Here is a 54,913-nt window from a genome sequence, read left to right as displayed (position 1 = left end):
CACCGATCCGGTGATCCAGGCGCTGGCCGAGGCCACCGGCGGCTGCGTGTCCGATTCCCTCGAGATGGCCCGCTTCGGCAACGAGCATCCGGCGCAGACCGTGGTGGTGGCCGGCGTCCGCTTCATGGGCGAGACCGCGAAGATCCTCAATCCCGAGAAGCGCATCCTGATGCCGACCCTGGAGGCGACCTGCTCGCTCGACCTGGGCTGCCCGGTCGAGGAGTTCGCCGCCTTCTGCGACCAGCACCCCGAGCGTACCGTGGTGGTGTATGCCAACACCTCGGCGGCGGTGAAGGCGCGCGCTGACTGGGTGGTGACCTCCAGCTGCGCGCTGGAGATCGTCGAAAGCCTGATGGATAACGGCGAGAAGCTGATCTGGGCGCCGGACAAGCACCTGGGTAGCTACGTCCAGCGCGAGACCGGCGCCGACATGCTGCTCTGGGACGGTGCCTGCATCGTGCACGAGGAGTTCAAGGCCAAGCAGCTCGCCGACATGAAGGCGCTCTATCCGGATGCCGCTATCCTCGTGCACCCGGAGTCGCCAGAGGCGGTGATCGAGCTCGCCGATGCCGTCGGCTCGACCAGCCAGCTGATCAAGGCGGCGCAGACGCTGCCGAACCAGACGCTGATCGTGGCGACCGACAAGGGCATCTTCTACAAGATGCAGCAGCTGTGTCCGGACAAGGTCTTCGTCGAGGCTCCGACCGCGGGGCAGGGTGCGACCTGCCGCAGTTGTGCGCATTGCCCGTGGATGGCGATGAACACCCTGGAGCGCACCCTCGACTGCCTGCGCCGGGGCAGCAACGAAATCCACGTCGACCCGGCGCTCATCCCGCGGGCCGTCAGGCCGCTCAAGCGCATGCTGGACTTCACCCAGGCTGCCCGCCTGCGCCAGGCCGGCAACGCCTGACGCGCACCCGGCGGCGCTGGCCGGCTAGCGCAGCATCTCGTCGATCATGCGCTTCTCTTCGGTCAGCTGTTGCTGGCGCGCGTCGATGCGCGCGGCGAGCTGGAAGTTCTCTGCGCGGCGCTTGGCGAAACCCAGTTGCTCGATCGCCTGGTCGTAATCGCCGACCAGGGCAAAGTACTCCGCGCGGGCACGATGCAGGCCGACGATGTTGCCGGTCAGCCCGCGGATCTCCGCCAGTTGATACCAGATGTCCGGGTCGCGGCCGCGCTCCGCGACCAACTGGTCCAGCAGCTGTTCCACCTGGGTCGGGCGGTTGAGCTTGAGCAGCACGTCGACGCGCGCCTGGCGCAGCGGGTAGTTGCCCGGATACAGCGCCAGCAGCCGGTCCACGCGTGTCGCCGCGGCATCCAGTCGGTTGGCGGTCATGTCCAGCTCGACCTGGGCCAGATTGTAGAACAGGTCGTCCGGTGCGCCTTCGAGCAGTCGGGCCAGGTTGGTGCGTGCGTCGTCGAGCTGGCCTGCCTTGATCTGTGCCAGCGCCAGGCCGTAGCGTGCCGCGTCCAGGCGCGGGTCGTCGGTGAGCATGGCGCGAAAGCGCTTGGCGCTGACGCCCGGGGTGCTCTCGAACTTGAGTTCGGTGCGGGCGCGGATCAGCTGGTAGCGCAGGCTGTCCTGGCGACCGTTGCGAACCTGCTGTTCGGCGCGGTTGCGGGTGTCGGCGATACGCGATTCGGTCACCGGGTGGGTGAGCAGGAACTCCGGCGGCTTCTGGTCGTAGCGATACTGGCGCATCAGCCGACCGAACATCTCGGGCATCGCCCGCGGGTCGTAGCCGGCCTGCTCAAGGTTGAGGATGCCGATGCGATCGGCTTCCTGCTCGTTCTGCCTCGAGAAGCGCCGCTGTTCCTGGATCGCCGCAGCCTGGGTCGACATGATCGCGGCGATGCCGGCATCCCCGGCGCCGGCGGCGGCGGCGACTACGCCGGCGAGCATCGCGGCCATCATCGGCAGCTGCATGCGTTGCTGGGCCTCCACGCCGCGGGCGAAGTGGCGCTGGGACAGGTGCGCCAGTTCGTGGGCCATCACCGAGGCGTATTCGGCCTCGGTCTGGGCGTGCAGGAACAGCCCGCCGTTGACGCCGATGATGCCCCCTGGGGCGGCGAAGGCGTTGAGCTGCGGGCTGTCGAGCAGGACGAACTCCAGGCGCCGGTCCTGCAGCTGGCTGGTTTCGCTCAGGCGGTACACGCTGGACTCGACATAGTCCTTGAGCAGCGGGTCGGACAGCTGGCGGACCTGGCCGCGCAGCAGGCTGAGCCAGGCGCGGCCGAGCACATGTTCCTGCTCCGGCGAGACGATGCCCGAGCTGGCGTCGCCGAGCGAGGGCAGCTCGCTGGCGGGAAGCGGTTGGGCGAGCAGGCAGGCGAGGGTCAGCAGAGTCGGGCGCAGCAGGTTCATTCAGGGCGGCTCTGGAAGGTGAGCCGCTACTGTAGCGGCGGCCTGTGGCGCTGGCCAGAGCGTCGGCAGCCTGGGTATGCTGCGCGCCGTTTGCGAACGGAGAAGCCGATGACCGACATTCCCATTGCCGTCGATGCCGAGCTCGATGCCTCGGGGCTGAGCTGCCCCATGCCGCTGCTCAAGGCCAAGCTGGAGCTCAACCGCCTGGCCAGCGGCGCCGTGCTCAAGGTGACGGCGACCGATCCGGGTTCGCAGCGGGACTTTCGCAGCTTCGCCCGCCTGGCCGGGCACCAGCTGCTGCATGAAGAGGTCGAGGGCGGCCTGTACCGCTACTGGCTGCGCAAGGCCTGACGCGCAGGCCTCAGGCCTGGCTCAGGGCGCACGCGGCGTCCAGCACCGCCTGGGCATGGCCCGGCACCTTCACGCTGCGCCAGGCCTGGCGCAGGGTGCCGTTGCGATCGATGAGGAAGGTGCTGCGATCGACCCCCAGGTATTCCTTGCCGTAGAGCTTCTTCAGCTTGATCACGTCGAACAGCTGGCACAGCTGCTCGTCCTTGTCGCTGATCAGCTCGAAGGGGAAGCCCTGCTTGGCGCGGAAGTTCTCGTGGGTCCTGAGGCTGTCGCGCGAGACGCCGAAGACCAGCGTGTCGCAGGCCAGGAACTGCGGGTGCAGGTCGCGGAAGTCCTGGCCTTCGGTGGTGCAGCCGGGAGTGTTGTCCTTGGGATAGAAGTAGAGCACCACCTGCTTGCCGCGCAGCGCGTCGAGGCTGACTTCCAGGCCGCTGGTGGCCTGCGCGGTGAAGGCTGGAACCTGTTGCTCGAGTGCTACGGGCATCATCGTTTCCTCAGGGGTTCTGCGGGCGCCAGGGTTCGATCAGGGCGTCGAGGTTCAGTGCGTCGGCGAAGTCCAGGAACTGGTCGCGCAGCCAGCTGATCTGCGTGCCGGCCGGCAGGGTGACGGTCAGCGTCGCGTTGAGCATGGTGCCGCCGGTCTGGGGTGCCTGGTAGGTGTCGCAGGTCAGGCCCTCGAGCTCCACGCGGTGATCGATGAAGAACTGGCACAGCTCGTTGAGGATGTCCGGGCGATAGACCGCGCTGACGTAGGCCACGTAGGGCAGCGCGTTGGGCCGGTTTTCCAGCGGCTCGCTGCGTACCACGTTGGCGATGAAGCCATGCCGCTTGGCCAGTGCCGGCAGGGCGGTTTCCATGCGCGCCAGCGCATCCCAGCTGCCGGTGACCTCCAGTACCAGGGCACTGCATTCGCCGTGGCGGGTCAGGCGGGTGCTGACCACGGCGCAGCGGTTCTCGTTGCTTGCGCGGCAGAGAACATTGGCAAGCTCCATCGGGCTCTTGCCCAGGGCGCTGATGACGAGGAACTGTTCGCGGGGTACGGACGGGGTGGACATGCAGTTTCCTGACGGTAGATCGGCGGGTATTCGGCCGAAAACGGCAAAGGGTAGCGAAAAGCGCGCCTGCTGTGAATGAGCATGGCGGGTTCGGCGGCCGGCGCGGGGCCTTGGCGGCTGCGCCGGGGCCACTCGCAAAGCGCCATCGAGCCTTGTACCATTACGCCTCTCTTTATTCCGGCAGGAGTGGTTGCATGATTGCGGGCAGTATGGTGGCGCTGGTCACGCCCATGGATGCGCAGGGCGGTCTGGACTGGGACAGCCTGAGCAAACTGGTGGACTTCCATCTGCAGGAAGGCACCAACGCAATCGTTGCGGTCGGCACGACTGGCGAGTCGGCGACCCTCTCCGTGGCCGAGCACATCGAGGTCATCCGCCGCGTGGTCGACCAAGTCAACGGGCGCATCCCGGTGATCGCCGGTACCGGCGCCAACTCCACCTCCGAAGCGGTGGAACTGACCGAGAATGCCCGGCAAGCCGGTGCCGATGCCTGCCTCCTGGTGACGCCGTACTACAACAAGCCGACCCAGGAAGGCCTCTACCTGCACTTCAAGCACATCGCCGAAGCCGTGGCCATCCCGCAGATCCTCTACAACGTACCCGGTCGCACGGTCTGCGACATGCTGCCGGACACCGTCGAGCGGTTGTCGAAGGTGCCGAACATCATCGGCATCAAGGAGGCCACCGGCGACCTCGCGCGTGGCCGCGAGGTCCTGGATCGCGTAGGCAAGGACTTCCTAGTCTATTCCGGTGACGACGCCACGGCCGTCGAACTGATGCTGATGGGCGGCAAGGGCAACATCTCGGTGACCGCCAACGTCGCTCCGCGCGCCATGGCCGAGCTGTGTGCCGCGGCGATGGCCGGCGACGCCCAGACCGCGCGGGCCATCAACGAGCGGCTGATGCCGCTGCACCAGAAGCTGTTCATCGAGTCCAACCCGATTCCGGTGAAGTTCGCACTGCACGAGATGGGCCTGATGGGCGAAGGCATCCGCCTGCCGCTGACCTGGCTCAGTCCGGCCTGCCAGGAACCGCTGCGCCAGGCGATGCGCCAGTGCGGCATCCTCGCCTAACGATTAAGGGAAGAGCATGAAGCGACTGGCCGGACTTTCCACCCTTGCGCTGATGATTTCCGCCACCAGCGGCTGCGGCTGGCTGTGGGGCGAGGACGGGTACTTCCGTGATCGCGGCAGCGATTACCTGGATGCCCGTCAGGTGCCGCCGATGCAGGTGTCGGCGGATCAGCAGCTGCGCCCGATCGAACCGCTGCTGCCGATTCCGCACCAGGTTGCCGACGGCCGGTCCAGCGGCAAGTTCGAGGTGCCGCGCCCGCAACCCCTGCAGGGTGTGATGCAGGCCAGCGATTTCAGCGTGCAGAGCGCCGAGAGCGGCCGCTGGCTGGTGGCGCTGCGCAGCCCGGCGCAGGTCTGGACCACGACCCGCCAGTTCTTCACCGACCGCGGCTTCGCCATCGAGCAGGAGCGCCCGCAGAGCGGGGAGTTCGTCACTGCCTGGCAGGCTGGCGCCGAGGTCGACGGGGCGCTGGCGCGCAGCCTGGGCATCCAGGACGGCGAGACCCGCGTGCGGGTGCGCATCGAGCCGGGCGTGCAGCGCAACACCAGCGAAGTCTTCGTCCTGACCCAGCAGCGCCCGAGCGGCAGCACCGCCGAGCCGGCCTGGCCGGAAGCCTCCAGCAACGCCGACCTCGATCGCGCACTGCTCGATGAATTGCAGGCCGCCCTCAGCCGCAGCGCCCAGCAGGGTGGCTCCGTCTCGCTGCTAGCCGAGCGCGACTTCGACGCTCCGAGCCGGGTTACCCTGTCCAGCGACGGCAGCGGCAGCCCGGTGCTCAACCTGGATACCGACTTCGATCGCGCCTGGTCCAGCGTCGGGCGCGCCTTGCAGGCCGCCGACATCCGCGTCGAGGACCTCAACCGGACCCTTGGCGTGTACTACGTCAACCTGGCCGAAGCGGCCGAGAAGCCTGGCGAGAAACCGGGCTTCTTCAGTCGCCTGTTCGGTGGCAAGCCGGACCAGGACGAAATCGACGCACGCGCCGAGCGCTACCAGGTCCGCCTGACCCGCGCCGGCGAGCAGGTGATCGTCACGCTCGACCAGGACATCGACACCGTGGCACCGGCCGACGTGGCCCGCCGCGTGCTCGAGCAGATCAAGGAAAACCTGGGCTGACCGTCCCTTCCGATCGGCCCCTCACGAATGAAGAGGCGAAACCCGGTGGTTTCGCCTCTTTCGTCCCGAACCAAGGCGCCGGCGCGCGCGCCCTCCCGCGCTGCCAGACATGGCGCGTCCACGCGGAAACCCGACCATGACCACTGCAACCACGCTCAGCCTGAAGAAGCTCTACTCGGGCAAGGTGCGCGACCTCTACGAAATCGACGACAAGCGCATGCTGATGGTCGCCAGCGATCGCCTGTCGGCCTTCGACGTGATCCTCGCCGAACCGATTCCGGAGAAGGGCAAGATCCTCACCGCGATCTCCAACTTCTGGTTCGACAAGTTCACCGGCCTGGTACCCAACCACTTCACCGGTGACCGGGTCGAGGACGTGGTGCCGGCCGCCGAACTGCCGCTGGTCGAGGGTCGCGCGGTCGTCGCCAAGCGCCTGCAGCCGGTGGCCGTCGAGGCCATCGTGCGCGGCTACCTCGCCGGCTCCGGCTGGAAGGAATACCAGAACAGCGGCACCGTCTGCGGCATCGCCCTGCCGGCCGGGCTGAAGGAAGCCAGCAAGCTGCCCGAGCCGATCTTCACGCCCTCGACCAAGGCGGCGGTCGGCGACCACGACGAGAACATCTCCTTCGAGCAGTGCGAGGCCATCATCGGCAAGGAGCTGGCGGCCCAGGTGCGCGACACCGCCATCGCCCTGTACAAGGCGGCGGTGGAGTACGCGGCGACCCGCGGCATCATCATCGCCGACACCAAGTTCGAATTCGGCCTCGACGAGAACGGCACGCTGACGCTGATGGACGAGGCGCTGACCCCGGACTCGAGCCGCTTCTGGCCGGCCGACAGCTACCAGGAAGGCCAGAACCCGCCGAGCTTCGACAAGCAGTTCGTGCGCGACTGGCTGGAGTCCACCGGCTGGAACAAGCAGCCCCCGGCACCGGCCGTGCCGCAGGACGTCGCGCAGAAGACCGCCGACAAGTACCGCGAGGCGCTGACCCGCCTGACCGCTTGAACCACGGCGCAAGCCGCTGAAAAAAAGCGGAAATATTGCGTTCGGGGGTTCGACAAAGCGGCGCGGGCTGGTATGATGCGCGCCGCTGGAGAGATGCCGGAGTGGTCGAACGGGACGGATTCGAAATCCGTTGTATCCGCAAGGGTACCTAGGGTTCAAATCCCTATCTCTCCGCCATATTGCAACACACCGAAAGCCCCGCAGAACCCAGGTTCTAGCGGGGCTTTCGCGTTTCTGGCATTTCCTCCAGGGCAGGACCAGACCGCGGCAGGCGATCCCCGGCAGTGCTCCAGCTGCCCTCGGGCGCTGCCGTGCCGCTACGGTTCGGCGTGCTGGTACGGCAGCCGCGGCCGCTCAGCCCGAGGTGCCGGGCGTGGTGCCGAAGCGGCGCCGGTAGGCGCCGGGGCTCAGGCCGACGATGCGGGTGAAGACCTTGCGGAAGGCGCCGGGGTCGGCGTAGCCGACTTCCCAGGCGACCCGCTCGAGCGGCAGGCGGCTGGCCTGCAGCAACTCGCGGGCGCGGCCGACGCGGATTCGCTGGCAGTAGTCGGTGGTGGTCATGCCGGTGGCCTTGCGGAAGCGGCGCAGAAAGGTGCGCTCCTCGAGGCCTGCGCGCTGTGCCAGTGCTGCCAGCGCGACTTCCTGCGCGGCATTTTCCTGCAGCCAATGCTGCACCGCGAGGATGGCGCCGTCGCCGTGGTTCAGCCGGGGCGCGAAGGCGCTGTAGTAGCGCTGCTGGCGGCCGGGGGGATCGATCACCAGCATCTGCGCGGTGTCGATCATCGCCCTGGCGCCCAGGTAGCGGTCGACCAGCCGCAGGCCCAGGTCGGTCCAGGCCATCAGGCCGCCGGCGGTGATGATGTCGTCGGCATCGATGATCAGCTGGTCGGCGTCCAGGCGCACGTCCGGGAAGCGCGCCCTGAAGCCTTCGGCGTGCAGCCAGTGGGTGGTGACGGTGCGCCCGGCCAGCAGGCCGGTCTCGCCGAGCAGGAAGGCGCCGGCGCAGACCGAGGCCAGCCTGACACCCGTGTCGTGCTGCTGGCGCAGCCAGTCGCGATAGGGGCGCGCGGCCTCGGCGGAGATCGGTGCCCGCAGGCTGGGCGGCAATATCAGCACGCTGGGCGAGCAGTCGGCACCGGGGTCCGAGTCATGGATGCGCTCGGGCCGCCGCCCGGTGTCGTCCAGCTGCCAGTGGCTGACGCGCAGGCGCGGGCGGCGCGGTTCGTCCGGCGCGCCTGCGCCTTGCTGGGCGATGCCGAACAGATCGGTCAGGCCCAGCACCGTGGCCATCTGCACGCCCGGATAAAGCACGATGCCCAGTTCGATCACGCTGTCTGTCGGCATGTGTCGGTAGCACCCTCGAAGATGTCGATCGCACCACTTCCGGGCCTTCCCGGGCTGGCTGATCATGGTTCCGCTTTCCTCAACAGCATCTTCGCAGGAGCCAGGCATGAGCAAGCGTGCAGTGGTCGTAATCGACCTTCAGAACGAATACCTCCCAACGGGCAAGCTGCCCCTGAGCGGCATCGAGGCGGCGGTCGCGAATGCGGCCAGGGTGATTGCCGATGCCCGCGCCAAGGGCATACCGGTCATCCATGTCCGTCACGAATTCGCCCATGGCGAGATGCCGGTGTTCGTCCCCGGCAGCGATGGCGTACAGATCCAGGCCGCCGTTGCCGCACAGCCGGGTGAGCCGGTGGTGGTGAAGAACTACCCCAATTCCTTCCGCGAAACCGAACTCAAGCAGTTACTGGACGAGCGAGAGGTGCGTGAGCTGGTGGTGGTGGGCGCCATGAGCCACATGTGCGTCGATGCCGGCGTGCGCGCAGCGGCCGACATGGGCTACGCGGTCACGGTCATCCACGATGCCTGCGCCACCCTCGAGCTGGAGTTCGGTGGCGTCCGGGTGCCGGCGGCGCAGGTGCACGCGACGATGATGGCGGCGCTCGGCTTCGCCTACGCCCGCCTGGCATCGACCGCCGAGTACCTCGCCGGCTGAGGCGGGCTTGCGGCCAGGGGCTGGCTCAGAACAGCCCCATGGCAACCAGGCCGGAGGCGACCGCGGCCAGCAGGCCAAGCACCACCAGCAGGCCATCGCGCGTGGTCAGCCCGACACCGATCAGGCCGATGGCGGCGAACGGCCCGCTACTGGCGAAAGGCACCAGCTCCAGCGGCGGCACCGAGCTGGCCAGCAGCAGGCAGAGCAGCGCCAGCAGGCGCGTGGCATTGCGCGTGGTAGCCCAGTGCAGGCGCGGCCGGACCACCTTGTCCAGCCGCCGCAGCAGCGGGCGCAGCTTGCTCAGGCCGCGGTCCAGCCGGTCGCCGGCCAGCTGGCGGCGGCTGAGCACCTCCGGCAACCACAGGTGCTCGCGCCCCAGCAGCATCTGGATCGCGAACAGCGCGACGATCAGCGCCAGCAACGTCGGCAGTCCGGGGATGCCGCCCGCCGGGCTGATCTCGATGAGCGCCGGGACGAACAGGAACGGGCCGAAGCTGCGCTGGCCGATCTCGTCCTGGATGTCGGCCACCGAGACCTTTTCCTGTTCCTGGCCGAGGCGGATCAGGCCGTCGACCAGGCCCTGCAGTTCTTCGCCCTCTCGTGCCATCGCTGGTCTCCGTCGCTGTGGATCAGGCGCTGCCGGGGTATTGCGCGGTCCGCAGCAGGCCGGCGAGGTGCACGGCGTTGCGCGTCATGCTGGCGGTCGCCTGGCGGACCTTGTCCGGCGTCTGCGGCAAGTCCTTGAAGTCCCGGCCCTGCATGGCTTCGCCGACCCAGTAGGTCACTGCGTTGGGCGCCAGGCTGAAGCCCAGGTCGTTGAGCCCCTGGAAGATCTGGGCCGAGACGTGGTGTGCGCCGTCCTCGTTACCGACGACCGTGGCGCAGGCGACCTTGCCGTAGGAGGGCATGCGCCCGGCTGCGTCCGTCTCGCCCAGGAAGGCGTCGAGCCGCTCCATCACCCGCTGGCAGATGCTCGACGGGTGGCCGAGCCAGATCGGCGTGCCGAGGATGAACACATCGGCGGCGAGGATCCGCCGGCGCAGCTCCGGCCAGTCGTCGCCGGCGCCTTCGTCGGAGCTGACTCCCGGCTTGATATCGAAGTCGGCCGCACGCAGCAGCTCGCCGTAGGCGCCCAGCTCGGCGAAGGCGCCGAGAACCTGGCGCAGCAGCCGCTCGCAGGAGGAATCGGCGGGCGAGGGCTTGAGCGTGCAGTTGAGGGCGAACACGGAAAGCGACATGGGCGGCTCCTGGGCGGTTGCGAGAGGCTGCACCTGTTCCGACCGCCTCCCGGCGTGGCCGGCTCCGGTGGCTGGACGAACGGTGCGCCTGCCGTCCGGCAAAAAAGCTGAACCCAGGGCGCCGCGGTCCGGTCAGTAGAAAAGCGCCGGCGTCCCGCTGTCGGTGCGAGCCGCGCCTGTGCGCTGCACCACAGGCACCTGCCACCGCATCGCCGGCCGGGACACCGCCGGCGCCATCGCTGGGGAACAAGCCATGGCACTCGCCATCCGTTTTCACGACCAGCTCGCCGATCGCCACGTCTCGTCGCTGCGCGAGGAGGTGCTCGCCGGCTTCGCCGCGACACCCAAGGCGATCGCCCCCAAGTTCTTCTACGATCGCCGCGGCTCCGAGCTGTTCGAGGCGATCTGCCTGCAACCGGAGTACTACCCGACGCGCACCGAGGAGGCGATCCTGCGCCGCGCGGCCGGCGAGATCGCCGAGCTGGCCGGGCCGGGCGCCGAGCTGATCGAATTCGGCAGCGGCGCCAGTCGCAAGGTGCGCCTGCTGCTGGAGGCGATGCGTCCGCGACGCTACCTGGGCATCGATATCTCCGAGGACTTCCTGCGCGCGAGCACCCATCGCCTGGCCGCCGACTACCCCTGGCTGGACGTGCATGCGCTGTGCGCCGATTTCTGCCAGGACCTGGCACTGCCCAGGGCCTTCCGTTGCGAGCGGCCGCTGGCGTTCTTCCCCGGCTCGAGCATCGGCAACTTCACCCCGGCCCAGGCGCAGCAGTTCCTCGCCCGGGTCTACGCGCTGCTGCCGGCCGGCGGCGGCTTGCTGGTGGGCGTCGACCTGGTGAAGGAGCGCGCCACGCTCGAGCGCGCCTACAACGATGCCGCCGGCGTCACCGCCGCGTTCAACCTGAACCTGCTCGAGCGTATCCGCCGCGAGCTGGACAGCGACATCGACCCGCGCGCCTTCGAGCACCGCGCCTGGTTCAACGCCGCGCAGTCGCGCATCGAGATGCACCTGGTCAGTCGCCAGGCGCAGGAGGTGCGCATCGAGGGGCGGTGCTTCCGCTTTGCCCGCGGCGAAAGCCTGCACAGCGAGAACTCCTACAAGTACAGCCTGGCCAGCTTCGCTGCCCTGGCCCGCAGCGTCGGCTTCGACAACCAGGCGCACTGGGTCGACCCGGCGCGACTGTTCAGCGTGCACTACCTGCGCCGCCCCGGCTGAGGCGCGCAGGCCAGCGGCACGGACGCCGTTCGCCGCAGGCAGGAGGCCGGTCCCGCCACGAGAAGAACGGAGGCCCGATGTCCGATTGCACGATCCGCTTCGACGGCAAACCGCTGACCGGCAAGGCCGGCACGCCGCTGATCGAATTCCTCGCCGGGCACGGCATCGATCTGCCCCACGTCTGCTACCACCCGGCCCTGGGCACGCCGCAGACCTGTGACGTCTGCTGGGTCGAGCTCGAAGGCGAGCTGGTGCGCGGCTGTACCCTGCAGGCGCGCGATGGGCTGGAGCTCTCCAGCCAGGCCCGGCGTGCCGGCGCCGCGCGGGAGGAGGGCATGGACCGCCTGCTGGCCAAGCACGAGCTGTACTGCACCGTCTGCGAGAACAACACCGGCGACTGCACGCTGCACAACACCGTCGCGGCCATGGACATGCCGATCCAGCGCTACGCCTTCCAGCGCAAGCCCTACGAGAAGGACCACTCCAACCCCTTCTACACCTACGATCCGGACCAGTGCATCCTCTGCGGCCGCTGCGTCGAGGCCTGCCAGAACGTCGAGGTCAACGAAACCCTGTCGATCGACTTCCAGATGGAGCCGCCACGGGTGCTCTGGGACGGCGGCCAGACCATCGCCGGCTCGAGCTGCGTCAGTTGCGGCCACTGCGTCACCGTCTGCCCCTGCAACGCGCTGATGGAAAAGACCATGCAGCCCGATGCCGGGCCCTTCACCGGCATGCCGCAGTCGCTCAAGCGGCCCCTGATCGACCTGGCCAAGGCGCTCGAACACACCATCGGCGCGCCGCCGATCACCGCCATCTCGAAGATGGACATGCACTGGCGGCAGCCGGAGATCAAGCGCACCAAGACCGTGTGTACCTATTGCGGCGTCGGTTGCTCGTTCGAGATGTGGACGCGCGACCGCCACATCCTCAAGGTGCAGCCGGTGGTCGAGGCGCCGGTCAACGGCATCTCCACCTGCGTCAAGGGCAAGTTCGCCTGGGACTTCGTCAACAGCGAGCGGCGCCTGACCAGGCCGCTGATCCGCGACGGCAGTAGCTTCCGCGAGGCCAGCTGGGACGAGGCGCTGGACCTGGTGGCGCGGCGCCTGCTGGCAATCCGCGACGCGCACGGGCCCGACAGCATCGGCTTCATCGGCTCGAGCAAGGCGAGCAACGAGGAGGCCTACCTCACCCAGAAGATCGCCCGGCTGGTCATTGGCACCAACAACGTCGACAACTCCTCGCGCTACTGCCAGAACCCGGCGACCAAGGGCCTGTTCCGCACGGTCGGCTATGGCGGCGATGCCGGCAGCATCAAGGACATCGAAAAGGCCGAGCTGGTGGTGATCGTCGGCAGCAACCTGTCGGAAAACCACCCGGTGATCGCCTCGAAGGTCAAGGCCGCGCAGAAGCTGCGCGGGCAGAAGCTGATCGTCGTCGATCCGCGTCGCCACGAAATGGCCGAGCGCGCCAACCTCTACCTGCGGCCGAATGCGAGCACCGACCTGGTCTGGGCCTCGGCGCTGTCGCGCTACCTGTTCGACCACGGCCTGGCCGACGAGACCTTCCTCGCCAGCCAGGTCAACGGGGTCGAGGAATATCGCCAGTCGCTGGCGCCGTTCACCCTGGAGTTCGCCGAGCAGGTGACCGGCATCCCGCGCGCGCAGCTGGTCGAGGCCGCCGAGCTGATCGGCCGCGCCGGCAGCGTCTGCCTGCTCTGGGCCATGGGCATCACCCAGCACAGCCACGGCGCCGACACCAGCACGGCGCTGTCGAACCTGCTGCTGGTCAGCGGCAACTATGGCCGGCCGGGTACCGGCGGCTACCCGATGCGCGGGCACAACAACGTGCAGGGGGCGAGTGACTTCGGTTGCCTGAAGAACATGTACCCCGGCTACGAGAAGGTCACCGACGAGGCCGTACGGGCCAAGTGGGCACGTGCCTGGGGCGTGCCGCCGCAGCAGCTGTCAGGCGAGGTCGGTTCGGACAACTTCCTCATGGTCCAGCAGGCCGACGCGCGCAAGGTGCGCGCGATGTACATCATCGGCGAGGAGACCGCCTTCTCCGACTCCGACAGCCACAACGTGCACCAGGCCTTCGAAAAGCTCGACTTCATGGTGGTGCAGGACGTCTTCCTCAGCCGCACCGCCGAGTTCGCCGACGTGGTGCTGCCGGCCTGCCCGAGCGTCGAGAAGGAAGGCACCTTCACCAATACCGAGCGACGCATCCAGCGCTTCTACCCGGTGCTCGAGCCGCTGGGCGACAGCCGCCCGGACTGGCGCATCCTCACCGACCTCGCGGCGCGCATGGGCCATCCCTGGGGCTACACGCATCCGCGGCAGATCATGGGCGAGGTGGCCGGCATCGCCGAGCTGTTCGCCGGGGTCAGCTACGCGCGGCTCGAGGGCTGGAAGTCGCTGTGCTGGCCGGTGGCCGCCGACGGCCAGGACACGCCGTTGCTGTATACCGATGGTTTCCACACCGACGACGGCAAGGCGGTGCTCTACCCGCTGGAGTGGAAGGCGCCGGCCGAAGGGCCGGACGACACCTTCGACCTGATGGTCGACAACGGCCGCATGCTCGAGCACTTCCAGGGCGACAACCAGACCGGGCAGGGCCTGGGCATGAGTGCGCTGTCGCCGCACTGGTTCGTCGAGGTCAGCCCCGAGCTGGCCGCCGAGCGCGGCATCGGCCAGGGCTGCTGGGTGCGCCTGACCTCGCGCCGCGGCGCCGTCGAGCTGCCGGCGCTGATCACCGGGCGGGTTGCCGGCAAGACCCTGTTCGTGCCCATCCACCAGGGCAAGCCGGGGCTCAATCTGCTCACCGGCGAACACCACGACCCGGACGTCAACACACCCGCCTACAAGGAAACCGCGGTGCGCCTGGAGGTCCTGCAGCGCGCACCGCTGGAGGCACCGCTGCCGCCCGGCAACTTCCGCCACGGCCAGCGCACGCCGAATGCCGGCGTGCCGGTCGAGGTCAAGTGGATGCGCGACGACTATGTCGAGCCGCCTGCCCATGAACAGCATCCGGAGAGTCTCTGATGGCCGAACGTATCGAGAACTATCGGGTTCGCCCGCCGAAGATCGGCGCGACTGCCGAGGACGAGCTGAACCAGCTGCTGCAGACCCTGCACGAGCGCGGGATCCTGCGTTTTGCCAATGACCTGGCCGGCTCCCAGGCCGAGGTGATGAAGGTGCTGGTCGGCGGGCTGAGCAAGCCGGGCACGCTCAATGCCATCCAGAACCTGTCGATCCTCGGCATGGCGCTGTCGCGCATCCCGCCGGAGCAGTTCTACAAGGTGGCCTTCGCGCTCCGCGATGGCTTTGCCAGCGTCGCCGGCTACCAGCCCGAGGCGCACGGCAAGGAGGCCCCCGGCGTCAGCGGCGCCTACCGGCTGCTGCACGACGACGATCTCTGGCGCGCCATCGCGCCGCTGCTGGCCGGGCTCAAGACCTTTGCCGAGGGGCTCGAGCGCGAGGTGGACAAGCCGATCAGCGCCTTCAGCGGCAAGTCCAGCGACTTCTGACCGTTCGTCGGTGTAACGCGGCCGGCGTTTCGCATCATCGCCTCCCTAGAGCGGTTCGCGTGGTGCGACACGGCTGACATGCAGCGGCATGGCGCGCCCAGGGGAACTCACCGGGCGCTGGTGTGTCAGTCACCACGGACCTGCGGCTGGCCGACCGGCGGCCGCCCCGCGCCAAGGCATGGCCTGGCTGTGTCCGATCTTCGCCGACCCGGCCCGCGGCCGGCTCGTTTTCGTGCCCTGCGCGCCGCCGATCACGGCGCCGGCTCCAATCATTCCAAGAAAGTTACCCATTCGAATGCGCTCTGAACTGCTTTCCCATTCTTTTCGCAGCCGCTGCGCCCGCTTGCGCGGCGGGCTGCTGGCGGCGCTCGTTGGCGCCAGCCTGCTCGGTGGCCACGCCCAGGCCCAGCAAGGCGACAACGCGCGCTGGGTCAGCGACCGGCTGACCACCTACGTGCGCAGCGGCCCCACCGATGGCTACCGCATCGTCGGCACCCTCACCTCGGGGCAGAAGGTCGAACTGCTGCAGACCCAGGGCGACTACAGCCAGGTGCGCGGCGAATCCGGCGACCAGGTGTGGATCCGCAACGCCGACCTGCAGGAAGTGCCCGGCCAGGCCGAGCGCCTGCCGCAGCTGGAGGCCGAGGTGACCGACCTGCGCGACCAGCTCAGGACCATCGATGACAACTGGAAGAACCGCGTGCAGGGCATGCAGGAGACCCTCGACTCGCGCAAGGCGCTGGTCGACGAGCTCGAGGCGCGCAACCAGGGCCTGAGCGAGGAACTGGTCGAAGCCCAGTCCGCGCTACGCGAGGCCCAGGCACAACTGGGCGACGAGAACAAGCAGGTGCTGATGACCTACATGGTCTACGGCGGCAGCATCGCCGGCGCAGGCCTGCTGGCCGGGCTGATCCTGCCGCTGATGTTCGGCCGCCGCAAACGCAACGACCGCTGGTTCTGAGGCGAAGGGCTCAGCCGGCCGACGGCTGGGCCTGCGCCGACGGTACGGGCTGGAAATACAGCCGCTCGCCGCGCCCGAGCCCGACGAGGCCGGGATGGTCGTGGCCGACTTCCGCCTCGATCGGCTCGTGGTGCCCGGCCAGCCTGAGCGTGACCCGGGTGAGCGCGCCCAGCGGGCGGATGCCGTGGACCTCGCCGGCGAGAAAATCCGCCTGCGGCTCGCGCGAAAGCCTCACCTCATGCGGGCGGAACAGCACGCTGCGCTGTTCGTCCAGCTGCAGCCGATTGGCGTCGCCGAGGAAGTGGTAGACGAACTCGCTGGCGGGGTTGGCATACACCTGCGCCGGCGTGCCGATCTGCTCGATCACACCCTTGTTCATCACCACGATGCGATCAGCGACCTCCATTGCCTCCTCCTGGTCGTGGGTGACGAACACGGAGGTCAGGTGCACGTCCTCGTGCAGCCGCGCCAGCCAGCGGCGCAGTTCCTTGCGCACCTTGGCGTCCAGCGCGCCGAACGGCTCATCGAGCAGCAACACCTCTGGCTCCACTGCCAGCGCGCGAGCCAGGGCAATGCGCTGGCGCTGGCCACCGGAGAGCTGTTCGGGGTAACGGTCCGCGAGCCAGTCCAACTGCACCAGATTCAGCAGCTCGTGCACCTTGGCGGCGATCACCGCTTCGCTCGGGCGCAGCTTCTTCGGCTTCATGCGCAGGCCGAAGGCCACGTTGTCGAACACCGTCATGTGGCGGAACAGTGCGTAATGCTGGAAGACGAAGCCGACGTTGCGGTCGCGCACATCGCGGCTGGAGACATCCTCGCCATGGAGCACGATGCTGCCGCTGTCCGGCGTTTCCAGTCCGGCGATGATGCGCAGCAGGCTGGTCTTGCCGCAGCCGGACGGGCCGAGCAGGGCGACCAGTTCGCCGCTCTGGATGTGCAGGTCGATCGCCTGCAGCGCCTGGAACTGGCCGAAGCGCTTGTTGACGTCACGGACTTCGATACTCATGGCTGTGCTCCGGTTTTCAGGCGCGCGATGCGCGATTCGCTCCACTGCTTGAGCAGCAGGATCACCAGCGCCAGGGCCAGCAGCAGGCTGGCCACGCTGAACGCGGCGACGTGGTTGTATTCGTTGTAGAGAATCTCGACATGCAGCGGCAGGGTGTTGGTCAGCCCGCGGATATGCCCGGAGACCACCGACACCGCGCCGAACTCGCCCATTGCCCGCGCGGTGCAGAGCACCACGCCGTAGATCAGGCCCCATTTGATGTTCGGCAGGGTGATGTGCCAGAACATCTGCCAGCCGCTGGCGCCGAGCAGCCGCGCGGCTTCCTCTTCGGTACTGCCCTGCTCCTGCATCAGCGGGATCAGCTCGCGGGCGACGAAGGGCACGGTGACGAACAGCGTCGCCAGGATGATGCCGGGCACGGCGAAGACGATCTGGATATCGCGATCACTCAGCCACTCGCCGAAATAGCCCTGGGCGCCGAACAAGAGCACGTAGATCAGGCCGGCGATGACCGGGGAGACCGAGAACGGCAGGTCGATCAGGGTCACCAGCAGGCTCTTGCCGCGGAACTCGTACTTGCTCACGCACCAGGCGGCGGCGACGCCGAACACCAGATTGAGCGGCACCGAGATGCCCACGGCAAGCAGGGTGAGCTTGAGCGCGGCCAGGGCATCGGGCTCGAGGATAGCCGTGAAGAAGGTGCCGACCCCTTGCTTGAAGGCTTCGCCGAGGACGATCAACAGCGGCAGCAGAAGGAACAGCGCGAAGGTCAGCCAGGCCGCGCCGATCAACAGGCGGCGGGCCGTTTGCTTGCCGCGACGGGTAGTGGTGGCGCGGGCATCCGCCGACACGGGCAGGGAAGCGGTAGTCATGCTGGCCTCCTCAGCCGTGGGCAATGCGGCGCTGCAGCAGGTTGATCGCCAGCAGCAGGATGAATGACACCGTAAGCATCAGCACGCCGATGGCCGTGGCGCCGGCGTAGTCGTACTGGTCCAGCTTGACCATGATCAGCAGCGGCAGGATCTCGGTCTTCATCGGCATGTTGCCGGCGATGAAGATCACCGAGCCGTACTCGCCGACGCCGCGGGCAAAGGCCAGGGCGAAGCCGGTCAGCCAGGCGGGCAGCAGCGCTGGCAGCAGCACATGGCGAACCACCTGCAGCGGACGCGCGCCGAGGCAGGCCGCGGCTTCTTCCACTTCACGCGGGATATCGGCGAGCACCGGCTGGAGGGTGCGCACCACGAAGGGCAGGGTCACGAAGGTCAGTGCCAGGGTGATGCCCAGCGGGCTGTAGGCGATCTTGAAGCCCAGGTCGGTAGCGAGCTGGCCGATCGGTCCGTTCGGCGCGTACAGCGCGGTCAGCGCAATGCCTGCCACCGCGGTCGGCAGGGCGAAGGGCAGGTCTATCATCGCCTCGATGATCTTGCGGCCGGGGAAGCGATAGCGCACCAGCACCCAGGCCAGCAGCGTGCCGATCACGCCATTGAGCACGGCGGCAGCGAAGGCGGTGCCGAAGCTCAGCTTTAGCGCCGCCAGCACGCGCGGCGCGCTGACGATGGCGATGAACTGCGCCCACGAGAGTTCGGTGGTCTTGAGAAACAGCGCACCCAGGGGAATCAGCACCAACAGGCTGAGGTACACCAGGGTGTAGCCCAGCGTCAGCCCGAAGCCGGGTATGACGGAGGTAGATCGACTAGACATGTTCGAGGCTCGGTCGGTTTGGCAGTTGGAAGCCGGAAGCGGGAGGACCGTAGGGTGGAAAACTCGCGAAGCGATTTTCCACGCGCATCAAGCCCGGCCTGCCGTATGCAAGCCAGGGCCTCGGACGCGTGGATGGCTGCGGCCATCCACCCTACGAACTCGATCGGTTTGGAGTTAAAAGCTGGAAAACCGTAGGGTGGAAAACGCGCGAAGCGCTTTTCCACGCGCCTCACGCCCGAGCCTGCCATATGCAGGCCAGCGCCTCGGACGCGTGGATGGCTTCGGCCATCCACCCTACGAATTTCCGCTTACTGCGCCTGGTAGATCTGGTCGAAGATCCCGCCATCATTGAAGAACTTCGGTTGTGCGGCTTTCCAGCCACCGAAATCCCCGTCGATGGTGACCAGCTTCAGCGCCGGGAACCGGTCCTTGAATTCGGCCGCCACGGCCTCGTTGCGTGGCCGGTAGAAGTTCTTCGCCGCGATGCGCTGGCCTTCCTCGCTGTACAGGTAGTTCAGATAGGCCTCGGCTAGCGCCCGCGTGCCCTTGCGTTCGACGTTCTTGTCCACCACTGCCACCGGTGGCTCGGCAAGGATCGACAGCGAAGGCGCGATGATCTCGAAGTTTTCACCGCCCTGTTCCTTCAGGGCCAGGAAGGCCTCGTTCTCCCAGGCCAGCAGCACGTCGCCGATGCCGTTGTTGACGAAGGTGACAGTCGAGCCGCGGGCGCCGGTATCGAGCACCGGCACATTCTTGTAGAGCTTCTCGACAAAGGCCTGGGCCTGCTGCTCGTCGCCGAATTTCTGCTGGGCGTAGGCCCAGGCGGCGAGGAAATTCCAGCGTGCGCCGCCGGAGGTCTTCGGGTTCGGCGTAATCACCTCGACGCCCGGCTTGACCAGGTCGTCCCAGTCCTTTATGCCCTTCGGATTGCCCTTGCGCACCAGGAACACGATGGTCGAGGTGTAGGGCGTGCTGGCGTCCGGCAGGCGGGTCTGCCAATCCTCGGGGATCAGTTTGCCGAGGCGATGCAGCTCGTCGATATCGCCCGCCAGTGCCAGGGTCACCACATCGGCGCGCAGGCCGTCGATCACCGCGCGGGCCTGCTTGCCCGAGCCGCCATGGGACTGCTGAATCTTGATCGGCTCATGGCCCTGGGCCTGCCAGTGCTTGTTGAAGGCGTCATTGAATTCCACATAGAGCTCGCGCGTCGGATCGTAGGACACGTTGAGCAGGATATCGGCGGCCAGTGCAGGGCCGGCGATCAGCGCGCTCGCCAGGGCGGCGAGGGCGAAGCGACGAATGGACATGGTGCAGCTCCTGAAAAACTGATTGGGTAGGGGTTGGCGCTTCAGGGGCGGTCGCTGAAATCACGCTGCAAGACAGGCAGTACGCGGCAGAAGCAGCCTGGCGGGTTGCTACCTGGCCGGCCTGGGTCAGGTGATTTTCAGTGACTCGATCAGCTCCGCATTCGCGGGCGACAGCTGCAGTACCGGTGCGTGTTCATGCGCTTGTTTTCCATGGTCACGCCCTCCGGTGGTCCAGTCGGGCTAGGGGTTGGTCGGTCGGGTTCAGACGTTTTTCACGGTGGTTTGCAGACGAAATTTTTCCTTGCGCTCGATCTGCACCACCTGGCCGTTGTGCACGGTGATTTCCAGCGAGCCGTACTTGAGGCCGGCGAGCGCTTGAAGGATCTCGCGCAGCAGGCCCTTCTCGTCCTGAGCATCCGGATAGCGAAGCGGTTCGCTCATCGTGTTCTCCAGGGCCGCCTTGCACCGCGGGATTGCAGCGCAGCGAGGCAGGCGCCGGGCAGATAGTAGGCAGTGCCTTTTATTCCTTAAAATACATTTTTATCACATGCTTATAACCCATTTGTCTCGTCCGAGGTGGCTTTGCCTTTAAACGAAAAGGAATAGATAAATTCTTTTTTATTCTTTTATTGCTTGTTATGGCAGGCTCTAGACTCAGCCCCCTCGTTGAGAGGAGGTGCAGGCATGCACAGCGAATCCATTCGTTACCTGATCGTGCCGGGCTGGCATGGCTCGCCTGACGATCATTGGCAAAGTCACTGGCAACGCAGCCTGCCCAACAGCGTGCGCGTCGAGCAGCGGGATTGGGTCGAGCCGCGCCGCGAGGCCTGGGTTGCCGAACTGTCGCGTGCCGTCGAGGCCAGCGAGCAGCCCACCGTGGTGATCGCCCATAGCCTGGGCTGCGTGACGCTGGCGCATTGGGCGCAGCGGGCACCCGAGGCATTGCGGCAGCGGGTACGCGGCGCGCTGCTGGTGGCGCCGGCCGATGTCGAGCGGGCGCAGTGTCCCGAAGCCCTGCGTGATTTCGCGCCGGTGCCGAGGCAGGCGCTGCCGTTTCCCAGCCTGCTGGTCGGCTCGGACAACGATCCGGCCGCCAGTGCCGAGCGAGCCATGGCCATGGGCCGCGACTGGGGTAGCGAGACCGTCGTGCTCGGCGGCGTCGGCCACATCAACGTCCGCTCCGGCCACACGCGCTGGGAACAGGGCTTCGCCTATCTTCATCGACTCCAGCGACTGATCGAACAACCCGCGCGCCTGGTTGCCTGACGCGCGCCCACGCCCACCCTCGAAGGGAGAGAACCATGAGCATCCATCTCGGCGATATCGCCCCCGATTTCGAACAGGATTCCAGCGAAGGCCGCATCCGCTTCCACGAGTGGCTGGGTGACAGCTGGGGTGTGCTGTTCTCGCACCCGGCCGACTTCACCCCGGTGTGCACCACCGAACTCGGCTTTACCGCCAAGCTCAAGGACGAGTTCGCCAAGCGCAACGTCAAGGCCATCGCCCTGTCCGTGGACCCGGTGGATTCGCACATCAAGTGGATCGAGGACATCAACGAGACGCAGAACACCCGCGTCAACTTCCCGATCCTGGCCGACGCCGACCGCAAGGTCTCCGAGCTGTACGACCTGATTCATCCCAACGCCAGCGACACCCTGACGGTGCGCTCGCTGTTCGTCATCGATCCGAACAAGAAGGTGCGCCTGAGCATCACCTACCCGGCGAGCACCGGGCGCAACTTCCACGAGATCCTGCGGGTGATCGATTCGCTGCAGCTGACCGACAACCACAAAGTCGCCACCCCGGCCAACTGGCAGGACGGCGACGAGGTGGTGATCGTGCCCTCGCTCAAGGACGAGGCCGAGCTCAAGCAGCGCTTCCCCAAGGGCTATCGGGCGGTCAAGCCGTACCTGCGCCTGACGCCGCAACCGAATCGGTGATCGGCAGAGGCCCGCCGCGGGTATGAACCAACGGCACGCGAACGTGCCGTTTTGACCAGGCCGAAGGGCGCGCGTCACGCGCGCCCTTCGGCCTTTTTCGTTGGCGCCTGAGCATCGTGCGTCGCGCTTGCATAGGGCCAAACACGCGGCGTTTTTCCGGGCGCCGCGGCTGCCCGGTAGACTGTCGTCTTTCCGCAGTTCGAGGGCAGAGGGTGGACACACGGCAGGGCTTCGTCCTGACCCGGCACTGGCGCGATACCGCCGAGGGCATCGAGGTGAGCTTCTGGCTCGCCACCGACGCCGGGCCGCGCCAGGTCCGCGTGCCGCCGCAGGAGGCGGTGGCCTTCGTGCCCGCGGTGCAGCGGGCCGAGGCCGAGCGCCTGCTGGCCCAGGCGCCGCCCGAGCGCGGCAGCCCGGCGCCGGGCTGGGCGTTGCGCCCGCTGCGGCTATGCGACTTCCGCCATCGTCCGGTACTTGGCCTGTACTGCCACAGCTATCGTCGGCTGCTGCAGCTCGCACGCCTGCTGCGCGAGGGTGGGGTGGATATCTACGAGGCGGACATTCGCCCGCCCGAGCGCTACCTGATGGAGCGCTTCATCACCGCGCCGGTCACCTTTACCGGCGAGCGCGACGGCACCGTGCAGTTGCGTGCCGACGAACACTACCGGCCGCAGTTGCGGCTGGCCTCGCTGGATATCGAGACCACCGCGCGCGGCGAACTCTACTCGATCGCCATCGAAGGCTGCGGTTCGCGCCAGGTCTACATGCTCGGCCCGGCCAACGGCGCCGCGCCGGAGGTGCCGCTGACCTGGTGCGAGAGCCGCGCCGACCTGTTGCGCGGGCTCAACGCCTGGCTGGCCGAGCACGACCCGGACGCCATCATCGGCTGGAACCTGGTGCAGTTCGACCTGCGCATCCTGCGCGAGCATGCACGCCAGCTGCAGGTGCCGCTGCGCCTGGGCCGCGGCGGTGGCGAGCTGGAGTGGCGCGAGCACGGCATGCGCAGCAACCACTTCTTCGCCGACGCCGCGGGGCGGTTGATCATCGATGGCATCGAGGCGTTGCGCTCGGCGTTCTGGAGCTTTCCCTCGTTCAGCCTGGAGAGCGTTGCGCAGAGCCTGCTCGGCGAAGGCAAGGCGATCGACAATCCCTACCAGCGCATGGCCGAGATCGAGCGCATGTTCGCCGAGGACAAGCCGGCGCTGGCGCGCTACAACCTCAAGGACTGCGAGCTGGTCACGCGCATCTTCGCTCACACCCGGGTGCTCGACTTCCTCCTTGAGCGCGCCACGGTGACCGGCCTGCCGGCCGACCGCAGCGGTGGCTCGGTGGCCGCCTTCGAGCACCTCTACCTGCCGCCGATGCATCGCCTGGGCTTCGTCGCGCCGAACCTCGGCGAGCGCGAGCCGGAGGCCAGCCCCGGCGGCTTCGTCATGGATTCGCGCCCAGGCCTCTACGAATCGGTGCTGGTGCTCGACTACAAGAGCCTCTACCCCTCGATCATCCGCTCGTTCCTGATCGACCCGGTGGGGCTGATCGAAGGGCTGCGCCAGCCCGACGAGGCCGACTCGGTGGCCGGCTTTCGCGGCGCGCGCTTCTCGCGCAGCCGGCACTGCCTGCCAGCCATCGTCGAGTGCGTCTGGCAGGGCCGCGAGGCGGCCAAGCGCGACGGCAACAAGCCGCTGGCCCAGGCGCTGAAGATCATCATGAACGCCTTCTACGGCGTGCTCGGCTCCAGTGGCTGCCGCTTCTTCGACCCGCGCCTGGCGTCGTCGATCACCCTGCGCGGGCACGAGATCATGCGCCGCACCCGCGAGCTGATCGAAGCCGAGGGGCATCTGGTGATCTACGGCGATACCGACTCGACCTTCGTCTGGCTGCGCCGTGCCCACGCCGATGCCGAGGCGGCGGCGATCGGCCAGGCGCTGGCGGCGCGGATCAACGCCTGGTGGCGCCAGCACCTGGCGGCCGAATACGGCCTGCAGAGCGCCCTGGAGTTGCAGTTCGAAACGCACTTCAAGCGCTTCCTGATGCCCACCATCCGCGGTGCGGAGGAGGGCAGCAAGAAGCGCTACGCCGGCCTGGTGACGCGTGCCGACGGCAGCGACGGCATGGTCTTCAAGGGCCTGGAGACGGTGCGCACCGACTGGTCGCCGCTGGCCCAGCGCTTCCAGCAGGCGCTGTACCTGCGCATCTTCAACCGCGAGCCGCACCGCGAGTTCGTCCGCGACTACGTGCGGCGTACCCTGGCCGGCGAGCTCGACGAGCTGCTGGTCTACCGCAAGCGCCTGCGCCGTCGGCTGGACGACTACCAGCGCAACGTGCCGCCGCATGTCCGCGCGGCGCGCCTGGCCGACGCCTACAACGACAGCCAGGGCCGTCCGCGGCAGTACCAGAGCGGCGGCTGGATCAGCTACCTGATCACCCGCGCCGGCCCCGAGCCCCTGGAGGTGCGCCGCGCGCCGGTCGATTACGACCATTACATCGGGCGCCAGCTCAAGCCCGTGGCCGATGCCATCCTGCCCTTCGTCGGCGACGACTTCGATTCGCTGATCGACGGCCAGCTGGAGCTGTTCTGAGCGAGCGCGGTCCAACGGCAAACTGCCGGAGGCCCGCGCATGTACCTGATCCAGATCCTCCTGCCGCTCTACCGCAACGACGGCCAGGCGCTGCCGCGTGCGCTGTTTCGCCAGGTCCGCGACGAGCTGATCGAACGCTTCGGCGGGCTTACTGCCTACACCCGGGCGCCGGCCAGCGGCTACTGGCAGGAAGAGCCGCAAGCGCCGCCGAGCCACGATGACTCGGTGATCTACGAGGTGATGGCCGCGCATCTGGAGCGCGACTGGTGGCAGCGCTATCGCGGCGAACTGGAGCGGCGCTTCGAGCAGGAGTCGTTGCTGCTGCGCGCGCAGCGGGTGGAGCGGCTTTAGGGCCCCTCAATCGCGCTCGGGCTGGAACCGCACGTCCGGCGAGCCGTCGGCGTTGAGCTGCTCGATCGACTGCGGCCGGCCGCTCTCGTCCAGGCGCACGCGACCGATGCCGGCGCCGTTCCACAGGCGTTCGCCGGCGCTGCGGCGATCCGGCACCCAGGGCTCGACCCGCACGCGGCGGCGCTTGGTCAGCCAGTTCAGCGGCGAGCGCGGCGCGTAGAGCCAGCGGTTGAGGCGGTCGAACAGATCGAGCAGGCGTCGCGGAAATTCGTTCTTGATGCCACTGCTGGTGATCTGCCAGAGCTGCGGGCCGCCGCGCCGCCCGCGAATCACCACGCGGTAGACGAACGAGTAGTGCACATCGCCGGAGAGGATCACGTAGTTCGCCGGCGTGCGCGTGTGGCGGAAGATGTTGAGCAGCACCTGCGCGGCGCCGCGGTGCGCCATCCAGTTTTCCGCGTCGACCAGCAGCGCGTGCCCGGCCCAGCTGAACAGGCGCTGCACCGCTTCGATCAGCTTGACGCCGAACATCGGCGCCGGCGAGACGATCACCACCGCGTCGTGGCCGAGCAGCTGCTGCTGGAAGTCGGTGAGCGCCTCCCAGTCCATCAGCCCGGATGGGCGGCTGAGGTGGCGTTCGCTGCGCCAGCGGCGGGTACGCGTGTCGAGCACCACCAGCACCGGCGTGGTCGCCAGCGTGTAGCCCCAGTCCTCGACCTCGAGCACCGCAGCGACCGCGGCGTCGTGCCCTGCGCAGTCGAGCATGCCGTCGCGGGCGCCGTGCAGCAGCGCGGCGACGCGGTCCAGCGGCGCGGCGAGCGCCTCCGGCGCGTTGCCCCAGGCCTGGCACAGCAGGTAGGCGAGCAGCGCATTGCCGATGATGCGCCGCGAGAAGGGATGGCCATAGGCGGTTTCCTCCCAGCGCGCCGAGAGGTTCCAGTCGTCGGTGATGTCGTGGTCGTCGAAGATCATCAGCGTCGGCAGGTGCGCCAGGGCGCGGGCGACGCGCGGCAGGCTCTCGACGAAGGCGGCGATCGCGTCGGCCTCGCGGGCGTAGCGCGCGGCATTCTCGCTATCCAGCGCCGGTGGCTCTGGGGCGATCAGCGTCCATGGCTGCGGCGACCAGACCAGGAGGTACATCGCCAGCACCTCGGCCAGCGTGACCAGATGGTTGTGCGCGCTGGCGGTGGTGAAGATCGGCTTGTCGACGCCGCCGAAGAAACGCTCGCGCAACGCCTCGTTGGACTTGAACGCCGGCAGCAGCTGCTCGCGCCGGTAGTAGGTCGCCGGGTGCTTCAGCAGCGCCTCGCTGTCGGCGACCACCGCGCCTTCCAGGCATTCGCCATGGAGCCCGAGCCGGCGGATCAATGCGTGGATGGCCACCAGCATCGGCCCGGCGACATCGTCGGCGTAGATCTGGTCGCCGGTGAGCAGCAACGCGGCAGGTCGCTCGGCGGGCGCCGATGTGGCCTCGAGCAGCGCATCGACGCAGGTCAGCCCGTCGGCCGAGGCGTGGTGCGGCTTGCGGCAGGAACCATGCAGCAGGTCGTCGAAGCGCGCGCGCAGGACGAAACCCGGCCGGTTCGTGCCGGGGTAGAGCAGGTGCGGTGCCCAGCTGGCGATGCCGGCGTCGGCCTCGTCGTCGAGGGTCAGGTCGTAGGCGATCATGCGGTCGAGCGGCAGCGCTTCGGCGAGCGCCACGTCGATCAGGTGCAGCCAGGCGTGCTCGCCCAGGCGCAGGCGCCGGCAGGCGGACTCGTCAAGGGGGACGCGGCGCTCGGCCTCACCTTCGGGGGCCAGCTGCAGGGTCAGCGGCAGCGGACGGCTGCCGACCAGCCAGAGCCGCAGGCGCCCCGGCTCGAGGCGGCGCAGGATCGGCCCGGCGAGCACCGCCGGCAGGGCGCTCACGGCGCCGCCTCCGCGGCCTTCAGGGCCTGGCTCACCTCGCGCTCCAGCGCGTAGGCCGGCGCTTCCACGGCGCGGTAGTCCTGGGTATAGCGCCAGGCGAACTCGGCGACGCCCCACTGCTGGTACTGCTCGACGTGCTTGAGCTCGTGGGCCCAGAGCGCGGCGTTGTCCTCGGCGTCGGCGGCGTGGCGGAAGACGATCACGTCGACCAGCGTGACTGCGTTGACGTCGGGGTTCTGCAGCATCGCGTCGGCCGCCGCCAGGGTGCTCGGATCGCCGACCCGGTAGCGCGCGGCATCGAGCACGCCAAAGTCGAACCAGGGTTCGAGCTGGGCGCGAATCTGCAGCGGCATTGGCTGTACCCCTGCGGCCAGGGCGCTGTCGCGCGAATATTGCAGCCAGTTCTGCAGGGCGAAGGAGGTCATGCGGCTGAAGCGCTCGTAGTCCTGGCCGCCGCCGGCACTGGCCGGGGCGCAGAAGCAGGCAACCACGCAGACCTGCTGCTGGCCCTGCGGGCAGGGCTGCGCCTGCACCGGCGGGATGCAGGCGGCGAGCAGCAGTGAGCAGAGCAGGTGGCGAATGCGAAGGGCAGGCATGAGGCTGGCGGGCATGGGCTCGGGGCGGCTGATTCTAGCGCCGGCCGGGCCCGCTCGGACCGCCTATTTCTTCACCCAGCTGCCGTTGATCAGTACCAGCTGGCCGCGCGGGGTCTTCTCGATGGCCTTCTTGCCGGCGATGGCTTCGACATCACTGACGGCGATGCCGTTCTGCTGCGCGACGCGGTGATATTCGGCGCGGCGCGCCTGGTTGATCTGGCTGGCGATCTCCTCGGCCTGGCCGCCGGACTGCACCACGCCGAGATAGCCGTCGGGGCGCTCGCCGAGCTGGCCGCTGGCCTTGGCCTGGCCGAGCGCGGCCATGGCTTCGTTGAGAGTCATCGCCGCCGCGGGCAGGGCGATCAGCGCCAGCAGCAGGCCGGCGAGCTTGAGATGGCGTTTCATGGCGCTCCTTCAGAACAGTCCGCTGTCTTCGTTGATGATCGAATCGAGCTGGCGATCGACCTTGATGTAGATCTCGTGCTCGATCTTCACGTTGAGGTTGATGTTGATCGGCTCGTTGGGCACCGCCAGCTCGACGCGCGGGGTGCAGGCGCCGGCCAGCAGGGCCAGCAGCAAGAGGGGCGGCATGTGACGCAACCGCATGGCGGTTCTCCTGTTCCGGTCAGCGCTGCAGGCGTTGCTGCACCCGGCGCTGGATGGTTTCGCTGACGCGATCGCTCAGTTGCAGGCTGGTCAGCAGCGCGGGAATGTCTTCCTCGAGGTTGACCGAGAAGTTCACCGGCCGGCCGCCCTCGAGCGCCGGGTTGCGGCCCTCGATGCGCAGCCCGAGCTGCAGCTTGCCCGATTCATCATAGCGGACGTCGCTGGTCAGCAGGCTGTAGTGGAAGTCGTGCAGGGCCTCGGTGACCAGCTTCATCGCAGGGTTCGCCGCCGCCAGCGCCTCGAGCCTGGGCGAATTGAAGCGCAGTACGCCGCCAGGCGCGCGCGCCGCCAGCCGGCCCTGCGCGATGCCGAGGCCCGCCGGCCCGTAGCGGGCGTCGAAGCGGCCATCCAGGGTGCCGCTGCCGGCCAGCCCTTCGGCCGGGTAGGCACGCAGCAGCGCGTCGATCTCCAGGCCTTGCAGCTGCAGGTCCAGCGGCTGCGCCGCGCGACCGAGTTCGAGGCTGCCCGGCGCGAGCCACAGGCGGCCGCCGAGTAGCTGAGTCTCGGCCTGGCTCCAGGCGAGGCGCCCGCTGCCGAGGGCCGCGAGCTGGCCGTCGTAGCGGCCGCGCAATTGCAGCGGGCCGATCGACAGGCCGGGATTCAGGCGCGCCAGCTGCAGGTCGGGGATCTGCACCTGCAGGCGCTCGCCGCGCAGGTCGACCCGCACGCCGGCTGCCAGGCCGTCGAACTCGGTGGTGTCGTAGAGCCCGGCGAGGCCGCGGCCATCGAGCGTGGCGTCCAGCTGCAGGGCGCCGCGTGCGGGCAGGCGCAGGCGGGCGTCGCCCTTGAGCCGCCCGCTGGCCAGTTCCAGGGTGGCGGGCCAGTCGGCCAGGGTGGCGGCCAGCGGGTTGCCGGCACGCAGGAACAGCTCGGCCAGGGTCAGCTCGGCGCGCAGTCCGTCGGAAGTCTGTCCGGCCTGTAGCGCCAGGGCGAGCCCGGCGCCGTTGCGCAGCGTGCCCTGTACGTCGAGGCGCTGTGGCGTGGCTTCCAGGCGAGCCTGCCAGTTCCACTCCAGGGGCCGCAGGGCTGGCTGCTCCAGGTGCTGCACGCGCAGTTGCAAGGGGCCCCGGGCGTGGTAGCCGGCGACCTCCGGTGCCGTGGCGAGGTCCAGCACCAGGCCGTCGAAGCGGGCGTCCAGGCCGTTGGCGGTGGCCCCGGCCGCGCCCAGCCGGGCGACCTCCAGGCGTGCCTCGCCGAAGCGCAGCTGGCCGCCGGCGCGGTCGAGCTGGCCGTCCAGGCGCACGCGCAGGTCGAGCTGGCGCAACTGCAGGCCGGCCTGCTCGAGCCTGGCGCTGCGCAGGCGGCCGCGCAGGCTGTCGATGATCAGCTCGGGTGCGGCGCTGGCGCGCACGCGCAGGTCGCCCTCGAGGGCGAGTTCCGGCCCGCCGCGGCTGTGCGCCTGCACCTGCAGGCCGAGGCTGCCATCCTCGGTGGCACGCGGGGTGAGGCGCAGCTGCAGGGCCTCGGGCCGCAGCGCCGCCGGCAGCGGTTGCAGCAGCCGATCGGCCGGGACCAGCTCGAGGTCGGCGTCCAGGCGCTCCGGCAGCCAGGCACCGGCCTCGCCGCGCGCAGCCAGCTCGAGGCGGCCGCGCAGCTCGCCCAGCGCGGGCACCGGCCAGTAGCCGGGCAGCTCGGCGGACAGGCGCAGCTCGCCGGCGGCCTGGCGCCAGTCCGGCAGCCCGGCCAGCGGGCGCGGGACGGGCAACGTCAGCGCCCAGGCGGCGCCCAGGCGCATGTCGGTCGGCAGCGGGTCGCTGCTGCGCGCGTCGCACGGCGTCCAGCGGCACAGCCAGGGCAGCAGCCAGGACGCCTCGGGCAGGCCGTTCAGCGCGGCGCCACCGTCCCAGCCGAGCTGGCCAGCGGCGTCCTGCAGGCGGCTGTGCAGCGACAGGCGCGGGGTGCCGTCGAGGCTCAGTGCCAGGTCCAGCTCGGTCGCCGCCTGCGCCGGCCGGGCATCCAGTTGCAGTGTCAGCTGATGGGCTGTCTCCGTGTCGCCGGGGCGCAATTGCAGCGTGGCGCTGACCGGGAGCAGCGCAGTCTCGGCGCGTTGCAGTTCGAAGGCACCCTGTTCGCGACAGATGCCCGTCGCACAAGGCAGGATCAGCTGGAATTCGGCGACACGCAGGGCCCGCGGCAGCCAGCCCGCCAGGCGGTGCAGCAGTTCATCGGAAAACTCCGGCAGCGCGGTGCCATCGGCAGCGGTCTCGCCGCCGGTGGATCGTGCGTCGAAACTCAGCCGGGCGATCTCCAGCGTTTGCGGGCGCAGCCCGGCCAGGTGCAGGCGGACTCCGTCGAGGCGCAGCTGCTGCACGGCGCCCTCGGCGTCACTGCGCTGCAGCTCCAGCCGGTCGAGGGCCAGCTGCGCCGGTGACAGCCGCAGGCCGTGCCAGTCGAGTCGCTCGATGCCCTGGTCGCGCTTGAACGCCTGCCAGCCGGTGGCGAGCAGGGCGAAGGCCCCGCCGAGCAGCAAAAGCGACAGCCCGAGGGCGAGCAGGATACGGCGTCTGGTCATGCCTTTCTCCGGAGGGCGAACCGGAGCAAGCATAAGGCCTGCCGCGTCCCCGGGCCGAGCCTGTCAGGCCAGGCGCGGTGCGACCTGCAGCGGCTCTGGAAGTTCCCGCGAGGCTGCGACGTTGAGCCGCGCAGGCCCCGTGCCAGGGCGGTGCGCAGCCAGGTGCCAGCACTTGTGCACATTTTCGGGGCGCCTTTGTCAAGGCATTCCGGTCGCTGGCCGCAAACCCGCGTGGTTGCTGGGCTCGTGCTTAAGTGATTGAAAAATAAGTGTTTTTCAAGCTGGTGAAAAAACCGCCAGTTTGAGCGCAGGCCAGATGTCACCGGGCCTACGGCGACTTGTCTGCACTTTGTCCACTTAGTTATCCACAGGTTCTGTGGATGAAAAAAACGAGTATTTCTAGAACGCCACTGGGTACTTTTGACAAGACTTTTCCTCGCCGAAAAAACGTGTAAAGTGCGCGCCCTCACGCCTTGCCCCATCTGTGAACATGAGATTCCGCACCTTCGCCCCGGCCGCCGTCCCCGCTTCCTCCACCCCGCGCCTGCGCATGGCCATGTGGCTGCTGGACAACCCGCACCTGGGGCGCACCGACGGCGTCAAGCGTATCGCCGGGCGCCTGCTCAAACAGCCGGCGCGCGAAGGCGTGGTGGTCGCGCAATCGCGCCTGGGGCGCCTGCTGTGCCGTGACTGCGATGGCAATCGCGACCGCCGCATCGGTTTCGAACTGCTGCGCCAGGCGGCTCGCGCCGGCGATTGCCAGGCACAGTTGGAGCTCGGCCGGCTGTACGCGCAGCCGCAGCACGGCGAGCCGGAAAAGGCCCGTCAGTGGCTGGAGCAGGCCGCCGGCCAGGGTTCGGCCGAAGCGCGGCAACTGCTGCGCCAGCTCGGCCTGGCGGTCTGACCCCGCCGCGCAGCCCCCGTTATACTGCCCGGCATTCTCGCCGGAGCCGCCGATGTCCTTCGATCCCCTCTATTCCATTGCCGCGCTCGGCCTGGGCGTCGTCCTGCTGGCCGGACTCTGCGTGCAGCTGCGCTTGCGCCTGGGGCGCGAGCAGACCGAGCAGGCGCTGTTGCACGAACGGCTGGCCCAGGCCGGCCTGGCCGAGCAGGGGCTGGGGGCGCAGCTGGATGCGGCGCGCCATGAGCTGGCCGAACTGAACGAGTTGAAGGCCGAACAGCAGGCCGAGCTGGCGGCCATGCGCCGCGAGGCGCAGCTGCTGCAGCTGCAGCGCAGCGAGGATCGCCGCAGCATCGCCGAGCTCGAGACCGAGCGCGAGCAGCTGCAGGGCGAGCTGCGCCGGCTTGGGGCCGAGCATGCCGCGCTCGGCGCCGAGCTGCGCGAGCAGCAGAACACCCATCAGCAGCGCCTGCACGACCTGCAGCAGGCCCGCGACGAGCTGCGTGCGCAGTTCGCCGAGCTGGCCGGGCGGATCTTCGACGAGCGCGAGCAGCGTTTCGCCGAGACCAGCCACGAGCGCCTCGGGCAGTTGCTCGATCCGCTCAAGGAGCGCATCCAGGCGTTCGAGAAGCGGGTCGAGGAGAGCTACCAGAGCGAGGCGCGCGAGCGCTTCTCGCTGGTGCGCGAACTGGAGCGCCTGCAGCAGCTCAACCAGCGCCTGGGCGACGAGGCGACCAACCTGACCCGCGCCCTGCAGGGCCAGAAGATCCAGGGCAACTGGGGCGAACTGGTGCTCGAGCGGGTGCTCGAGCACGCCGGGCTGGAGAAGGGGCGCGAGTACCAGACCCAGGTCAGCCTGAAGAGCGCCGACGGCCAGCGCTACCAGCCCGACGTGCTGATCCGCCTGCCCGGCGAGCGCCAGGTGGTGGTCGATGCCAAGGTCAGCCTGACCGCCTACCAGGCGCTGCTCGGCGCGGCCGACGAGGACAGCCGGGCGCTGGCGCTCAAGCAGCACGTGCTGTCGCTGCGCAACCACTTGAAGGGGTTGTCGGCCAAGGATTACCAGCGTCTCGAAGGCCTGCAGAGCCTGGACTTCGTGCTGCTGTTCGTGCCGATCGAGGCGGCCTTCGCCACCGCCCTGCAGGCCGACCCGGAGCTGTTCCAGGAGGCCTTCGGCCGGCATGTGGTGATCGTTAGCCCGACCACCCTGCTGGCCACCCTGCGCCTGATCGACAGCCTCTGGCGCCAGGAACGGCAGGACCAGAACGCCCGCGAGATCGCCGAGCGCGCCGGCGCGCTGTACGACAAGTTCGTCGCCTTCCTGCAGGACCTGGACGAGGTCGGCAGCCGCCTGCAGCAGCTGGACAAGGCCTACCAGGGCGCGCGCAACAAGCTCACCGAGGGCCGCGGCAACCTGGTCGGGCGCAGCGAGCAACTGCGCCAGCTCGGCGCAAGGGCCAGCAAGCGGCTGCCCGGCGACTGGCTGGAACGCGCCGGGGTGGCGCCGGTCGAGGCGCTGCTCGAGCCCGGCCTGCCCGAGACCGGCTCGCAGGGCTGACTGCGCCTGGGCCGCGGCCGCCGCTAGCGCAGCAGCAGGACGGCGGCCCCGGCGAGCAGGCCGGCGAGCATCACCGGGGCGCTGCGCAGGGCCAGCTGGCGGCCGCCGACGACCAGGATCAGCGCCGCCTTCACCAGGCTGTTGCTGACCACCGCGATGTAGATCCCGCGTACCGCCAGGTCGGCATCGAGGCCGTCGCGCGCGCTCCTGGCCAGCGACAGGGTGATGGCGTCGACATCGGTCGTCCCCGACAGCAGCGAGACCAGGTAGACGCCCATGTCGCCCAGGTAGTGCCGCGCGCCCTCGACCAGCACGAGGATGAGCACCAGCAGCGCGGCGAAACGCAACGCCGGCAGCAGCTCGAAGGGGTTCTTCAGTGGCGGCTCGGCGGCCTGCTCGGGGTGTTCGGCCGCGCGCAGGTAGAACAGCAGCGCGCCGGCGGCGTACACCGCCGCGGCGGCCAGCAGCGGCAGCAGCAGGGCATCGAGCAGCGCCGGGTTGAGCACGCTGACCTCCAGCAGCACCCGCGGGAACATCAGCGCCGAGGTGGCCAGCAGGGCCGCCACCAGCGCGGCGCGCAGCCTGGGCGCATCGAGCCGCGCCAGGGTCAGGGTCATGGCCGTCGACGAGACCATGCCGCCGAGCAGCGCGGTGACCAGCAGCCCGTGGCGCTCGCCGAGCAGGCGGATCGCGACGTAGGCGGCGAAGCCGATGCCGGCGATCAGCACCACCATCAGCCAGGTGGTGTAGGGGTTGAGCGCCTGCCAGGGGCCGTAGCCCTGGTTGGGCAGCGCCGGCAGCAGCACCACGGAGATGAACAGCAGCTTCAGCGCCCCGCCCAGTTCGGCCTCGCTGAGCCGGCGCAGGGCGCCGTGCAGCTTGCCCTTGAGGCTGAGCAGGAGGGCGACGACGATGGCCGCGCCGCCGGCCAGCAGGCGGCTTTCGGCGACCGCCAGGCTGCCGAGCAGGAAGGTCAGCAGCATGGCGACCTCGCTGGTCATGCCGTGGTCGCCGCCCGGTGCATCCACCAGGTAGCCGGCGATGACCAGCAGCGCCAGCAGGGCGAACAGGGTGATCCAGGCGGCGACGCCCAGGTGCTCGGCAGCCACGGCGGCCAGCCCGCCGAACAGCCCGGTGAGGCCGAAGGTGCGGATGCCGGCGACCAGCTCGGGGTTGGCGTGGTCGCGCCCGCTCCAGCCGCGCTCGGCGCCGATCAGAAGGCCCGCGCCGAGGGCGGTGGCAAGGTTGAGAAGCAGTTCCAGGGGCATGGCGTGGCGATCCGGGTCAGCATGCCCTCAGTGTATCCGTCCCGGCCGTATGGCGTGGCGCCCGGCCGTGGCCGAATGCCACGCCGATGCCTCAGCGCAGGGTCAGGTGGCGGCTCATCAGCGCGCGCAGCGCGGCCGGCTTGACCGGCTTGGGCAGGAAGTCGAGGCCGGCGGCGTGGATCTCGGCGACCAGCTCGGGGCGTGCGTCGGCGCTGATCACCACCCCCGGCACCGGTTCGCCGAGGCGGCTGCGCAGCCAGCCCATCAGCTCGGTACCGGTGTGGCCCTGGTCCAGGTGATAGTCGACCAGCACCAGCTGTGGGCGCACGTCCTCGGCCAGCAGCGCCTGGCACTCCTCGCGGTTGCGCGCGGTCCAGACCTGGCAGCCCCAGCGCGACAGCAGGCTGTTCATGCCGATGAGGATGCTGTCCTCGTTGTCGATGCACAGCACCTGGGTGCCGGTCAGCGCGCTGTGCTGCGGCTCGCGCGCGGCCGGCAGCCGGCGCAGCGGGGCCGCCGGGGCGATGGGCACGGTGACGCTGAACATGCTGCCCTTGCCCAGCCAGGAGCGCACCTCGAGCTTGTGGCCGAGCACGTGGCAGAGGCCGTCGGCGATCGCCAGGCCCAGGCCCAGGCCCTTCTCGGCGCGGGTCTGGTGGCTGTCCAGGCGCTTGAATTCCTCGAAGATGACCTTGAGTTTGTCCTGCGGGATGCCCGGGCCGCGGTCCCAGACTTCCAGCCGCAGCGCATTGCCCTGGCGACGCACGCCGAGCACCACGCGGCCCTTGGCGTAACGGAAGGCGTTGGTGAGGAAGTTCTGCAGCACCCGGCGCAGCAGGCGCACGTCGCTGTCGACCCGCAGCCTGCTGCCGTGCACGCGGAAGTCCACGCCCTGCTCGCGGGCCAGGGCGGTGAACTCGGTGCCCAGGGTGTCGAACAGCGAGGACAGCGCGAAGGGGTTGCGGTCGGGCGTCACCCGGCCGCTTTCCAGGCGTGAGATGTCGAGCAGGTCGGTGATCAGGTCCTCGGCCGAGCGCAGCGAGCTGTCGAGGTGGCGAATCAGTTCGCGAGCCTCGGCGGGCAAGGCGTCCTGCTGGTGCGACAGCGCCGCGGAGAACAGCCGCGCGGCGTTGAGCGGCTGCATCAGGTCGTGGCTGACTGCGGCGAGGAAGCGCGTCTTCGACTGGTTGGCCGCCTCGGCGGTGCTCTTGGCCTCGATCAGCGCGGCGTTGAGCTGCGACAGCTCCTGGGTGCGCTCGCTGACCCGCTGCTCGAGGCCCTCGTTGGCGTCCTTCAGCGCGCGCTCGGCCTCGCGGTAGGCGGTGATGTCGCTGAAACTCATGACGAAGCCGCCGCCGGGCATGGGGTTGCCGATCAGCTCGACCACCCGGCCGTTGGGGAACAGCCGCTCGGAGGTGTGCGCGCGGCCCTGGCGCATCCAGTACAGGCGCTTGGCGACGTGGGTGTCGGGGTCGCCCGGGCCGCACAGGCCGCGCTCGGCGTTGTAGCGGATGATGTCGGAGATCGGCCGGCCGATGTAGACCAGCCCATCGGGGTAGTCGAACAGTTCCAGGTAGCGACGGTTCCAGGCCACCAGGCGCAGCGACTGGTCGACCACGCTGATGCCCTGGGTGATGTTCTCGATCGCGCCCTGCAGCAGCGCGCGGTTGAACTGCAGCACCTCGCTGGCCTCGCCGACGATGCGCACCACGTCGTCGACCTGCATGTCGCGGCCTTCCAGCGCGGCCTTGACCACCGCGCGGGTGGAGGAGGCGCCGAGCACGCCGGCCAGCAGGCGCTCGGTGTGGGCGATCCACTGGCCATCGGCCTGCTGGCGCAGGGAGAACTCCTGGCCGTGGCGGCGGGCGAAGCGCTGGAAGCTCTGCTCGGCGCGCTCGGCGCCGACGAAGCGCGAGGCCAGCGAGAGCAGGTCCTCGACGTGCACGGCGAGCAGGCGCCGGCTGCTGGTGCTCGGGGTGATCTCCTGGCCGATGAAGCGGCTGGCCTGCCAGTGCTCGGCGACGCGGGTCTGGGTGAGGATCGAGACCCAGAAGAACAGGGTGGCGTTGCCCATCAGCGACAGCGTGACGCCGAGGGTCAGGCCGCTGATGCCGAAGCCCGGGCCACCGCCGTACATCCAGCTCAGGCCCGGGAACATCTCCAGCGGCCAGCCGAGCAGCGGCAGGATCAGCGTGTAGAACCAGATCGCCGCGCCGGCGGCGAGGCCGGCGAACACGCCGCGGCGGTTGGCCTGCTTCCAGAACAGCGCGCCGATCATGGCCGGGGCCAGCTGGGTGACGGCGGCGAAGGCGATCTGGCCGATGGTCGCCAGGCTCGCGGTCGGGCCCAGCAGCCGGTAGCTGACGTAGGCCAGCAGCAGGATGGCGATGATGCTGACGCGGCGCACCGAGAGCATCCAGTGGCGGAAGGCCTCGAACGGCTGTTCGGTCTCCTGGCGGCGCAGCAGCCAGGGCAGCAGCATGTCGTTGGAGACCATGGTCGACAGCGCGACGCTGGCGACGATCACCATGCCGGTGGCGGCCGAGGCGCCGCCGATGAAGGCCAGCAGGGCGAGCCCCGGATGCGCCTCGGCCAGCGGCAGGCTGATGACGAAGGAGTCCGGGGTGACGCCGGCCGGCAGCAGCATCTGCCCGGCCAGGGCGATCGGCACGACGAACACCGCGGCCAGCACCAGGTAGACCGGGAACACCCAGCGCGCCAGGCGGAAGTCGCGCGGGTCGTTGTTCTCCACCACTGAGACGTGGAACTGCCGCGGCAGGCAGACCAGCGCCATCATCGCCACCACGGTCTGCACCAGCATCGACGGCCAGTTCACCGTCTCGGCCCAGAAGCTGGTCAGCTCCGGCGAGTCATGGGCCTGGTTGAACAGGTCGCCGAAGCCGTCGAACAGGCCGAAGGTGACGAAGGCGCCGACCGCGAGGAAGGCCAGGAGCTTGATCAGCGATTCGAAGGCGATCGCCAGCACCATGCCGCGATGGTGCTCGGTGACGTCCAGGTTGCGCGTGCCGAAGAGGATGGTGAACAGCGCCAGCACGAGGGTCACGATCAGCGCGGTGTCGCGCGTGCCGGTGCCGGTGGCGTCGATGTTGGTGCCGATCAGCATGTTCACGCCGAGCACGATGCCCTTGAGCTGCAGGGCGATGTAGGGCAGCACGCCGACCAGGCAGATGATCGTCACCATTACCGCCAGCAGCTGCGACTTGCCGTAGCGCGCGGCGATGAAGTCGGCGATCGAGGTGATGTGCTCCTGCTTGCTGATGACGATCATCTTCTGGATGACGTAGGGCGCGAACAGCATCACCAGCATCGGCCCCAGGTAGATCGGCACGAACGCCCAGAGCTGCTCGGCGGCCTGGCCGACCGCGCCGAAGAACGTCCAGCTGGTGCACCACACCGCCAGCGACAGGCTGTAGACCCAGGCGCGCAGGCGCGGCGGCATCTCGCCGCTGCGATCGCCATAGAAGGCGATGGCGAACAGGATGGCCATATAGATGAGGGCGACTGCCGCGATCAACCCGCCGGACAGGGTCATGCAAACTCCGAACAAAAAGCATTGTCGACAGCCAGGCGCCGGAAGCACCCGATGGGGCTCCGCGATTATGGCTGGCTTGTCGGCTGGACGAATGAGGAATCGGCGCAGTTTGGCAGCAATCGGGGCGCTCTGGCCATCGCTGCGACCATCGTCGCATGGGGCTGCGCAGCGTCTGCGATCAACCTCGCGGCCCGTCCGGCAGGGCACAATGGCCCTTGTCGTCGCATCATCTGGAGAAGGTCATGTTCGTACCGCTTCCCTTCGCCCTGCAGCGAGGCGCCCTGCGCCTGGATCCGCTGGCGGAGGCCGACATCCCCGTGCTGGCCGCGCTGGCCGAGCAGAACCGCGAGGAACTGGCCTGCATGAACGGCCCGCTGCGTCCGGACTGGTATCGCCAGGCGCTGGCCAGCCAGCGTGACGGGCGCGCGGTGGTGTTCACCCTGCGCATGGGCGAACGGGTCGTTGGCACCACGCGGCTGGCCGACTTCCTGCCCGAGCTGCCGGCCGCCGAGCTGGGTTGGACCTGGCTCGATCGCGCCGAGCACGGCACCGGGCTGAACGCCTCGGTGAAGTTCCTCCTGCTGCGCCACGTCTTCGAGGACTGGCAGCTGGTGCGCCTGCAGCTCAAGACCGCGGCAAGCAACCTGCGCTCGCAGCGCGCCATCGAGAAGCTCGGCGCGCAGTACGAGGGGCGCCTGCGCAACCACCGGCGGCTGGCCGACGGCCGCCTGGACGACACGCTGCTCTACAGCATCACCGACCGGGACTGGCCGGCAATCCGCGAGCGACTTGGCGCCGGCGGCTGAGGCGACGGCCGGCGCTGTCACCGTCCGGTCATGCGGATCGCCGAAAAAGAAGCGTTCGGGTAAGGTTGGCGGTTTGCGCCGCGGCGCTGCCGGGCCGCCGTAGGGGCGCCCGGCGTGCAGGGCCGCGCCACCAGGGAGTGCCGATGTCGCGTTCGCAAGAATTTCTCCATGGCTGCCGGGATATCCTGCCGCTGATCCTCGGCGCGATTCCCTTCGGCATCATCTTCGGTACCCTCGCGGTGGCGGCCGGGCTGAGCCCGCTGCAGGCCATGGGCATGTCGGCGCTGGTGTTCGCCGGCTCGGCGCAGTTCATCGCCATCACCCTGCTCGGCGGCGGTGTCGGCGCGGCCGTGGTGCTGCTGACCACCTTCGTGGTGAACCTGCGCCATGCGCTCTACAGTGCCGCGCTGCAGCCGTTCGTGCGGCACCTGCCGGGGCGCTGGCGGGTGCCGCTGGCGTTCTGGCTGACCGACGAGGCGTTCGCCGTGGTGCAGCACCGCTACGCGCGCGACGATGCCTCGCCGTACAAGCACTGGTTCTTCCTCGGCGCGGCGCTGACCATGTACCTGAGCTGGCAGGTGTCGACGCTGATCGGGGTGATCTTTGGCCAGGCAGTGCCGAACGTCGCCGCCTGGGGGCTGGATTTCGCCATGATCGCCACCTTCATCGGCATCGCCGTGCCGATGATGCGCAGCTGCCCGCAGGTGGCCTCGGCGGTGGTCGCCGGGCTGGTGGCGCTGGCGACCTGGAGCCTGCCGTACAAGCTCGGCCTGCTGGCCGCGGCGCTGGCCGGCATCGTCGTCGGCGTGTGGCTGGAGCGGCGCGCCGAGCGCGCCCTGGCCGGGGAGGACAGGGCATGAGCCTGTGGCTGCTGATCCTGGGCATGCTGGCGATCACCTTCATGACGCGCTTCAGCTTCTTCGCCTGGCCCGACCTGCGCTTCGCCCGGGCCGTCGAGCAGGGGCTGCACTACGTCCCGGTCGCCGTGCTGACCGCCATCGTCGTACCCGGCATGCTGATGCCCGAGGGCGAGCTGTGGCTGGACTGGCGCAACGCCTACCTGCTGGCCGGCGCGCTGGCCATCGTCGTCGCCGCGCTGACCCGCCACCTGCTGGCGACCATCGCCCTCGGCCTGCTGAGCTTTTTCGTGCTGCGCTGGGCCCTGGGCCAGCTGCCGCTGTGAGGGCAAGACCATGACCCTGCCGGAGCCCGCCCGATGAGCCAGCATTCGCAGTTCCGCCTGCTCGCAACGCGGCGCTTCCTGCCGTTCTTCCTGACCCAGTTCCTCGGTGCCTTCAACGACAACGTGTTCAAGCAGGCGCTGGTGCTGGCGATCCTCTTTCGCCTGGGTATCGAGGCGGACAAGAGCCTGCTGATCAACCTCTGTGCGCTGTTGTTCATCCTGCCGTTCTTCCTGTTCTCGGCCTTTGGCGGCCAGCTTGGCGAGAAGTACGAGAAGGCGAGGCTGATCCGCAGGATCAAGCTGGCCGAGGTGCTGATCATGCTCGCCGGGGCCGCCGGGCTGCTGCTCGGCAGCCTGCCGCTGCTGCTGCTGGTGCTGTTCGGCATGGGCACCCAGTCGGCGCTGTTCGGCCCGGTGAAGTATTCGATCCTGCCGCAGCAGCTGGCGCCCGACGAGCTGATCGGTGGCAATGCGCTGGTGGAGATGGGCACCTTCCTGGCGATCCTCGGCGGCACCATCGGCGCCGGTGCGCTGCTGGGGCTGGACGACTACGCGCCGGGCGTGGCGCTTGCCGTGGTGCTGCTGGCCGCGGCCGGCTACCTGGCCAGCCTGGCGATCCCGCGTACGGCCGCCGGGCTGCCCGGACTGGTGCTCGACTGGCACGCCCTGCGCCAGTCGCTGCAGGTGCTGCGCCTGGGGTTCGCGCAGCAGCGGGCGGTGTCGCGCTCGATGCTCGGCAACTCCTGGTTCTGGTTTCTCGGCGCGACCTACCTGACGCAGATCCCGGCGTTCTCCAAGGACCTGCTGCAGGGAGACGAGACGGTGGTCACCCTGATCCTGACGCTGTTCTCGGTGGGTATCGCCTTCGGTTCGCTGCTCTGCGAGCGGCTCTCGGCGCACCGGGTCGAACCCGGGCTGGTACCGGTGGGCGCGCTGGGGCTCGGCCTCTCCGGTCTGCTGCTGTGGTGGAGCGCCGGCGGCATGCCGGTGGCGGCCGAGCGCGACTGGCTGGCGCTGCTGGCCGAGCCGGCTGCCTGGTGGGTGCTGGCCGGTGTGCTCGGCCTGGGTGTCGCCGGCGGCCTCTACATCGTGCCGCTGTATGCGTTGATCCAGGCGCGCACGCCCTTGCAGCAGCGCGCCCGTGTGGTGGCGGCGAACAATATTCTCAACGCGCTGTTCATGGTGCTTTCGGCGATCGTCGCGATCCTGCTGCTGGTGGTGCTGGGGCTGACGATCCCGCAGCTGTTCCTGGCGGTCTCGCTGCTGAACTTCGCCTTCGCAGCCTATCTGTTCAGCGCCGTGCCGGAGTTCGTCGCCGGCTGGCGACCCGGGCGCGTCGCCGGGCCGTGAGCGCGGGGCAGGGCTGGCGAGGCTGAGCCCGCCAGCCGGGGCGCGGCTCAGATGCCCTGGGGGATCTCTTCGCCGCCGAGTGCCTCGAACAACGCCGGCAGGAACTCGCGCAAGGTCAGCATCATCAGCACGAAGCTGGCGTCCTGCTGGGCGAGGGCATCGTCGCCGCCGTCCTGCTCGGCCTGCTCCTGCAGCAGTTCCTCGAAGCGCAGGCGCTTGATCACCGTCTTGTCGTCGAGCACGAAGGACAGCTTGTCCTGCCAGGCCAGCGACAGCTGGGTGACCTGCTTGCCGGCTTCCAGGTGCTGCTGGATCTCGTCGCTGGTCAGGTCCTGGCGCTTGCAGCGCACCACGCCGCCATCCTCGTGGGTATCGCGCAGCTCGCATTCGTCGAGCACGAAGAAATCGTCGGCGGCCTTCTGCGTCTTGACCCAGTCGGTGAGGGTGGCGCTGGGCGCGACCTTCACCGTCAGCGGGCGTACCGGCAGCGAGCCGATCGCCTCGCGCAGGGTGGAGAGCAGGTCTTCGGCCTTGCGCGGGCTGGCCGAGTTCACCAGGACCAGCCCGCGCTCGGCGTCGATGGCGGCGAAGGTGCCCGACTTGCGGATGAAGGCGCGCGGCAGGAAGGCCTGGACGATGTCGTCCTTGAGCTGGTCGCGCTCCTTCTTGTAGACCTTGCGCATCTGCTCGGCCTCGATCTCGTCGACCTTTTCCTTGAGCGCATCCTTGACCACGCTGCTGGGCAGGATGCGCTCTTCCTTGCGTGTGGCGATCAGCAGGAAGCCCTGGCTGGCATGCACCAGCGGCGCATCGGCGCCCTTGCCGAACGGGGCGACGAAGCCGTAGGTGCTGGTCTCCTGGCTGGCGCAGGGGCGGGCGGGCTTGGCGGCCAGTGCGGCTTCCAGTGTCTCGACATCGAAGGGGACGTTCTGGGTGAGACGGTAGACGAGCAGGTTGCGAAACCACATGGCGAGGAAACTCCGGACAAAGCAAAGCGCGCATTATTCCCATCCGCCCGGGTCAGGCCAACCCTCGGTGCATCACCTCGGGGAAAACGGTGATAAAAGGCGACTCCGCTAAGTCTTTGAAACTTTCCAAATTTTTTTTGCATTGGGGGGTTGCCAAGGTAGGGAGGCATCTCTAGAATGCGCCCCACTTCGAGAGCAAATGGGTGATTAGCTCAGCCGGGAGAGCATCTGCCTTACAAGCAGAGGGTCGGCGGTTCGATCCCGTCATCACCCACCACTCGAGGTAATGCGCAGCGGTAGTTCAGTCGGTTAGAATACCGGCCTGTCACGCCGGGGGTCGCGGGTTCGAGTCCCGTCCGCTGCGCCATCTAGCTTCTCGGGAATACTGAACGCCCGGGAAAACGAAAAAAGCGACCTTAGGGTCGCTTTTTTCGTTTCTGCCTGCCGTCTTGCGCTGCCTGCGCCTCCTGCGCAGCACATGCATTCTTTGCGATGTCTTTACCCTTTGCGGCCTCGGGCTTCGTAGCCAGGGCTCGGGGGTGCCTGTTAAGCTCGTCCGCCTGAAAAGCGTCACCCTTTCCCGGATAGAAGGAAACAGCATGAGACTACATCATCGTTTGGCACCGGCAGTCGCCCTGGTCGGCCTCGTCCTGGCCGGCTGCGACTCGCAGACCAGTGTCAAGCTCGACACTCCGGCGCAGAAGGCGTCCTACGGTATCGGCCTGAACATGGGCAAGAGCCTGGCGCAGGAGGGGATGGATGATCTCGACTCGAAGGCCGTCGCCCTGGGGATCGAGGACGCCGTCGGCAAGAAGGAGCAGAAGCTGACCGACGAGCAGCTGATGGAGGCCTTCTCCGCGCTGCAGAAGCGTGCCGAGGAGCGCATGGCCGAGGCCAACGCCAAGGCTGCCGAGGCCGGCAAGAAGTTCCTCGAGGACAACGGCAAGCGCGAGGGCGTGAAGACCACCGCCTCGGGCCTGCAGTATGAAGTGATCAAGGCCGCCGAGGGCCCGCAGCCCACCGCCGAGGACGTCGTCACGGTGCACTACGAGGGTGCCCTGACCGACGGTACCGTGTTCGACAGCTCGATCAAGCGCGGCAGCCCGATCGACCTGCCGGTCGGCGGCGTGATCCCTGGCTGGGTCGAAGGCCTGCAGCTGATGCATGTCGGCGAGAAGTACAAGCTGTACATCCCGAGCGACCTGGCTTACGGCGAGCAGAGCCCGAGTCCGCTGATCCCGGCCAACTCGGTGCTGGTGTTCGAGCTCGAACTGCTCGGCATCAAGGGTGATGCGGCCGAGCCGGCTGCCGAGCCTGAGGCCGAGACCCAGGAGTAATCCGCTCGGTCCGTTCCTGGCGCCCCCTGTTTGGGGGCGCTTTCGTTTTTGCCTGTGAATGTTGTCGCCTCGGTGTGGTCAGAGCGAGTGCTCCAACCGGTTCGGATCGGGCGATTGCCCGTTTCGCCGGTTTTCGATCGATGAGGTGTTATGCAGTATCTGCGCGCGTTGCCCTTTCTTGCGGTATTGCTGGTCGTACTGTTCACCGGGCTGCGGCCCGATCCGGTGCCGCAGATGTTCGACCACCAGGACAAGCTGCACCACATGGCCGGGTTCGCTGCGTTCGCCTTCACGCTGAGATTCTCCTTCCCGCGCTTGCACTGGTTGCTGGTGGTGCTCAGCTCGCTGACTGCCGCGCTGGCCATCGAGTTGCTGCAGGGCGCGCTACCGCTGCGCACGCCGTCGTTCGGCGACATGCTGGCGAACTGCCTCGGCGTGGTATGCGGCTTGTCCGCCTCGCTGCTGCTGCGCTGGTGGCTTGCCAGGGGCGGGGAGGGCGCGGGCGAGGCTGGTGCAGCGGCCTCTGGCGCCTGAGCGGGCGGCCCGAATAACCTGGGACGCAGTCCCTGGAGTTCGACGGGCATAAAAAATCAGCGCATTGGCTGGGTTTAAATATGGCTCCGCGACCTGGACTCGACTGCGCCAGCAGAACGCGCTTCAGCGCGGCCCCGAGGGGGTGAGGCCGTGGGCCGAATAACCTGGGACGCAGTCCCTGGTGAGAGTCCGCAGGCAATAAAAAAGCCCCGGTATCAACCGAGGCTTTTCAATTTGGCTCCGCGACCTGGACTCGACAGCGCAGCTGAACGCGCTTCAGCGCGGCCCCGACGGGGTGAGGCCGTCGGCCGAATAACCTGGGACGCAGTCCCTGGTGAGAGTCCGCAGGCAATAAAAAAGCCCCGGTATCAACCGAGGCTTTTCAATTTGGCTCCGCGACCTGGACTCGAACCAGGGACCCAATGATTAACAGTCATTTGCTCTACCGACTGAGCTATCGCGGAACAACGGTGCGTATCCTACTGTTTCCAAAGGGGAAGTCAACCCCCTTGTCAGGCCTGCCGGGCACCCGGCGCGCCCCGCTGCAGGGCGTGCCGGGTATTGCTCGTCAGAGCACCTGGACGATGGCGTCGGTGACGTAGCCCAGGTTGCGCTCGTTGAGCGCGGCCGCGCAGATGCGGCCGGTGCTGATCGCGTAGACGCCGAACTCGGCGCGCAGGCGCTCGACCTGCTCGGCGGTCAGGCCGGAGTAGGAGAACATGCCGCGCTGGCGGGCGACGAAGCCGAAGTCGGTCTTCGCTCCCTTGGTCGCCAGCTGCTCGACCATGCCCAGGCGCATCTTGCGGATGCGCTCGCGCATCTCGCCCAGTTCGGCTTCCCACATGGCGCGCAGCTCCGGGCTGTTGAGCACCGAGGCGACCACCGTGGCGCCGTGGGTTGGCGGGTTGGAGTAGTTGGTGCGCACCACGCGCTTGACCTGCGACAGCACGCGCGCGGATTCGTCGCGACCCTGGGTGACGATGGACAGCGCGCCGACGCGCTCGCCGTACAGCGAGAACGACTTGGAAAACGAGCTGGAGACGAAGAAGGTCATGCCGGTCTCGGCGAACAGGCGCACGGCCACCGCGTCTTCCTCGATGCCGTCGCCGAAGCCCTGGTAGGCGATGTCGACGAAGGGCACGTGGTCCTTTTCCTGGAGTACTGCGATGACCTGCTTCCAGTCGTCGACGCCCAGGTCGACGCCGGTCGGGTTGTGGCAGCAGGCGTGCAGCACCACGATCGAGCGGGCCGGCAGGGCGCGCAGGTCGGCCAGCATGCCGGCGCGGTCCACGCCGTGGCTGCCGGCATCGTAATAGGCATAGTGCTGCACCGGGAAACCGGCCGATTCGAACAGCGCGCGATGGTTTTCCCAGCTCGGGTTGCTGATCGCCACCGTGGCATCGGGCAGCAGGCGCTTGAGGAAGTCGGCGCCGATCTTCAGGGCGCCGGTGCCGCCGAGGGCCTGGACGGTGACCACGCGGCCGTCGGCCAAAAGCGACGAATCGGCGCCGAACAGCATCTTCTGCACGGCGCTGTCATAGGCGGCGATGCCTTCGATCGGCAGGTAGCCGCGCGGCGCATGGGCGGCGATGCGCGCCTGCTCGGCTTCGGCGACGGCGCGCAGCAGGGGGATGCGGCCCTCTTCGTTGTAGTACACGCCCACACCGAGATTGACCTTGTTCGGCCGCGTGTCGGAATTGAAAGCTTCGTTGAGGCCGAGGATGGGATCGCGCGGCGCCATTTCGACGGCAGAGAACAAACTCATGGTGGAGGGCTCTGAAAGAGAAGGTGACAGGATTTTCACCGCCCTCGCTTCGCGCGGAGGGGGTGCGCAAACGGGGCGATAGTATAGCGATCAAGCGCGGCCGCCGCGATATGCTATCCCCAGCTTTTTGCCCTGCCGCAGGCGCTTCGTCGGCTCGTTCGCCGGCGCTCCGTGGCAGGCGCTCAGTTCCACGATCGAGCCAGACAGATCACGCAGAGGTCGCCCATGTCCCAGTTCGAACTGGTCACCCGTTTCAAGCCGGCAGGCGATCAGCCCGAAGCCATTCGCCAGATGGTCGAGGGCCTCGAGGCCGGTCTGTCGCACCAGACGCTGCTCGGCGTGACCGGCTCGGGCAAGACCTTCAGCATCGCCAACGTCATCGCCCAGGTGCAGCGGCCGACCATGGTGCTGGCGCCGAACAAGACGCTCGCCGCGCAGCTGTACGGCGAGTTCAAGGCGTTCTTCCCGCACAACGCGGTGGAGTATTTCGTTTCCTACTACGACTACTACCAGCCCGAGGCCTACGTGCCGTCGTCCGACACCTTCATCGAGAAGGATGCCTCGATCAACGACCACATCGAGCAGATGCGCCTGTCGGCGACCAAGGCGCTGCTCGAGCGTCCCGACGCGATCATCGTCACCACCGTCTCCTGCATCTACGGCCTGGGCGACCCGCAGTCGTACCTGAAGATGGTGCTGCACGTCGACCGCGGCGACCGCCTGGACCAGCGCGAGCTGCTGCGCCGCCTGACCGGCCTGCAGTACAGCCGCAACGACATGGACTTCGCCCGCGCCACCTTCCGTGTGCGCGGCGACGTGATCGACGTGTTTCCCGCCGAATCGGAGCTGGAGGCGGTGCGTATCGAGCTGTTCGACGATGAGGTGGAGAGCCTGTCGGCCTTCGATCCGCTGACCGGCGAGGTGATCCGCAAGCTGCCGCGCTTCACCTTCTACCCCAAAAGCCACTACGTGACCCCGCGCGAGACGCTGATGGACGCCATCGAGCAGATCAAGGCCGAGCTGCGCGATCGCCTCGAGTACCTGCGCGGGCAGAACAAGCTGGTCGAGGCCCAGCGCCTGGAGCAGCGCACGCGCTTCGACCTGGAAATGATCATGGAGCTCGGCTACTGCAACGGCATCGAGAACTACTCGCGCTACCTCTCCGGGCGCGGGCCGGGCGAGCCGCCGCCGACACTGTTCGACTACCTGCCGGCCGACGCGCTGCTGGTGATCGACGAATCCCACGTCTCGGTGCCGCAGGTCGGCGCCATGTACAAGGGCGACCGTTCGCGCAAGGAAACCCTGGTCGAGTACGGTTTCCGGCTGCCTTCGGCGCTGGACAACCGGCCGATGCGCTTCGACGAGTGGGAGGCGATCTGCCCGCAGACCATCTTCGTCTCGGCGACCCCCGGGCCCTACGAGGCCGAGCATGCCGGGCGGGTGGTCGAGCAGGTGGTGCGCCCGACCGGCCTGGTCGACCCGCAGGTCGAGGTGCGCCCGGCGCTGACCCAGGTCGATGACCTGCTCTCGGAGATCCGCAAGTGCGTGGCGACCGATGAGCGCGTGCTGGTCACCACCCTGACCAAGCGCATGGCCGAGGACCTGACCGACTACCTGGGCGACCATGACGTGCGCGTGCGCTACCTGCACTCGGACATCGATACGGTGGAGCGCGTCGAGATCATTCGCGACCTGCGCCTGGGCGCCTTCGACGTGCTGGTCGGCATCAACCTGCTGCGCGAGGGGCTGGACATGCCCGAGGTGTCGCTGGTGGCGATCCTCGATGCGGACAAGGAGGGCTTCCTGCGTTCGGAGCGGTCGCTGATCCAGACCATCGGCCGCGCCGCGCGCAACCTCAACGGCCGGGCGATTCTCTATGCCGACAACGTCACCGGCTCCATGCAGCGGGCCATCGACGAGACCGAGCGCCGCCGCGCCAAGCAGATTGCCTTCAACGAGGCCCACGGCATCGTGCCCAAGGGCGTGAAGAAGGACGTGCAGGACATCCTCGAGGGCGCCACCGTGCCAGGCTCGCGTTCGCGCAAGCGGCGCAGCGAGGCGAAGGCGGCCGAGGAGAGCGCGCGCTACGACAGCGAGTTGCGTTCGCCGAGCGAGATCAACAAGCGCATCCGCCAGCTCGAGGAAAAGATGCTGCTGCTGGCGCGCGACCTGGAGTTCGAGGCCGCCGCCGAGGCGCGCGACGAGATCCACAAGCTGCGCGAGCGGCTGCTGCAGGTCTGAGTCGCGGGGCGGTCCGCATCGCGCCGTGGTAGGTAGCCCGGCCCGGGGAGCTGTCTTCAGGCGTAGGGTGGATGACGGCGCAGCCTCATCCGCGTGGTGGCTGCGGCCGCTGCCTTGGTTCGCCGGATCGAACGCCCGACACATCGGAAGGATGGAAACGCTTGGCGGTTTCCTCACGGCAAACGGCGTTGCCGCGGGGGGCATTGCTTTCCAGCTGGGGGCCGGCCCGGTGTTCGGCTGGAGCCGGTCGCGGCGCGCCTGCTAACATTCGCGCTTTGGTTTTTCGCATGTCCTTTTCCGTTCGAGAGCACTCATGACCACGGTTCGCACCCGCATCGCGCCGTCCCCCACCGGTGATCCCCACGTCGGCACGGCCTATATCGCGCTGTTCAACCTGTGCTTCGCCCGCCAGCACGGCGGCCAGTTCATCCTGCGCATCGAGGACACCGACCAGGTGCGCTCGACCCGCGAGTCCGAGCAGCAGATCTACGACGCGCTGCGCTGGCTGGGCCTCGAGTGGGACGAGGGCCCGGATGTCGGTGGGCCGCACGGTCCCTACCGGCAGAGCGAGCGCGGCGCCATCTACAAGCAGTATTCGGACGAACTGGTCGCCAAGGGCCATGCGTTTCCGTGCTTCTGCAGCGCAGAGCGCCTGGACCAGGTGCGTGCCGAGCAGATGGCCAACAAGGAAACCCCGCGCTACGACGGCCACTGCATGCACATCGCGCCCGAGGAGGCGCAGCGTCGCGTCGCCGCCGGCGAGTCGCACGTGGTGCGCATGAAGGTGCCGAGCGAAGGCGTCTGCGTGGTCAAGGACATGCTGCGCGGCGAAGTGGAGATCGGCTGGGACCGCATCGACATGCAGGTGCTGATGAAGGCCGACGGCCTGCCCACCTACTTCCTCGCCAACGTGGTCGACGACCACCTGATGGGCATCACCCATGTGCTGCGCGGCGAGGAATGGCTGCCCTCGGCGCCCAAGCTGCTCAAGCTCTACGAATACTTCGGCTGGCAGGCACCGGTGAACTGCTACATGCCGCTGTTGCGCAATCCGGACAAGAGCAAGCTGTCCAAGCGCAAGAACCCGACCTCGATCACCTTCTACCAGCGCATGGGCTTCCTGCCGCAGGCGATGCTCAACTACCTCGGGCGCATGGGCTGGTCGATGCCCGACGAGCGCGAGAAGTTCACCCTGGCCGAGATGATCGAACACTTCGACATCCTGCGCGTATCGCTGGGCGGGCCGATCTTCGACCTGGAGAAGCTGTCCTGGCTCAACGGCCAGTGGCTGCGCGAGCTGTCGGTCGAGCAGTTCGCCGCCGAGGTGCAGCAGTGGGCACTCAATCCCGAGTACCTGATGAAGATCGCCCCGCACGTGCAGCAGCGCGTGGAGACCTTCAGCCAGATCGCCCCGCTGGCCAGCTTCTTCTTCTCCGGCGCGCTCAACCTCGATCCGGCGCTGTTCGCCCACAAGAAGCTCAACGAAGGGCAGGTGCGCCAGGTCCTGCAACTGGTGCTGTGGAAGCTCGAGGCACTGCGTCACTGGGACAAGGAGCGCATCACCGGCTGCATCGGCGCGGTCGCCGAGCACCTTGAACTCAAGCTGCGTGACGTGATGCCGCTGATGTTCGCCGCGATCACCGGCCAGGCCAGTTCGGTCTCGGTGCTCGATGCGATGGAAATCCTCGGCCCCGACCTGACCCGTTTCCGCCTGCGCCAGGCCCTGGAGCTGCTCGGTGGGGCGTCGAAGAAGGAAGCCAAGGAGTGGGAAAAGCTGCTGGTGGCGATTCCCGCTTGAGGCCGGTGGGCGGCGGTTTTCCCGCCGCCACTCGCCTGTGGCGGTAAGTGTTTGTTCCTAATGCCAAAAATTCTGCGCTGCGGCGAAAAATTCTGTTGACAGTGCCCGGGGGCGCCCCTAATATGCGCCCCGTCCTCGAGATGGGGCTATAGCTCAGCTGGGAGAGCGCTTGCATGGCATGCAAGAGGTCGACGGTTCGATCCCGTCTAGCTCCACCAACGTCCCCTTCGTCTAGTGGCCTAGGACACCGCCCTTTCACGGCGGTAACAGGGGTTCGAGTCCCCTAGGGGACGCCACTTTCCAGCAGCATCGCCGCAAGCGATGCGCACGTCGGAAGACGCTAAGTTCGGGGCTATAGCTCAGCTGGGAGAGCGCTTGCATGGCATGCAAGAGGTCGACGGTTCGATCCCGTCTAGCTCCACCAATTTCCACACGCTTCGGCACCTTGCCGGATCGTATCGAAGGTTTCGTCCCCTTCGTCTAGTGGCCTAGGACACCGCCCTTTCACGGCGGTAACAGGGGTTCGAGTCCCCTAGGGGACGCCAGTTTTGGCCCGGCTTGGGCAATCAGGGGTCATCTCTCGCGAGATGGCCCTTTTGTTTTTCCGCAATGGAAATCTCGCCTCGCCTGCCGCATCCTCTTCGTCCGACGGGCTGGCCGTCAGCCATGGCCTGCCGCCGGCGCCTGATCGGATACGGGCCCGGGGGCTTTTCTTACGAGAGGATCTGCAATGAGCTGGGATCACGACCGCGCCTTCATCATCGACGTCCAAGTTGCTGCCGAGCACATCGACGAACTCGGCCACGCCAACAACGCGGTGTACGTCTCCTGGCTGGAGCGCTGCGCCTGGAGCCACTCCCAGAGCCTTGGGCTGGGGATCGAGGACTATCGCCGGCTGGACCGCGCGATGGCCGTGCTGCGCCACGAGATCGACTACCTGGCCAGCGCCTACGAGGGCGACCGGCTGCAGCTGGCGACCTGGATCACCGAGTCGGACCAGCGCCTGCGCATGAAGCGCCAGTTCCAACTGCGCCGCCCGGCCGACGGCGCGACGCTGCTGCGTGCCCAGACGACCTTCGTCTGCATCGAGCTGTCCAGTGGCCGGCCCAAGCGCATGCCTGCCGAGTTCGTCGAAGGCTACGGCCAGGCGCTGGTCGAGCCCTATCCGCTCGAGCTCTAGCGTCTGCCGGCACGACGCGAGGCCTGGCGTGCGGTTCCTGGAGGCGACGTGAGCGAGCGGCAGCGCAAGATCATCCACGTCGATTGCGACTGCTTCTTCGCCGCGATCGAGATGCGTGACGACCCCAGTCTCGCCCAGCGGCCGCTCGCCGTCGGCGGGGCTGCCGATCGCCGCGGCGTGATCGCGACCTGCAATTACCAGGCGCGCGCCTATGGGGTGCGCTCGGCGATGGCCTCGGCCCATGCCCTGCGCCTGTGTCCGGATTTGCTGATCCTCAAGCCGCGCATGGAGGCCTACCGCCAGGCCTCGCAGGAAATCCACGGCATCTTTCGCGACTACACCGAACTGATCGAGCCGCTGTCGCTGGACGAGGCCTACCTCGACGTTTCCGCCTGCACGCAGTTCGCCGGCAGCGCCACGCGCATCGCCCAGGACATTCGCCGGCGGGTCTGGCAGCAGCTGCGCATCACCGTTTCGGCGGGCGTCGCGCCGAACAAGTTTCTTGCCAAGATCGCCAGCGACTGGAACAAGCCCGACGGCCTGTTCGTGATTACCCCTGCCGAGGTCGAGGGTTTCGTCGAGGCGTTGCCGGTCAATCGCCTGCACGGGGTTGGCCGGGTCACCGCCGACAAGCTCGAGCGCCTCGGCCTGCGCACCTGTGCGGACCTGCGGCAGTGGAACCGGCTGCAGCTGATGCGCGAGTTCGGCGCCTTCGGCGAGCGGCTCTGGAACCTGGCCCACGGCATCGACGAGCGGGCGGTGCAGGTCGAGCGTCGTCGCCAGTCGGCCAGCGTCGAGCAGACCTTCGACCGCGACCTGCCGGACCTCGCCGCCTGTCGCGCGCAGCTGCCGGCGCTGCTGGAGCAATTGGAGCGTCGCCTGGCGCGGCTGGAGGCTGACTACCGGCCAGGCAAGCCCTTCGTGAAACTGAAGTTCCACGACTTCACCCAGACCACCGTCGAGCAGGTCGGCGTCGGCGCGACGCTGGAGGGCTTTGCCGACCTGCTGGCCGGCGCCTACGCCCGTGGCGAGCGGCCGGTACGGCTGATCGGCCTAGGCGTACGCCTGTCCAGCCGGCACGAGCAGGTCGAACAACTTCGTCTGTTCTGATTCCGACGAAGCGTGCTCTGGGCACGCTTCGTGCTGCCGATAACGAAATAAGTGTGACGGTGCGCATATTTTGACGCGCGACATCGACGCACAGGCCGGCGACGGTTTTTGGACACTCACAACCTTTGTTGCTAAAGTCGCGCCGCCACTGATGGCAAATTGATATCTATCAATGTTCGCTGTTCTGCTGTTTGTCAGTTGATGGCGTGTGGGCAAGGGAGCCGGTGAGTGGGGCTGTTTTCGAGAAAGAGTGATGACCGGGCACCGGGGTTGCTTGGCCTGGAAAGCAGCCCGCATGGGCTGAGCCTGGTGCACATCCTGCGCCAGGTCGATGCGGCTCCGCAGCTGCGTCTGTGCCAGTACCACGTCGCCGAACCGGCCGGGCAGGGCGAGTTGCTCAAGCGACTGGTTGCCGAACACCGCCTCGAAGGCGCGGCGGTCAATGTGCTGCTGCACCCGTCCGAATACCAGATGTTCCTGCTCGAGGCGCCCGAGGTAGCGGCTGCGGAGCTGCGCGACGCGATGTGCTGGCGCGTCAAGGATCTGATCAATGAGCCGCTGGAGGAGGTCATCGTCGACTGCTTCTCGCTGCCCGAGGACGCCTACCGCGGACGTAACCGCATGGTCTATTGCATTGTCTTCGGCAAGCAGCGCATGCAGCACTATCTGGCGCTGATCCGGCAGGCCGGCCTGCGCCTGCAGAGCATCGATGTCACCGAAATGGCGTTCCGCAACCTGGGGCTGCTGGTCGGCGCCGGCAGCGCCAATCTTGCGCTGCTGCGCCTGCGCACCAGCGAAGGCCTGATCTGCGTGCAGAATGGCGCCGACATCTATATGGCCCGGCGCATCGAGAACGGCCTGGCGCGTGCGGCGCAGGACCTTTCCGGGATGACGCTGGAAATCCAGCGCTCGCTCGACTACTTCGAAAGCCAACTCGGCAAGGGCTACATCAGCCGTCTCCTGCTGCTGCCGATGAAGCAGAACGGCGAGGCGACTTTCCAGGCGCTGGCTGCCGGCCTGGCCGTCAATCTGCAGCGGCTCGACCTGCGCGAGCTGTTCGCCGGTCAGGCCGAGGCCGATCTGCCGGAAAGCACGCAGGCCTTCTGCATCGGCGCCGTCGGTGCCGCGCTGCGCCAGGACGCGCGGTGATGCAGAACGTCAACCTTTTCCAGCCTGAGCAGCGCCGCCATGGCGGGCCGAAGTCGCGCCAGATGGTGCTCGGCCTGGCATTGCTCATCGTCGGCGTCGCGCTGCACGGCAGCTGGTCCGCCTGGCAATGGCATGGCGCCCGGCAGGCCGCGGAACTGGCCCAGCAGATGGCCGAGGCCGAACAGGCGCGGCTCGCGCAGTTCAAGGCCAGTTACCGCGAACCGGTGCTCGACCCGCAACTGCCCAAGCAGCTCGCCGAGCGCGAGGCGCAGAACGGTCAGCTGCTGCAGCTCGCCGAGTATCTCGGCAAGCTCGAGGCCGAGCGCGCCGAAGGCTTCGTGCCGATCCTCGCGGCGCTGGCCGACCGCCACCCGCCGGCCGGCCTGTGGCTGACGCAGATCCAGCTGCGCGCCGGCGGCCATGACATGAGCCTGAAAGGGCGGAGTCGCGACCAGGAGCTGCTGCCCCTCTACCTGCAGAGCCTTGGCCTGAGCCCGGCCTTCGCCGGCCGCGAGTTCGCTCGCTTCGACGTACAGCGCGACGAACAGCAGTTGCTCGAATTCACCCTGTCCTCACATGCCGGAGCAGACGATGGCGACTAGCTCCTTTGCTGCGCTGAAGCAGCGGTGGCGAGCGCTCGCCCCACGTGAACAGTGGCTGACCTATGCGGTCGGCCTGACGCTGCTCGGTCTGCTCTACCTGCTGTTGGTGGTCGATCCGCTGACCCAGCGCCGCGATGCCCTCGACGCCGGGCGCCGCCAGGCCGAGGCCAGTCAGCTGGAAGCTCAGGCGAGCCTGCGCGAACTCGAGGCGAAGCTGGCCGCCGACCCCAACCGGCCCTATCGCGAGGCGCTGGACAAGGCGCAGCTGGAACACGAGGCGCTGTCGCAGCGTATCGACGCGCAGACCCGTGCGCTGGTTTCGCCGGCGAAGATGAAGCTGTTGCTGCAGGACCTGCTGCGCAATCAGCCGAAGCTGCGTCTGGTCGAGCTGGAGAGCTTTAGCGCGCCGCTGCGGCAACCGACCGGTGGGGCGGAGCCGGGCAGCGAAAGCGAGCCGGCGCCGGCCGCCAGCTTCTACCGCCACGGTCTTCGGCTACGCCTGGAGGGTGGCTACTTCGACCTGCTGACTTACCTGCAGGCGGTGCAAGCCTCCGGTTGGCGGCTGCACTGGGACAGCCTCGATTATCAGGTCGAGGAGGCCGGCCCTGCGCAGGCACGCATCCTCATCGAACTGCATACCTTGAGTCGCCACGCGGGGTGGGTCGGTGTCTGATCGCGTTCGAATCCTCTGCCTGCTGCTTGCCTGTTTTACCGGTGATGCCCTGGCCATCGATCCGACGCTGCCGAGCACCGATCCGCCGCGCGTGGAGTCGGGCGCAGCACCTGCCGGTGAAGCCCTGCGGCTGCAGGCGATCCTGCGCCTGCCGGGCGCGCCGCGCGCCGTGGTCAACGGCCGCTCGCTGAAGATAGGCGAGAGCCTGGGCGATGCCCGTGTACTGAACATCTATTCGAATTCCGTCCTGATCGAGCGCGAGGGCCGCCGTGAAACGCTGCGCCTCGCTGTCCCGGTCGCCACTCCGAGCAAGCCATGATGTCGATAATCAAGCCACGCCTTGGGCTGCTGAGCCTGATCTGCCTGCTGAGCGCCTGTCAGAGCTTCGATGACGGCGACCAGCGGCTCTACGAGCAGAGCGCCCGGCTGTTCGAGGAAAGCCTCGAGCAGACTCAGGC

The 54,913-nt window shown here is 68.1% G+C and carries 51 protein-coding genes and 8 tRNA genes (2 of these 59 cut by a window edge); 38 read left to right on the top strand and 21 right to left on the bottom strand.

The genetic code is table 11. The features are described from left to right. Positions 1 to 910, top strand: partial view of a quinolinate synthase NadA gene (gene nadA / locus L3N39_RS13985; protein WP_237258060.1) — the 3' portion only. Its footprint begins 149 nt before the window's first position; only the last 910 of its 1,059 coding nucleotides appear in the window; its start codon lies off the left edge, out of view; it ends in the stop codon at positions 908 to 910. Between the two features lie 24 nt (positions 911 to 934). Here nadA and L3N39_RS13980 read toward each other — a convergent pair whose 3' ends face one another. Continuing rightward, a complete protein-coding gene (locus L3N39_RS13980) occupies positions 935 to 2,365 on the bottom strand; it encodes a M48 family metalloprotease (RefSeq protein ID WP_237258059.1) in 1,431 nt (476 codons plus the stop codon). 108 nt (positions 2,366 to 2,473) lie between these two features. On the opposite strand from L3N39_RS13980, the gene L3N39_RS13975 reads away from it, so the two are divergent. Further along, positions 2,474 to 2,716 (top strand): sulfurtransferase TusA family protein, encoded by a 243-nt coding sequence (locus L3N39_RS13975; protein WP_237258058.1) that lies wholly within the window; start codon positions 2,474 to 2,476, stop codon positions 2,714 to 2,716. Positions 2,717 to 2,726: 10 nt separating this feature from the next. Here the strand turns inward: L3N39_RS13975 and L3N39_RS13970 are convergent, their stop codons facing one another. Continuing rightward, a complete protein-coding gene (locus L3N39_RS13970; RefSeq protein WP_237258057.1) occupies positions 2,727 to 3,200 on the bottom strand; it encodes a peroxiredoxin in 474 nt (157 codons plus the stop codon). A gap of 10 nt (positions 3,201 to 3,210) precedes the next feature. Beyond that, a complete protein-coding gene (locus L3N39_RS13965; protein WP_237258056.1) occupies positions 3,211 to 3,771 on the bottom strand; it encodes a glycine cleavage system transcriptional repressor in 561 nt (186 codons plus the stop codon). Positions 3,772 to 3,965: 194 nt separating this feature from the next. Here L3N39_RS13965 and dapA point away from each other — a divergent pair, with 194 nt between their 5' ends. The 4 genes from dapA (at position 3,966) to L3N39_RS13945 (ending at position 7,144) form a co-directional block, all read left to right on the top strand. Further along, a complete protein-coding gene (gene dapA / locus L3N39_RS13960; protein WP_237258055.1) occupies positions 3,966 to 4,844 on the top strand; it encodes a 4-hydroxy-tetrahydrodipicolinate synthase in 879 nt (292 codons plus the stop codon). A gap of 16 nt (positions 4,845 to 4,860) precedes the next feature. Continuing rightward, on the top strand, positions 4,861 to 5,961 hold the full coding sequence (gene bamC, locus L3N39_RS13955; RefSeq protein ID WP_237258054.1) for an NlpB/DapX family lipoprotein: 1,101 nt from the start codon (positions 4,861 to 4,863) through the stop codon (positions 5,959 to 5,961). Positions 5,962 to 6,097: 136 nt separating this feature from the next. Further along, the gene (locus tag L3N39_RS13950) at positions 6,098 to 6,967 is read left to right on the top strand and encodes a phosphoribosylaminoimidazolesuccinocarboxamide synthase (protein WP_237258053.1); all 870 of its coding nucleotides are present in this window, start codon (positions 6,098 to 6,100) and stop codon (positions 6,965 to 6,967) included. Between the two features lie 87 nt (positions 6,968 to 7,054). Continuing rightward, positions 7,055 to 7,144, top strand: a tRNA-Ser gene (locus L3N39_RS13945). Between the two features lie 177 nt (positions 7,145 to 7,321). Here the strand turns inward: L3N39_RS13945 and L3N39_RS13940 are convergent. Beyond that, entirely contained in the window at positions 7,322 to 8,311 is a 990-nt protein-coding gene (locus L3N39_RS13940; protein ID WP_237258052.1) for a GlxA family transcriptional regulator, read from the bottom strand. A gap of 106 nt (positions 8,312 to 8,417) precedes the next feature. Between L3N39_RS13940 and L3N39_RS13935 the strand changes: the two genes are divergently transcribed. Beyond that, positions 8,418 to 8,966, top strand: coding sequence for a cysteine hydrolase family protein (locus L3N39_RS13935; protein ID WP_237258051.1), 549 nt, complete (start codon positions 8,418 to 8,420; stop codon positions 8,964 to 8,966). A 25-nt stretch (positions 8,967 to 8,991) separates the two neighbouring features. On the opposite strand, the gene L3N39_RS13930 is transcribed toward L3N39_RS13935, so the two are convergent. Both L3N39_RS13930 and L3N39_RS13925 read right to left on the bottom strand, forming a co-directional pair. After that, the gene (locus L3N39_RS13930; protein WP_237258050.1) at positions 8,992 to 9,573 is read right to left on the bottom strand and encodes an exopolysaccharide biosynthesis protein; all 582 of its coding nucleotides are present in this window, start codon (positions 9,571 to 9,573) and stop codon (positions 8,992 to 8,994) included. 22 nt (positions 9,574 to 9,595) lie between these two features. Further along, positions 9,596 to 10,204: a flavodoxin family protein gene (locus L3N39_RS13925; protein ID WP_237258049.1), complete on the bottom strand. Its 609-nt coding sequence runs from the start codon at positions 10,202 to 10,204 to the stop codon at positions 9,596 to 9,598. A 253-nt stretch (positions 10,205 to 10,457) separates the two neighbouring features. Between L3N39_RS13925 and egtD the strand changes: the two genes are divergently transcribed. The 4 genes from egtD (at position 10,458) to L3N39_RS13905 (ending at position 15,913) form a co-directional block, all read left to right on the top strand. Then, positions 10,458 to 11,423 carry an L-histidine N(alpha)-methyltransferase gene (gene egtD / locus L3N39_RS13920; RefSeq protein WP_237258048.1) on the top strand — a complete coding sequence of 322 codons (966 nt, stop codon included), beginning with the start codon at positions 10,458 to 10,460 and terminating at the stop codon, positions 11,421 to 11,423. 77 nt (positions 11,424 to 11,500) lie between these two features. Beyond that, positions 11,501 to 14,467, top strand: coding sequence for a formate dehydrogenase subunit alpha (gene fdhF / locus L3N39_RS13915; RefSeq protein ID WP_237258047.1), 2,967 nt, complete (start codon positions 11,501 to 11,503; stop codon positions 14,465 to 14,467). Further along, positions 14,467 to 14,952, top strand: a complete 486-nt coding sequence (locus tag L3N39_RS13910; RefSeq protein WP_237258046.1) for a helical membrane plugin domain-containing protein — start codon at positions 14,467 to 14,469, stop codon at positions 14,950 to 14,952. The genes fdhF and L3N39_RS13910 overlap by 1 nt, the downstream gene beginning before the upstream one ends. Positions 14,953 to 15,247: 295 nt before the next feature. After that, on the top strand, positions 15,248 to 15,913 hold the full coding sequence (locus L3N39_RS13905) for a TIGR04211 family SH3 domain-containing protein (protein ID WP_237258045.1): 666 nt from the start codon (positions 15,248 to 15,250) through the stop codon (positions 15,911 to 15,913). 10 nt (positions 15,914 to 15,923) lie between these two features. On the opposite strand, the gene L3N39_RS13900 is transcribed toward L3N39_RS13905, so the two are convergent. The 5 genes from L3N39_RS13900 to oscA all read right to left on the bottom strand — a co-directional run bounded on the left by L3N39_RS13900 (position 15,924) and on the right by oscA (position 20,368). Next, positions 15,924 to 16,919, bottom strand: a complete 996-nt coding sequence (locus L3N39_RS13900) for a sulfate/molybdate ABC transporter ATP-binding protein (RefSeq protein ID WP_237258044.1) — start codon at positions 16,917 to 16,919, stop codon at positions 15,924 to 15,926. After that, the gene (gene cysW, locus L3N39_RS13895; RefSeq protein WP_237258043.1) at positions 16,916 to 17,791 is read right to left on the bottom strand and encodes a sulfate ABC transporter permease subunit CysW; all 876 of its coding nucleotides are present in this window, start codon (positions 17,789 to 17,791) and stop codon (positions 16,916 to 16,918) included. Before cysW ends, L3N39_RS13900 begins: the two co-directional genes overlap by 4 nt. A 10-nt stretch (positions 17,792 to 17,801) precedes the next feature. Then, positions 17,802 to 18,620: a sulfate ABC transporter permease subunit CysT gene (gene cysT / locus L3N39_RS13890; RefSeq protein ID WP_237258042.1), complete on the bottom strand. Its 819-nt coding sequence runs from the start codon at positions 18,618 to 18,620 to the stop codon at positions 17,802 to 17,804. 308 nt (positions 18,621 to 18,928) lie between these two features. Further along, positions 18,929 to 19,927, bottom strand: a complete 999-nt coding sequence (locus L3N39_RS13885; protein WP_237258041.1) for a sulfate ABC transporter substrate-binding protein — start codon at positions 19,925 to 19,927, stop codon at positions 18,929 to 18,931. Between the two features lie 261 nt (positions 19,928 to 20,188). Beyond that, positions 20,189 to 20,368 (bottom strand): sulfur starvation response protein OscA, encoded by a 180-nt coding sequence (gene oscA, locus L3N39_RS13880; RefSeq protein WP_237258040.1) that lies wholly within the window; start codon positions 20,366 to 20,368, stop codon positions 20,189 to 20,191. A 243-nt stretch (positions 20,369 to 20,611) separates the two neighbouring features. On the opposite strand from oscA, the gene L3N39_RS13875 reads away from it, so the two are divergent. The 4 genes from L3N39_RS13875 (at position 20,612) to L3N39_RS13860 (ending at position 24,797) form a co-directional block, all read left to right on the top strand. Beyond that, positions 20,612 to 21,193, top strand: a complete 582-nt coding sequence (locus tag L3N39_RS13875) for an RBBP9/YdeN family alpha/beta hydrolase (RefSeq protein ID WP_237258039.1) — start codon at positions 20,612 to 20,614, stop codon at positions 21,191 to 21,193. Between the two features lie 35 nt (positions 21,194 to 21,228). Continuing rightward, a complete protein-coding gene (locus L3N39_RS13870; RefSeq protein ID WP_041110908.1) occupies positions 21,229 to 21,867 on the top strand; it encodes a peroxiredoxin in 639 nt (212 codons plus the stop codon). Positions 21,868 to 22,079: 212 nt separating this feature from the next. Beyond that, positions 22,080 to 24,446: a DNA polymerase II gene (locus L3N39_RS13865; RefSeq protein WP_237258038.1), complete on the top strand. Its 2,367-nt coding sequence runs from the start codon at positions 22,080 to 22,082 to the stop codon at positions 24,444 to 24,446. Between the two features lie 39 nt (positions 24,447 to 24,485). Further along, positions 24,486 to 24,797 (top strand): hypothetical protein, encoded by a 312-nt coding sequence (locus tag L3N39_RS13860; protein ID WP_237258037.1) that lies wholly within the window; start codon positions 24,486 to 24,488, stop codon positions 24,795 to 24,797. Positions 24,798 to 24,803: 6 nt separating this feature from the next. Here L3N39_RS13860 and L3N39_RS13855 read toward each other — a convergent pair whose 3' ends face one another. The 5 genes from L3N39_RS13855 to L3N39_RS13835 all read right to left on the bottom strand — a co-directional run bounded on the left by L3N39_RS13855 (position 24,804) and on the right by L3N39_RS13835 (position 30,479). Then, positions 24,804 to 26,687, bottom strand: a complete 1,884-nt coding sequence (locus tag L3N39_RS13855; RefSeq protein WP_237258270.1) for an alkaline phosphatase D family protein — start codon at positions 26,685 to 26,687, stop codon at positions 24,804 to 24,806. A 14-nt stretch (positions 26,688 to 26,701) separates the two neighbouring features. After that, positions 26,702 to 27,301 carry an eCIS core domain-containing protein gene (locus L3N39_RS13850; RefSeq protein ID WP_237258036.1) on the bottom strand — a complete coding sequence of 200 codons (600 nt, stop codon included), beginning with the start codon at positions 27,299 to 27,301 and terminating at the stop codon, positions 26,702 to 26,704. Positions 27,302 to 27,364: 63 nt separating this feature from the next. Further along, positions 27,365 to 27,706 (bottom strand): YdbL family probable chaperone protein, encoded by a 342-nt coding sequence (locus L3N39_RS13845; protein ID WP_237258035.1) that lies wholly within the window; start codon positions 27,704 to 27,706, stop codon positions 27,365 to 27,367. Between the two features lie 9 nt (positions 27,707 to 27,715). Beyond that, on the bottom strand, positions 27,716 to 27,907 hold the full coding sequence (locus L3N39_RS13840) for a YnbE family lipoprotein (RefSeq protein WP_041106562.1): 192 nt from the start codon (positions 27,905 to 27,907) through the stop codon (positions 27,716 to 27,718). 19 nt (positions 27,908 to 27,926) lie between these two features. Next, a complete protein-coding gene (locus L3N39_RS13835) occupies positions 27,927 to 30,479 on the bottom strand; it encodes an intermembrane phospholipid transport YdbH family protein (protein WP_237258034.1) in 2,553 nt (850 codons plus the stop codon). Positions 30,480 to 31,029: 550 nt separating this feature from the next. Between L3N39_RS13835 and L3N39_RS13830 the strand changes: the two genes are divergently transcribed. Both L3N39_RS13830 and rmuC read left to right on the top strand, forming a co-directional pair. Then, positions 31,030 to 31,383, top strand: coding sequence for a tetratricopeptide repeat protein (locus L3N39_RS13830; RefSeq protein ID WP_237258269.1), 354 nt, complete (start codon positions 31,030 to 31,032; stop codon positions 31,381 to 31,383). 52 nt (positions 31,384 to 31,435) lie between these two features. Beyond that, positions 31,436 to 32,938, top strand: a complete 1,503-nt coding sequence (rmuC, locus tag L3N39_RS13825) for a DNA recombination protein RmuC (protein WP_431978030.1) — start codon at positions 31,436 to 31,438, stop codon at positions 32,936 to 32,938. A 23-nt stretch (positions 32,939 to 32,961) separates the two neighbouring features. On the opposite strand, the gene L3N39_RS13820 is transcribed toward rmuC, so the two are convergent. Together L3N39_RS13820 and L3N39_RS13815 are read right to left on the bottom strand one after the other, a co-directional pair. After that, complete coding sequence (locus L3N39_RS13820) at positions 32,962 to 34,206, bottom strand: MgtC/SapB family protein (RefSeq protein ID WP_237258033.1); 1,245 nt, start codon at positions 34,204 to 34,206, stop codon at positions 32,962 to 32,964. Between the two features lie 91 nt (positions 34,207 to 34,297). Further along, positions 34,298 to 37,759 (bottom strand): hybrid sensor histidine kinase/response regulator, encoded by a 3,462-nt coding sequence (locus L3N39_RS13815; RefSeq protein WP_237258032.1) that lies wholly within the window; start codon positions 37,757 to 37,759, stop codon positions 34,298 to 34,300. Between the two features lie 242 nt (positions 37,760 to 38,001). Here L3N39_RS13815 and L3N39_RS13810 point away from each other — a divergent pair, with 242 nt between their 5' ends. The 4 genes from L3N39_RS13810 (at position 38,002) to L3N39_RS13795 (ending at position 41,098) form a co-directional block, all read left to right on the top strand. Further along, complete coding sequence (locus tag L3N39_RS13810; protein WP_237258031.1) at positions 38,002 to 38,565, top strand: GNAT family N-acetyltransferase; 564 nt, start codon at positions 38,002 to 38,004, stop codon at positions 38,563 to 38,565. Between the two features lie 143 nt (positions 38,566 to 38,708). Beyond that, positions 38,709 to 39,425 (top strand): AzlC family ABC transporter permease, encoded by a 717-nt coding sequence (locus L3N39_RS13805; RefSeq protein ID WP_237258030.1) that lies wholly within the window; start codon positions 38,709 to 38,711, stop codon positions 39,423 to 39,425. Then, positions 39,422 to 39,748 (top strand): AzlD domain-containing protein, encoded by a 327-nt coding sequence (locus tag L3N39_RS13800; RefSeq protein ID WP_237258029.1) that lies wholly within the window; start codon positions 39,422 to 39,424, stop codon positions 39,746 to 39,748. The genes L3N39_RS13805 and L3N39_RS13800 overlap by 4 nt, the downstream gene beginning before the upstream one ends. 33 nt (positions 39,749 to 39,781) lie before the next feature. Next, positions 39,782 to 41,098 carry an MFS transporter gene (locus L3N39_RS13795; protein ID WP_237258028.1) on the top strand — a complete coding sequence of 439 codons (1,317 nt, stop codon included), beginning with the start codon at positions 39,782 to 39,784 and terminating at the stop codon, positions 41,096 to 41,098. Between the two features lie 47 nt (positions 41,099 to 41,145). On the opposite strand, the gene rdgC is transcribed toward L3N39_RS13795, so the two are convergent. After that, positions 41,146 to 42,066, bottom strand: coding sequence for a recombination-associated protein RdgC (gene rdgC / locus L3N39_RS13790; RefSeq protein ID WP_237258027.1), 921 nt, complete (start codon positions 42,064 to 42,066; stop codon positions 41,146 to 41,148). A 201-nt stretch (positions 42,067 to 42,267) separates the two neighbouring features. Between rdgC and L3N39_RS13785 the strand changes: the two genes are divergently transcribed. From L3N39_RS13785 to L3N39_RS13770, 4 genes are all read left to right on the top strand, one after another. Further along, positions 42,268 to 42,343, top strand: a tRNA-Val gene (locus tag L3N39_RS13785). A gap of 13 nt (positions 42,344 to 42,356) precedes the next feature. Further along, positions 42,357 to 42,433: transfer RNA gene (locus tag L3N39_RS13780), tRNA-Asp, on the top strand. Positions 42,434 to 42,665: 232 nt separating this feature from the next. Beyond that, positions 42,666 to 43,403: a BamJ family beta-barrel-assembly machinery protein gene (locus L3N39_RS13775; protein WP_237258026.1), complete on the top strand. Its 738-nt coding sequence runs from the start codon at positions 42,666 to 42,668 to the stop codon at positions 43,401 to 43,403. Between the two features lie 150 nt (positions 43,404 to 43,553). After that, entirely contained in the window at positions 43,554 to 43,937 is a 384-nt protein-coding gene (locus L3N39_RS13770; protein WP_237258025.1) for a VanZ family protein, read from the top strand. A 388-nt stretch (positions 43,938 to 44,325) separates the two neighbouring features. Here the strand turns inward: L3N39_RS13770 and L3N39_RS13765 are convergent. Next, positions 44,326 to 44,401: transfer RNA gene (locus tag L3N39_RS13765), tRNA-Asn, on the bottom strand. Positions 44,402 to 44,505: 104 nt separating this feature from the next. Beyond that, positions 44,506 to 45,702 carry an amino acid aminotransferase gene (locus L3N39_RS13760; RefSeq protein ID WP_237258024.1) on the bottom strand — a complete coding sequence of 399 codons (1,197 nt, stop codon included), beginning with the start codon at positions 45,700 to 45,702 and terminating at the stop codon, positions 44,506 to 44,508. Between the two features lie 225 nt (positions 45,703 to 45,927). On the opposite strand from L3N39_RS13760, the gene uvrB reads away from it, so the two are divergent. The 13 genes from uvrB to mshL all read left to right on the top strand — a co-directional run. Beyond that, positions 45,928 to 47,943: an excinuclease ABC subunit UvrB gene (gene uvrB / locus L3N39_RS13755; protein ID WP_237258023.1), complete on the top strand. Its 2,016-nt coding sequence runs from the start codon at positions 45,928 to 45,930 to the stop codon at positions 47,941 to 47,943. 313 nt (positions 47,944 to 48,256) lie between these two features. Next, positions 48,257 to 49,741: a glutamate--tRNA ligase gene (gltX, locus tag L3N39_RS13750; protein ID WP_237258021.1), complete on the top strand. Its 1,485-nt coding sequence runs from the start codon at positions 48,257 to 48,259 to the stop codon at positions 49,739 to 49,741. A gap of 142 nt (positions 49,742 to 49,883) precedes the next feature. Then, positions 49,884 to 49,959: transfer RNA gene (locus tag L3N39_RS13745), tRNA-Ala, on the top strand. Between the two features lie 2 nt (positions 49,960 to 49,961). After that, positions 49,962 to 50,037: transfer RNA gene (locus tag L3N39_RS13740), tRNA-Glu, on the top strand. Between the two features lie 52 nt (positions 50,038 to 50,089). Then, positions 50,090 to 50,165, top strand: a tRNA-Ala gene (locus tag L3N39_RS13735). A gap of 45 nt (positions 50,166 to 50,210) precedes the next feature. Then, positions 50,211 to 50,286, top strand: a tRNA-Glu gene (locus L3N39_RS13730). Between the two features lie 185 nt (positions 50,287 to 50,471). Beyond that, positions 50,472 to 50,921, top strand: coding sequence for an acyl-CoA thioesterase (locus L3N39_RS13725; RefSeq protein ID WP_237258019.1), 450 nt, complete (start codon positions 50,472 to 50,474; stop codon positions 50,919 to 50,921). A 48-nt stretch (positions 50,922 to 50,969) separates the two neighbouring features. Further along, entirely contained in the window at positions 50,970 to 52,031 is a 1,062-nt protein-coding gene (gene dinB / locus L3N39_RS13720; protein ID WP_237258018.1) for a DNA polymerase IV, read from the top strand. A gap of 228 nt (positions 52,032 to 52,259) precedes the next feature. After that, positions 52,260 to 53,180, top strand: a complete 921-nt coding sequence (locus tag L3N39_RS13715) for an MSHA biogenesis protein MshI (protein ID WP_237258016.1) — start codon at positions 52,260 to 52,262, stop codon at positions 53,178 to 53,180. Continuing rightward, positions 53,180 to 53,782 carry a PilN domain-containing protein gene (locus L3N39_RS13710; RefSeq protein WP_237258014.1) on the top strand — a complete coding sequence of 201 codons (603 nt, stop codon included), beginning with the start codon at positions 53,180 to 53,182 and terminating at the stop codon, positions 53,780 to 53,782. The genes L3N39_RS13715 and L3N39_RS13710 overlap by 1 nt, the downstream gene beginning before the upstream one ends. Further along, positions 53,772 to 54,455: a type II secretion system protein GspM gene (gene gspM, locus L3N39_RS13705; protein WP_237258012.1), complete on the top strand. Its 684-nt coding sequence runs from the start codon at positions 53,772 to 53,774 to the stop codon at positions 54,453 to 54,455. Before L3N39_RS13710 ends, gspM begins: the two co-directional genes overlap by 11 nt. Continuing rightward, positions 54,448 to 54,774, top strand: coding sequence for a Type II secretory pathway component (locus L3N39_RS13700; protein WP_237258010.1), 327 nt, complete (start codon positions 54,448 to 54,450; stop codon positions 54,772 to 54,774). The genes gspM and L3N39_RS13700 overlap by 8 nt, the downstream gene beginning before the upstream one ends. Continuing rightward, positions 54,771 to 54,913, top strand: partial view of a pilus (MSHA type) biogenesis protein MshL gene (gene mshL / locus L3N39_RS13695; RefSeq protein WP_237258008.1) — the 5' end (the start) only. 1,459 nt of this gene lie beyond the right edge of the window; the window shows 143 of its 1,602 coding nt (coding positions 1-143); its start codon is at positions 54,771 to 54,773; its stop codon lies off the right edge, out of view. The genes L3N39_RS13700 and mshL overlap by 4 nt, the downstream gene beginning before the upstream one ends.

The organism is Pseudomonas oligotrophica (genome assembly GCF_021726475.1).
GTDB lineage: Bacteria > Pseudomonadota > Gammaproteobacteria > Pseudomonadales > Pseudomonadaceae > Stutzerimonas > Stutzerimonas oligotrophica.
Note: the sequence above shows the minus strand (reverse complement) of the source record. Positions and strands in the feature narration are given on the sequence as shown.

Bases quoted from the DNA above. Each gene is read 5' to 3' on its own strand.
- L3N39_RS13980 (WP_237258059.1), bottom strand. From the start codon at position 2,365: ATGAACCTGCTGCGCCCGACTCTGCTGACCCTCGCCTGCCTGCTCGCC.
- L3N39_RS13975 (WP_237258058.1), top strand. From the start codon at position 2,474: ATGACCGACATTCCCATTGCCGTCGATGCCGAGCTCGATGCCTCGGGG.
- L3N39_RS13970 (WP_237258057.1), bottom strand. From the start codon at position 3,200: ATGCCCGTAGCACTCGAGCAACAGGTTCCAGCCTTCACCGCGCAGGCC.
- L3N39_RS13965 (WP_237258056.1), bottom strand. From the start codon at position 3,771: ATGTCCACCCCGTCCGTACCCCGCGAACAGTTCCTCGTCATCAGCGCC.
- dapA (WP_237258055.1), top strand. From the start codon at position 3,966: ATGATTGCGGGCAGTATGGTGGCGCTGGTCACGCCCATGGATGCGCAG.
- bamC (WP_237258054.1), top strand. From the start codon at position 4,861: ATGAAGCGACTGGCCGGACTTTCCACCCTTGCGCTGATGATTTCCGCC.
- L3N39_RS13950 (WP_237258053.1), top strand. From the start codon at position 6,098: ATGACCACTGCAACCACGCTCAGCCTGAAGAAGCTCTACTCGGGCAAG.
- L3N39_RS13940 (WP_237258052.1), bottom strand. From the start codon at position 8,311: ATGCCGACAGACAGCGTGATCGAACTGGGCATCGTGCTTTATCCGGGC.
- L3N39_RS13935 (WP_237258051.1), top strand. From the start codon at position 8,418: ATGAGCAAGCGTGCAGTGGTCGTAATCGACCTTCAGAACGAATACCTC.
- L3N39_RS13930 (WP_237258050.1), bottom strand. From the start codon at position 9,573: ATGGCACGAGAGGGCGAAGAACTGCAGGGCCTGGTCGACGGCCTGATC.
- L3N39_RS13925 (WP_237258049.1), bottom strand. From the start codon at position 10,204: ATGTCGCTTTCCGTGTTCGCCCTCAACTGCACGCTCAAGCCCTCGCCC.
- egtD (WP_237258048.1), top strand. From the start codon at position 10,458: ATGGCACTCGCCATCCGTTTTCACGACCAGCTCGCCGATCGCCACGTC.
- fdhF (WP_237258047.1), top strand. From the start codon at position 11,501: ATGTCCGATTGCACGATCCGCTTCGACGGCAAACCGCTGACCGGCAAG.
- L3N39_RS13910 (WP_237258046.1), top strand. From the start codon at position 14,467: ATGGCCGAACGTATCGAGAACTATCGGGTTCGCCCGCCGAAGATCGGC.
- L3N39_RS13905 (WP_237258045.1), top strand. From the start codon at position 15,248: ATGCGCTCTGAACTGCTTTCCCATTCTTTTCGCAGCCGCTGCGCCCGC.
- L3N39_RS13900 (WP_237258044.1), bottom strand. From the start codon at position 16,919: ATGAGTATCGAAGTCCGTGACGTCAACAAGCGCTTCGGCCAGTTCCAG.
- cysW (WP_237258043.1), bottom strand. From the start codon at position 17,791: ATGACTACCGCTTCCCTGCCCGTGTCGGCGGATGCCCGCGCCACCACT.
- cysT (WP_237258042.1), bottom strand. From the start codon at position 18,620: ATGTCTAGTCGATCTACCTCCGTCATACCCGGCTTCGGGCTGACGCTG.
- L3N39_RS13885 (WP_237258041.1), bottom strand. From the start codon at position 19,927: ATGTCCATTCGTCGCTTCGCCCTCGCCGCCCTGGCGAGCGCGCTGATC.
- oscA (WP_237258040.1), bottom strand. From the start codon at position 20,368: ATGAGCGAACCGCTTCGCTATCCGGATGCTCAGGACGAGAAGGGCCTG.
- L3N39_RS13875 (WP_237258039.1), top strand. From the start codon at position 20,612: ATGCACAGCGAATCCATTCGTTACCTGATCGTGCCGGGCTGGCATGGC.
- L3N39_RS13870 (WP_041110908.1), top strand. From the start codon at position 21,229: ATGAGCATCCATCTCGGCGATATCGCCCCCGATTTCGAACAGGATTCC.
- L3N39_RS13860 (WP_237258037.1), top strand. From the start codon at position 24,486: ATGTACCTGATCCAGATCCTCCTGCCGCTCTACCGCAACGACGGCCAG.
- L3N39_RS13850 (WP_237258036.1), bottom strand. From the start codon at position 27,301: ATGCCTGCCCTTCGCATTCGCCACCTGCTCTGCTCACTGCTGCTCGCC.
- L3N39_RS13845 (WP_237258035.1), bottom strand. From the start codon at position 27,706: ATGAAACGCCATCTCAAGCTCGCCGGCCTGCTGCTGGCGCTGATCGCC.
- L3N39_RS13840 (WP_041106562.1), bottom strand. From the start codon at position 27,907: ATGCGGTTGCGTCACATGCCGCCCCTCTTGCTGCTGGCCCTGCTGGCC.
- L3N39_RS13835 (WP_237258034.1), bottom strand. From the start codon at position 30,479: ATGACCAGACGCCGTATCCTGCTCGCCCTCGGGCTGTCGCTTTTGCTG.
- L3N39_RS13830 (WP_237258269.1), top strand. From the start codon at position 31,030: ATGGCCATGTGGCTGCTGGACAACCCGCACCTGGGGCGCACCGACGGC.
- rmuC (WP_431978030.1), top strand. From the start codon at position 31,436: ATGTCCTTCGATCCCCTCTATTCCATTGCCGCGCTCGGCCTGGGCGTC.
- L3N39_RS13820 (WP_237258033.1), bottom strand. From the start codon at position 34,206: ATGCCCCTGGAACTGCTTCTCAACCTTGCCACCGCCCTCGGCGCGGGC.
- L3N39_RS13815 (WP_237258032.1), bottom strand. From the start codon at position 37,759: ATGACCCTGTCCGGCGGGTTGATCGCGGCAGTCGCCCTCATCTATATG.
- L3N39_RS13810 (WP_237258031.1), top strand. From the start codon at position 38,002: ATGTTCGTACCGCTTCCCTTCGCCCTGCAGCGAGGCGCCCTGCGCCTG.
- L3N39_RS13805 (WP_237258030.1), top strand. From the start codon at position 38,709: ATGTCGCGTTCGCAAGAATTTCTCCATGGCTGCCGGGATATCCTGCCG.
- L3N39_RS13800 (WP_237258029.1), top strand. From the start codon at position 39,422: ATGAGCCTGTGGCTGCTGATCCTGGGCATGCTGGCGATCACCTTCATG.
- L3N39_RS13795 (WP_237258028.1), top strand. From the start codon at position 39,782: ATGAGCCAGCATTCGCAGTTCCGCCTGCTCGCAACGCGGCGCTTCCTG.
- rdgC (WP_237258027.1), bottom strand. From the start codon at position 42,066: ATGTGGTTTCGCAACCTGCTCGTCTACCGTCTCACCCAGAACGTCCCC.
- L3N39_RS13775 (WP_237258026.1), top strand. From the start codon at position 42,666: ATGAGACTACATCATCGTTTGGCACCGGCAGTCGCCCTGGTCGGCCTC.
- L3N39_RS13770 (WP_237258025.1), top strand. From the start codon at position 43,554: ATGCAGTATCTGCGCGCGTTGCCCTTTCTTGCGGTATTGCTGGTCGTA.
- L3N39_RS13760 (WP_237258024.1), bottom strand. From the start codon at position 45,702: ATGAGTTTGTTCTCTGCCGTCGAAATGGCGCCGCGCGATCCCATCCTC.
- uvrB (WP_237258023.1), top strand. From the start codon at position 45,928: ATGTCCCAGTTCGAACTGGTCACCCGTTTCAAGCCGGCAGGCGATCAG.
- gltX (WP_237258021.1), top strand. From the start codon at position 48,257: ATGACCACGGTTCGCACCCGCATCGCGCCGTCCCCCACCGGTGATCCC.
- L3N39_RS13725 (WP_237258019.1), top strand. From the start codon at position 50,472: ATGAGCTGGGATCACGACCGCGCCTTCATCATCGACGTCCAAGTTGCT.
- L3N39_RS13710 (WP_237258014.1), top strand. From the start codon at position 53,180: ATGCAGAACGTCAACCTTTTCCAGCCTGAGCAGCGCCGCCATGGCGGG.
- gspM (WP_237258012.1), top strand. From the start codon at position 53,772: ATGGCGACTAGCTCCTTTGCTGCGCTGAAGCAGCGGTGGCGAGCGCTC.